The organism is Campylobacter sp. RM19072, from assembly GCF_024723485.1.
Taxonomy (GTDB): domain Bacteria; phylum Campylobacterota; class Campylobacteria; order Campylobacterales; family Campylobacteraceae; genus Campylobacter; species Campylobacter porcelli.
Window position 1 is genome coordinate 1 of record NZ_JANQCU010000004.1, and the last position, 57671, is coordinate 57671.

Sequence of the window (57671 nt, forward strand, 5' to 3'; positions counted from 1 at the left end):
ATGATACCCACAGCGTCATTTGCGTTAGATATGGCTTGGGTAAGAGAGTTAGCCTGACTACGCAAACTATCAGCAATCGACATACCAGAGGCATCATCAGCTGCTGTTTGGATCCTAAGACCAGAGCTAAGGCGACCTAGTGAGCTACTAAGAGCTCTATCATTTACTACTGAGTTAGCATGAGCATTCATAGCTGCTATGTTGGTGTTTATTCTAAAACTCATCTTTAAGTCCTTTATCTTAAAAATTAAAAAGTTAAGAGTGGTTAAGCAAATGGTGTTCCAACTTTTAGATCGATCATAAATATATGATAAAAATTTATTTTTGGAGTAAAATTTAAAATATCTCATAAAATTTATATTAAATTATTCTTAATTAAGTAAATTTTTATAGAGTTTTCGATATTATGCCAAATATTTTTCAAAAAGGAGTATAAATGGATGCGATAAACACCCTATTTATAATGCTTTGTTCTTTATTAGTGTTGCTAATGACTCCATCGTTAGCTATGTTCTACTCTGGATTAGTCCAAGCTAAAAATGCACTAAATACTATAATGAATTGCTTCATAGTATTTGGATTAGTATCCTTTACTTGGATAATCGTTGGCTTTTCATTAGCTTATGAGGGGGATTACTTTGGCGTCATAGGAAATTTATCAGCTGCATTCTTAAATGGTATCAACGGCGTAAATGACAATGGAGTGCCACAAATTCTAAGCGTGATATATCAAATGATGTTTGCACTAATCGCAAGTGCCGTTATCACTGGATCGCTTGTTGGGCGTGTGAAACTTAGCGTTTTGGCTATATTTTTGATTTTTTGGAGTATTTTAGTTTATGCTAGTTTGGCTCATATGATTTGGGATGAGCAAGGATTTTTATTAACCCGTGGTGGGCTAGATTTTGCCGGTGGTGGCGTGGTCCATATCAGTGCTGGAACAGCTGGGTTAATTGGTGTTTTAATGGTGGGCGCTAGAAAAGAGATAGCGCATATCAGCGAGCAAGCCCACTCCATACCTTATGCGTTTTTGGGTGGAATTTTACTATTTATTGGTTGGCTTGGATTTAACGCTGGAAGTGCTGGAAAGGTAGATGAAATCGCCGTAAATGCCTTTATAGTGACTATTCTCGCAGCTTCTAGCGGATATATAGCTTGGATTTGTATGGAAATTTTAAACAAACAAAAACCTAGCATTCTAGGCTCTTTAAGTGGCTTAGTAGCTGGGCTTGTGGGTATCACACCAGGATGCGGATATGTGGGTATAGCAGCTAGCATTATCATAGGTATTAGCGCTTCTATAGTATGCTTTTGGGGCTTGATAATCATAAAATACAAACTAAAATTAGACGACTCATTAGATGCCTTTTCTCTACATGGATTTGGCGGTATATGGGGAGCTTTGTGTGTGGGGCTTTTTGCTAGTAAGCAGACAAATCCTAGCATTGAATTTGAAGGGTTATTTATAAGCTTTAATCCGCATTTACTTTTAGAGCAGATTCTTGGGGTTGTGGTATGCTTTAGCGTATCGGCAATAATTAGCTTTATAATATTTAAAGCCATATCTTACTTCACTCCGCTTCGAGTAGATAGCGAACACGAAAGTATGGGGCTAGATGCGAGCTTACACGGCGAGAGCGCTTATAAGAGATAGACTAGGGTTAAACTATCTTTATTTAATGCTATAAATTCGCAGATTAATGCTATTTAACTTTACTAAATCTGCGAATAAATTCCAAAATTCTTAAATAAAATTATATCGATTTTATAATATCAATAAATTAAGATTATTTGATATATTTTACAATTCTATGGTTGTTAATAATATGTAAATTTATGCTATAATATTTGACAATAATCAACAATTAAAAGGGCAAAAATGGATATTAGCAAAGAGGTAAATTTTATTTGGAATATTGCCGATAAACTTCGTGGAGCCTACACTAGTGATAAATATAAAGATGTAATTATCCCCATGGTTATTTTACGCAGATTTGAGTGCGCCTTAGCTGATACCAAAAAAGCGGTGCTAGAAGAGTATAATAAAGACAAAGACACCCCAACAACGGTGCTAGAAAGATTAAGCGGATATCAATTTTATAACACAAGCAAATTTGATCTAAAAGAGCTTAGAAACGACCAAAACAACATAAAAGCAAATTTGATAAATTATATAGATGGTTTTAGCGACAATATCAAAGAGATATTTGAAAATCTAGAATTCCAAAAACAGATAGCCAAAATGAGCAAAGAAAACTGCCTTTTTAGCATCATAAAAGCTTTTAGCGAGCTTGATTTAGACCCCAAAATCGTCCCAAATCACACAATGGGCTATATATTTGAAGACCTTATCCGCAGATTTAGCGAAAATGCAGAAGCCGGCGATCACTACACAGGGCGTGATATCATCGCTTTAATGGTGGATATTTTGCTTTTTGGTGTCGATATACAAGGCGATAATAAGGTAATTTCAGTCCTAGACCAAGCTTGCGGAACAGGCGGAATGCTAAGCATAGCAAATGAAAAGCTAAAAGCACAAAACGATAAGGCACAAATTTATCTATACGGCCAAGAGATCAACGGCGAGAGCTACGCTATCTGTAAAGCCGATATACTCATAAAAGGGCAAAATGAAAAAAATATTTTAAAAACAGATACTCTAAAAAACAATGAATTCCCAAATGAAAAATTTGATTTCATCATCGAAAATCCACCATTTGGCACTTCATGGGGTGGAGAAAAAGCAAAAGATGGTGTAGAAGACGCTGTAAAACTAGCCTATGAGAGCAAATCTCGCTTTTTGGCAGGACTACCAGCCAAAAGCGATGCGCAACTTCTCTTTTTACAATCAGCCCTAGAAAAGGTCAAAGATAATGGCAAAATCGCCATTATCCAAAATGGCTCTCCACTATTTAGCGGCGATACCACCTCAGGCGAGAGCCAGATCCGCCGCTATCTACTAGAAAATGACTATATAGATAGCATTATCGCCTTGCCAACAGATCTTTTCTATAACACTGGAATCGCTACTTATATATGGATACTACGCAAATCCAAGCCAAAAGAAAGAAAAGGCAAACTAGCACTAATAGACGCTAGTAGCTTCTATGTAAAGCTTAGAAAATCAATGGGTAATAAAAGAAACGAGCTAAACGAGCAAAATATAGCACAAATTACCCAAATTTACAAAGATTTCAAAGAGAATGAGCATTGTAAAATCTATACTAATAGCGAATTTATCTATAAAGAATACACCATAATGACCCCACTTCAAAAGAGCTATACCATCACAGATGAGAGCCTAGAGAGCTTGAAATCTGCCTTTTATAATGAGACCAAAATAACAGAATTAGAAAACAAAGATGAACTAACCCAAAAAGAGCAAAAAGAGCTAACCAAACAAAAAGAAGCCAAAGAGCTTGCTAGTGTAATAATAAGCAAATTAAATGACTATAAAGATGATAAAAAATATCTAAACAAAGATGAATTTATCAGCTTTTTAAAGCAAATTTTAAATATCAAAGATACCAAAACACTAGACAAAATAGCCAAAGTATTTAGCCGTGATGACCATGAAGCACAAATCCAAAGAGATAAAAAAGAGCAGATTATCTACGATAAAGATAGCCGTGATAGCGAGATAATCAACATTAACGCTAGCATTGATGAATATATGAGGGCTGAGGTCTTGCCACATTTGCCACTAGCAAAGGCCTTTGATGAGGGCAAAATCGGCGCCGAAATTCCATTTACTCGCTACTTCTACAAATACCAAAGCCCTAAAAGCACTGATGAGATAAAACTAGAATTCCAAAACCTAGAAAAAGAAGCAAGAGAGCTTGAAAGTGGGCTTTTTGATGAGTGAATTGCTAAATGAAATAGACGCAAAAAGCCTAGAAAACGCAAAAAGGCTGTTTTCTAGTGGCGAAATTGCGAGGATCGAGATAGGCTCATTAAAGGGGCTTTTGGATATTCATTTGTATTTATTTGCTGGGCTTTATCCTTTTGCTGGGAAAATAAGAGAGCAAAATATCAAAAAAGGTAACTTTCGCTTTGCTAACTGCTTATATCTAAACGAAGCCCTAGCCAAAATAGAAAAACTACCCCACTCAAACTTTGATGAAATCATAGAAAAATACATAGAGATGAATGTAGCGCATCCATTTTTAGAAGGCAATGGCAGAAGTATGCGTATATGGCTAGACCTAATGCCAAAAAGCACACTAGGACTCATAATAGAGTGGCAAAAGGTAGATAAATACGAGTATCTAGCCGCAATGGAGCGAAGTCCTATAAATGACCTAGAGCTAAAAACATTGCTAAAATCAGCCCTAAGCGAAAAAATAAATGATGAATATATTATTTTTAAAGGCTTAGAACAAAGTTATTTTTATGAAAGTTAAAAGATGAAAAATAGAATTCTAGAATTTAAAGATAGCGGTATTGCTTGGATAGGGCAAATTCAAAACCTAGAAAAAGAAGCAAGAGAGCTTGAAAGTGGGCTTTTTGATGAGTAATAAAAGAAATAATATAAAAGAGTTTAGGGTACCATCTCTTGCGAGTATTCACCTAAGTCATGGTGATTTGATCCCTAAACTGAGTGAATTATATAATAAGTTTTCTTATAAGTTTATAAAAAGGATAAAAATTGTATTTAAAAACACAAACATATAAAAAACTATGCGAAAATCTCGGCTTTGACAAAAGCTCAAATTTAGAAGGCTTTAAAAAGTTAGAAAAATCAATTTTTTTATTACATAATGAATATTTGCTAGGTAGTGCCAAAGAAGCTGGAATTTTCATAAAAAAACATGGAAATAGCAAAAATATTTTTGATTTGGTTATTAATATTTATAACAAACGCATTAGAACTCATCACGCATTATTTTTGATTATTCATATTTTTGAAACAGCACTTCGCTCAAAAATGGCTTTTATTTTATCGCAAAATTACAGCTCAAACCCTGATTTAAAAGATGATTGGTTTGTAAATAGCTCAAATTTATGGCTGATTAAAAAAGTAAATCATATAGTAAAAATAAATAAACTAAATGAAGATTTTTTAAAAACAGCAAATAGTTTTGAAGTGCTTGATTTATTTACACTAGGCGATTTAGAAAATACTATAAAAAACAATTGGGCAATTTTTCAGCCTATTTTCGCTGGTGAAAAACAATACAAAAATCAAAATTTACCAAGCTTTGGTACAAAAGACCACCTTTTAAGTGTATTTTCTCGCATTAGGAAAGAAAGAAATAATATATTTCACAACAGACCGCCAAAAGGCAAAGCAAAGTCAATTATAACAAATATAGAAATTTTGCTTTTACGGCTTGATTTTAATCTTAAAGATGCTTTTAATGAAATATCAAATTTAAAATATGAGATAAACTTAAAATATGAATACTAAAAATACTAACTTTAAAGATAGTGGGATCTCTTGGATAGGTCAAATTCCAAAACATTGGGAAGTAATTAGAAATAAGTATATTTTAAGTGGTCTTTATAGTGGTGGAACACCAACAAGTGGAACTGCTAAATTTTATACCGATGAAGACTATGGAATTCCATTTGTTTCTATTGGTGATATGTCAAAAAAAGAATTTATAGAAAGCACAAAAACAAAAATAACAAAATTTGGAATTCTAGATAAAAATTTAAAAATTCTACCAAAAAACACGATTTTATATTCTATTTACGCTACTATTGGTGAAGTCGCCGAATTAAAATGTAGTGCTACAATTTCACAAGCTTTACTTGCTTTATTTGTAAAAAATTCTTATAACAAACAATTTTATAAGTATAATTTAAAAGCTATGAAAGATTATATATTTTTTGAAAGTAGCGGAACAACACAATTTAACCTTAATGCTAAAAAGGTTTTAAATTTTAGTTTTGTTTCACCCCCACTCAATGAGCAAAAGAAAATAGCTGAATTTCTAGATAAAAAGTGCGAGATAATTGACAAAAGATTAAGCAATTTAGAGAGAAAAATTAAGAGCTTAAAAGAGTATAAAAAATCACTCATAAGCGAGTGCATAACCAAAGGGCTAAATCCTAAAAATATGGAATTCAAAGATAGTGGGATCCCTTGGATAGGTCAAATTCCAAAACATTGGAAGATTTCAAAAATAAAGTATCACGGCACAGCTAGAAATGGTTTGACTTATTCGCCAAGTGATTTGACAGATGAAAATGGAATTCTAGTTTTAAGAGCTTCAAATATTCAAAATGATAAATTATCTTTTAATGATAATGTATATGTGTCTTGCCCTATAAAGAATGAAATTTTTATAAAAAAGGGGGATATTTTAATTTGTGCTACAAATGGAAGTAAAGAATTAGTAGGTAAAAATGTTTTGATAAAAGAGAATATAAAATGTGCTTATGGTGGTTTTATGATGGTTTTAAGAAGTGAAATTTCAAATTTTTTACAATACATTTTAAAATCAAAAGTTTTTGAATACCATCGTCCAAGTTTTAGTACTACTACAATAAATCAGCTTACAAGAGAAAAGCTATTAAATTTAGAATTCCCCCTACCCCCACTCAACGAGCAAAAAGAGATAGCAGAATTTTTGGATAAAAAGTGCGACAAAATAGATAGATTAAATGAGAATTACACCAAGCAGATTACCGCACTAAAAGAGTATAAAAAATCTCTAATCTACGAGTGCGTAACGGGCAAAAAAGAGATTTAAATTTGCTATAATTTCAAAAATCAAAAGGAGTTAGAATGAATAATGAAGTAGATAATAAAAATGAAGAATTTGAAGGCTTTGAAGGCGAAGAAAGCTTAAATACACTAGCAGAAAATTTAAAAAAGGATTATAAAGAAAATTTGCGTATTAGCAAAGAAAGAATAAGCATTTTTGATATCAATAGAAAACTTGATAACCCTAAGCGTGGATTAATAGAGTTAGACCCAGAGTTTCAAAGAGATGATGATAGATGGGATGACAAACAAAAATCAGAGCTGATAGAAAGTATTTTGATAGGAATTCCATTGCCTGTGTTTTATCTATTTCAGACAAGTAACGGTATGAGACAAGTAGTAGATGGCAGACAAAGACTTCGTGCTATTAGGCAATTTTACAAAGATAAATTAAAACTTTCAAAACTAACAATTTTAAGCGAATTAAATGGTAAAAAATTTAGCGAATTAGAACCATTGCTTCAAAATAGCTTTGAGGATTATCAACTAGAAATTTACGCCCTATTGCCGCCTACAAATGAAGATATTAAATTTAATCTTTTTGATAGATTAAATCGTGGCGGAACACAGCTAAATCACCAAGAGATGAGAAATGCACTCTATCAAGGTGCTAGCACTAAGCTTATTAATGAATTAAGCCGTGATGAAAACTTCAAAAAAGCAACTAATCTTAAAGAAAATGCTATAAAGACAATGAAAGATAGATATTTGATATTAAGATTTATAGTTTTTTATCTAATTAGGCAAGAAAAAATAAAAACCAAAATTGAAGGCAGCATCGATGAAATCCTTGCTAATGCGATGAAAGAGATAAATAATAAAGAAAAAGAGCTAAATTTAGATGATTTAAAAAATAAATTTAAAAAAGCCATGGAAAATATAGCAAAAAATGGCTCAGATGAGCTATTTAGGTTTGAAAATAAAAACAATAAAAAAAGACCTTTAAATATGCTTCTATTTGAAAGTGTTGTTTATCTTTTTGTTTTAGCGCTTGAAAAAGGCGTGGCGGTAGATATCCAAAGGCTAGAAAAGTTTAAAAAAGATGAATTTGATAAGCCGGAGAGAATTACTTATGGTATTGATTCTATAGAAAATATAAAATTTAGATTTGACTCTATGGAAAGGTTGCTTAATGATTAAAGAATTAAAAATTTCAAATTTTAAAAGTATAAAAGAGCAAAGTTTTGAGTTTAAGCCTTTGGTGATTTTAACAGGGACTAACTCATCTGGCAAATCATCTATTTTACACGCTATATTGCTTACATTAGACAATAGAACCAGCCGTTCGCTTCAAGAATTGACAAGAAACTTTGATAAATTTAACATTGTTAGAAATATCTTTATCAAAAAAGATAGCGTTGATATAGAGCTAAATGGGGAAGTTTATAAAATAAATGAAGGTGATGAAAACAATAAAATTTATTGCTCAAAAGAGTTAAAATTTGAAGAAAATTTATTTTTTATTAGTGCGAATCGCACAGGAGCAGAAGATTTATCGGGTTATAATTATTACGAAAAGTTTGGCGTAAAAGGTGAATATACTTTTGGATATTTCGATAAACATTGGCAAGAAAAAGCAGAGATTATCAGATTTAAAGATGATGAGAGCTTAAAAGGTCAGCTTTGGCGTTGGTGTAAAGAAATTTTTGAACTAGATTTTGATGTACAAACAAATAAAATAAATGAAAGCAATATCGAAATAAAATATTATTTTAGAAATATTGATAAAGAGCTTTCACCTTTTAATGTAGGAACGGGAATTAGCTATGCTTTGAGAATTTTAATAATTGGGCTTAATTGTAAAAAGGGCGATATTTTTATCGTAGAAAATCCAGAGATTCACTTACACCCAAAAGCCATTTCAAATATGGCTAAGTTTTTTACATTTTTGGCTAAAAATGGTGTTCAAGTTATCTTAGAAACTCACTCAGAGCATATAATAAATAGTGCTTGTTATGAAGTGTGTAAGAAAAATTTTGATTCTAGTGATATAGTAATTTATTATAAAGCAGATCAAAATAGTGATTTTGAAAAGATAAATGTAGGAAATAGTGGTAAATTTGTAGATGAAAATGGTAATTTAAGGAAGTATCCAAGTGGATTTTTTGATGCTAATTCTGCTGAATTATGGGAGCTTTTGTAATGCGTTTGAGCGATAAATTAGCATTAGAATATCTTAAATTTAGAAATCAATGCGAATTTGATTTGCGATGTATTGAAGCTCTTTTGCGTTATTTTAAAGGTGAGTTTATTTTTACAAAAGAGCAGCTTAGCTATGCTAGCAAAGAAATTGCTTCATTTGATATGAGTAGGTTTTTACCACTTCTTGATAAAATACCGAAATTCCGATTAATTCTCTGTGATGATAATGATAAATTTCCAAATGTGAATATTTTTAGCGATAGAATAGAAAATAATCTAAGCGCAACATTCAAAAAAGATGATCCAAGAGATAAAGCAATAGAGCATTTTAAAGCACTGTTTAAAGATGCGAAATCTATTTTTATTTATGATAATTACCTTTATGAGAATCATAATTTAGCTAGCTTAGAAAAATTTATAGAAGAATGCAAAATACAATGCAATATTTATCTAGATAGAAATACCTATAATAAAATAAAAACAAATAAAAATCTAAGCCCAAAAATAAAATATAAAATAGCTATAGATAAAGCTCATAATTTAAACAATAAAAATACACATGACAGATATATAATGATAGATAATAATATTGAAATTATTTTAACAAGTGGAATTGATTATCTTTTTGATACAAGCAAAGATTTTACTTATATAATTAGGGAAATTTAAAGGACAAAAATGGCTAAAACTATATATAATGAAAAAAGTGAGTATCAAGCTGATATAATAAAAGAATTTGCTAAAAATGGAGTTGTAGAGCGAAACGCAAAGTATTATGATAAAAATTTAGCAATGGATAAAGAGATACTAATAGAGTTTTTAAAATCCACTCAAGAAAAGGAGCTTAACTCGCTTGGGCTAAAGGGTGATGAGATAATCTCTAAAATCAATGACTATATAATCAAAAATGGAATTCTAGAGTGCTTAAAAAATGGCGTAATGATAAATAATACAAACTTAGAGCTAGTTTATAACAAAGAAAGCTCTGGTTTTAATGCTGATTTAGCCCAGAAATATGAAAAAAATAAAATCACAATAATACAAGAAGTAAATGCCGATAATGAGAATAAAGAGCGTGTGGATTTAGTGGTTTTTGTCAATGGTGTGGCGTTTGCTTGTATGGAGTTTAAAAGCAATTATTCAGGGCAGGATTATAAAGATGCTATAAAGCAGTATAAAGAGGATAGAAATCCGCAAAATAGACTATTTGATAATAGGCTTGGTGCGATTGTGTTTTTTGCTTTGGATCTGTATGAGTGCTATATGACTACAAAGCTAGAAAAATCCAAAACTAAATTTCTAGCCTTCAATAAAGGCAAAGGAAGTGGCAGTGAGACAGGGGCTGGAAATGATGAAATAGAGGGCAAAATAAGCAATGTATGGTATCTATGGGAAGAGGTATTGGTAAAAGATAATATAATTGATTTGATTAAAAATTTTATATTTGATGATAAGGGAGTTATGATTTTCCCACGCTATCATCAGATGGATCTAGTACATAAAGTAAAAAGCGATATTTTGAAAAATTCAGAGTATAAAAACTACTTAATCCAGCATAGCGCAGGATCTGGCAAGACTAAAAGCATAGCTTGGCTGGCATATATGCTAGCATCTTTGTATAAAGATGGCTCTGTAAGATATGAAAGCGTGATAATCGTAACTGATAGAATAGTAGTAGATAGACAACTGCAAAATGAGATAAACAAGATCAAGCATCAAGAAGGATTTATAAAAGCTCTTGGCGATGAAAATAGCTCAAAAGATTTAAAAGATGCTATAAAAAATAGTGTAAAAATCATAATTTCTACAATACAAAAATTCTCTTATATCAAAGATGAATTAAAAAATTTTGACACCAAATGTGCTGTGATAATAGATGAAGCGCACTCTAGCACCAGCGGGTCTAATATGGAGGCTTTGATAGATACTCTTAGTGCTGAATTTGGCGCAGAGAATAAACCTAAAAATATAAGCCTTTTTGGCTTTACAGCTACACCAAAGAAAAGTACTTTACAAATATTTGGTAAAGAGATAGATGGCATGTTTGCGCCTTTTCATCTATACTCTATGAAACAAGCGATAGAAGAAGGATATATCCTAAATGTACTTGATAACTATACAACATATAACACTCTTTATAATATAGTATTAAATAGCAGCGATAAAGAGGTAGAACAAAACCAAGCAAAACGCAAAATAAGAGATATAATCAAACATAATACCGATATCATAAAAAGCCGTGTAGCTGTGATAGCTGAGCATTTTGCTAATATCGGTAGCGATATGCTAAACAACAAGGCTAAGGCTATGGTAGTGTGCGAAGATATAGAAAGCGTGATAAGATATTATCAAGCTTTTTGCGAGTATTGCGCGGGGAGATATGATTTTAAACCTTTAATAGCTTTTAGCGGTCAAAAAGAAGTTGGCGAAGTGGAGTATAGCGAAAGTGGGATAAATGGCATAAGCGAAGCATCTTTGCCTAGTGAATTTAATAAAGATGAGCGAAGGGTGCTTTTTGTCGCAAATAAATACCAAACAGGATTTGACCAAAATAAGCTTTGTATAATGTATGTTATCAAAGCCCTTAGCGGAATAACCGCCGTCCAAACACTATCAAGGCTAAATAGAATTTGTCCAGAATTCCCGCATAAAACTACTTTTGTGCTTGATTTTGTAAATAAATTTGATGATATCATTGGTAGTTTTGCGCCATATTATACGCAAACTATGCTAAAAGATGGTATTGATATGGCTGATTTACTTGATATCAACGCAAAAATAGATGGATATAATATCTTAATGCCACTTGAAGAAAAGATAGTAGCAGATGCTACTTCTAATATAGATGATAATACTCAAAAGATGATAAGGCCATATTTCACAAAAGCAATAACACAGATAAATAATTTAGATGATAAGCACAAAGTAGAGTTCAAAGGGCTACTTACAAACTACAAAAATACCTTTTTACACTTAAAAATCATTTTTGGTGATACTTTTAGCGATAAGCTAAATAACAGATATATTTTTATAGAAATTTTGCTCAAACAGCTTACAAATGAAAATATAAGTAACGAAAATATAGATATAGATATAGGCGTGATAAATGTTCAAGTACTAAAAAACCAAACACACACAAAAGATAATATAAAACCAGATCCAGTGATGGAGATGAGCGCCTTTGGCTCAATGAAGATTGATTCTAGCAAGCTAGAAATGCTCTCAATAATTATAAAAAAAATCAATGATAATCTTAGTCTAAATATAGAAGAAAACTCGCAAATTAAAGCTATTATAAATATCTCTGAGAAGCTACTAAATAGCACCAGGCTACAAAGCGGAGCAAAAAATAATAATAAAAATGATTTTACAAAACTTTATAATGATGAATTAAATGATATTTTAACAGATAATTATAATGATGCGCAATTTGGTGCTTTATACGGCCAACTATTGAACAATCAAGCTTATATAAATGAAATTTTCACACCACTTCAAGATAATATTTATGATATTTTAGAAAAAAGATAGGTGAAAATTTGGCATAAATAGCCGATTTTCATCGGCTATTAGCCTTACTTTGCGGTTATGAAATTTGGGTTAAATAGCATTAGAAAAGCTATTTGAAATTTGATTTTAAGAGAGAAACGGCCTTAAAATCAGCGTTTGAAGTATTTAAAGCATTATAAAAAGAGATTTTAAAAATTAAAGAAAATTTAAAAAAGAAATTTAATGGTGGGTTTACCAGGACTCGAACCTGGGACCATCCGGTTATGAGCCGGATGCTCTAACCAACTGAGCTATAAACCCACTTGAATTGGAGTTGGAATTATATAAAATAATTCCTTAAATCTATATAAAACAACTCCAAAGTATAAATTTAAATTTGTCTATCTTTCATCTTATTAAATTCATCATCAATCACTGATAAATTCGGCTCTTGCGACATCTTTTTAAGCATATTATTATAGCGATTAACCAAATATATCACAAGAGATGATAGCAAAAATCCAGGTAAAAGCTCATAAACCACGCTTGATAGTCCAAAAAGTATCCATAGCAGCACCGTTACGCCTCCGGTGATTATACCAGCTAAAGCTGATAACGCACTCATATGCCTTGAATATAAGCTAAAGAGTAAAACTGGCCCAAAACTCGCACCAAATCCAGCCCAAGCATTACCCACCACTCCAAGAACCGTATCACTAGAGTTAAACCCGATAAATGTGGCAATCACCGCTACTAATACAACTGAAATTCTACCTGTTAATACTTGCGCTTTAGGGCTTACTTCGTGCTTATAAAATGCAAATATAAAATCCCTAGTAACAGAACTAGCGCTAACTAAAAGCTGAGATGAGATAGTACTCATAATAGCCGCAAGAACAGCTGATATGATAACTCCTACGATAAAAGGGTGAAATAGAGTATCTCCAAGCTTTAAAAACACAGTTTCTGGGTCTGATAAACTAATGCCATTTTGAGAAAAATATACAAAACCTATAAGACCACTAGCCATAGCCCCAACCAAGCCAATTACCATCCACGAAATCCCAATTCTTCTGGCTAAAACAAGCTCTTTTGCATCTCTAATAGCCATAAATCTGACAATTATATGTGGCTGTCCAAAGTAGCCAAATCCCCAAGCAAGCAATCCCAAAATACCTAAAAATGTCTGCCCTGCAAATATATCTAAGTGGTTTGAATTTGCCTCTTTGCTATACTGATTTAAAAGGGATAAGAAGCTTGAATTTTGTGGAATTTCAATACTAAAATAGGCCACCAAAGGGATAAGCACAAGCACTAAAAACATTAAAATCCCTTGAAACGCATCTGTAAGACAAACTGCCTTAAATCCACCAAAAAATGTATAAAATACAACTATAAAAAGTGTAACTCCAGCCCCAAAAGCAAAATTTAAACCAAAAAAGCTCTCAAATGTCTTGCCCCCTGCGATAATCCCACTACTGACATAAAGCGTATAAAATACAAGGATAAAAATACCAGAAATAATGCGTAAAACCTTAGTTTTATCCTTAAATCTATTCTCCAAATAATCTGGAATAGTAATGCTATCGCCTGAAATTTCAGTATATACTCTAAGCCTACTAGCAAGATATTTGTAATTCGCCCACGCACCAACGCTAAGCCCAATAGCTATCCAAGCATTACAAATCCCACTAAGATATAAAGCCCCAGGAAGCCCAAGCAACATCCATCCACTCATATCACTAGCCCCAGCACTAAGTGCGGTTATAAATGGCCCTAAGGAGCGGTTATCTAGCAAGTACTCATTTAAATTTGACTTTTTATTATACGCTAAACGCCCAATGACTAAAAGCACCCCAAAATATAATCCAATGGCTAAATATGTAGTAAAGTCCAACTCATCTCCTTTATATTATTTTCGTTTTTTTAGATATTTTTCATCTATATAGCCCATATCGGCAAGCTTATCAAAAATCCTAGCTAGTATCGGCCCTGCTGCTCCACCACCACTTGCACCATGCTCTACTAATACAGTTACGACATATCTAGGATTTTCATATGGAGCATATCCTGTCATCCATGCGTGTGAGCGTTCATAATACTCCATATCAGCTTCTTTAATCCGCTCTTTATCCTCTTGGCTAATCCCCACTACTTGAGCCGTTCCTGATTTAGCTGCGATAATAACCTTAGAAGGGCTTAATACTCTAAAGCCAGTCCCACCTGGGATATTAGCTACTGCGTGCATTCCTTCTCTTATATATTTTAGGGCTGATTTTTCCTTCTGTGTTAAAATATCACTACCTATCCACTCTTGCTCTACCTTATCAACACTATTAAGAAAATGCGGAGTTACATCATATCCCATAGCAAATATCGCCGTATCCCTAGCTACTTGCATTGGTGTGGCTAAAAAGCTACCTTGACCTATGCTAGTATTTATAGTATCGCCTTGATACCATGGCTGATTTAATCTACTCTTTTTCCATTGCATATCTGGGACTATACCTATATACTCATTTGGCAAATCCACACCAGATTTTACCCCAAAACCATACCTTCTTAACACTGGCGCTATAACATCTATGCCTACATTATAAGCACCACGATAAAAATATGTATCACAACTATCACGCAAAGCCTCTACTATAGTCATCATCTCAGAGCCATAATTTTTCCAATTTCTAAATTTCCTATCACCTAGCTCAAAATATGGATCACAAAGCAATCTTGTAGTAGGAGAGATTTTCCCACTTTCAAAAAACGCCATACCCATAGCCATTTTGACAACACTTCCAGGCGGATAAAGAGCATTTACAAGCTTATTTGTAAATGGATGGTCTGGACTATTCATCATCTCATTCCAATCGCTTTGGCTAATTCCTGTTACAAATTTATTTAAATCATACTCAGGAAGGCTAGCCGCAGCCAAAATAGATCCATCTAAAGCATCCATCACGATCACCGCTCCAGCTGGTCTATCAAAGGCCTCATATAGATATTTTTGCAACTCCAAATCTATAGTAAGAGTAATATCAAGGCTACTTGGCTTAGTATATCCAACCTCTTCTACAATCTTATTTAGAGCCGTTACCTTAGTAACCCTTTGCCCCTCTACCCCTTGTAAAATCTCATTATAATACCTCTCAACTCCACTCCTACCAGTGTAATTTGTAAGCTTTGAGATTGGATTAATATCTATATCTTTTAAATTTGCTCTACCCACATATCCTATCACATGACTAGCTAAATCCCCAAATGGATAGTGGCGAATGGATACTGGATTTACCTCTATATTATCACGCAAATTTAATCTAGCAAAATGTGGCAAAACCCTATCATAAGCCAAAAAATTCACAACATTTACAAAATCTTGCGAATATGGAGAGTCATTTTTTATATACTCTCTTTTGAGTTTTGTGGCATTTAGGTCTGGGAATATCGATATAATAAAATTTATCTCATCATCTAAAGTGTTAATATTTCGCCTAAGGTGCGGTCTAATCGATATTTCAAATCCAAGTTTATTAACAGCTAGTGGATTACCATTTCTATCTAGAATTTGCCCTCTAACTGGAGCGATATACTCTGTTTTTATAGCGTTTTTTTCAGCGATTTGCTCATAATATTCATTAGATTTAATGCTTAAATAATACACCCTTGTAAGCAAGATAATCCAAACAAAAATGATAATCCCATAAACAATCGTCATTCTCATAATATCCGCCCCCTAAAAATCACAAGAGCAATCAATGACTCTATAATAGCATAGAGCAAATACTCATAATCTAGCTTCATTCTAGGCTGGTTTAATACATATAGCACGATATTACTCATAGCAAGAGTAATGATATATCCTGAAAATACATATACGGTTATTAGTAGTTTTCTCCATTTTATATTTGTCTTTAACCAATCATTAATAAGATAGTAAAAAAATAGCCACGCCAAAATCACGGAGCAAAACTCAAAGCCATTTAACTGCTCAGCAAATATCAAAAAGGCTAAACTTAGATACCATCTCTTATCTTTTACCCCAAGTGTGCGATCTAGCTCATCTTTAAGTATTACCAAATAGGCAAAAAATACCCCAATTAATGATGGCAAAAACACAGAAGTAATGCTAAATATTTCATATACTACAATAGATATACAAAATAAATTAAATCTTAGAGATTGCGAATTAATGCTATTTCGTTGCATACTGGAAAGTGCTTACATTTAATGCAATCAGCCCAAATCTTTTGCGCTGGTAATCTCTCTTTGGGAATTTGGATAAACCCTAAATTCTCAAAAAACCTACTCCTATAAGTAAGAGTAAAAACTTGCGTTATCTCCATAGATTTAGCCTCATCTAAAAGAGCCTTTACTATATTGCTACCAACGCTCTTACCCCTATAGTCAAGATCAACTATCAAACTTCTAATCTCAGCCAAATTAGCAGCGTGTATATGAAGTGCGCTATATCCAATTAGCCTATCATCGTCAAAGGCAAGTGTGTATGAGCGGATATTTGTAGCTATCTCATCATCGCTCCTAGGTAAAATTACACCACTTTCCACCTCGGGGCGAACTAAATTTTGCATACTTTTTATATCTTTTAATCTTGCTTTTTTATACTCTATCATTTCACACCAAATACTGCATTATATATCGCTTTTGTCGCTTTATCTATACCTGTTTTTTTGCTACTAGAGACCAAAATAGCATTTGGATCAATCTTTAAAAGTTGTGCTTTTTGGCTTTGATTTAGCTTATCTGATTTTGTATAAATATTTAATACTCTTTGGTCAGCTCTAGCAAATTCACTAAGATATAGTCCCAAATTCTCATCTTTTTGAAGTCCTGCGTGTCTAGAGTCTATAAGATGGATAAACGCCTTAATGCTAAGCCTTTGCCTAAGATATCTATCTAAATTCTCCTGCCAAATACTATACATACTCTTGCTTACTTTAGCATAGCCAAATCCTGGTAAATCGACAAATATCAATGGAATTTTCTCTTCTTCATTATCAATTATAACTTCAAAGCAGTTTATTAGCTGAGTTTTGCCTGGAGTGGAGCTAGATTTTGCTAAGCTATTATGATTGGTTAAAGCATTTATAATTGAGCTTTTACCGACATTACTACGACCTAAAAATGCCACCTCACTAATGCCAAATTCAGGCAATCCATCAATCCCTTGGGCTGAGAGTAAAAACTTAGCGTTAATAATTCTCATCTTTCTTCTACCTGAAATATAAATTTAACTGGCTCTTTATCCTTGCTTTTGACATTATAAACCCCATTTAATTGATTGACAACTATCTCATCGCCAAATATCTTCTTATCGCTATCAATCTCATGTAAAAATGCATTGCCTTTTAGGGTGTAAATTTGAGTTTTTGGATCATATGTTAGCAAATCTCCACTACCATTATAATTTTTACCATTTAATAATATAGCAAATTTAGCGTTGCTAATGGCTTCATATTTGTATGGTTGGCGATTTTTATCAAAGTAAATTTTAACCCTATTTGCCCTTAGCGTATCACTTTTACCCTTTTTTATAACCACATTTCCCACAAGCTCCCCAAGACCTGCTTTTTCATCGGCATAAAAGCTATCAGCACTTACTTCTATCTGGTCTGAATTTGCCATAGTAAAAATCATAGCCACCAATATAAAAGCTCTAACTATTTGTAAAACCAACCCCTAACTCCTTTTGCGGTTATATAATTATTATCTAGCTCATAAATAACGCTATTTCCTAGTATTTTATCACTATTTTGTAATAGTTCAAATGGGAGATTGCTTAGTAGTATTTTTGTAGAATTATCATATATAATCTCATTAGAATTATATCTTAGATTAGTAATTAAATTTATATATTTTACTTCGTTAATAAATGTTATATTATTATCTTTATATATAGCTTCTTTGGCGTTTATATTGTGTTTATCTTTATGTATGAAGGTTACATTGGGATTAATAAATTTATTATAATCATCATAGGCTATAACGCTACTAGAGATAAAATTAGCATATATATCAGTAGCATTCATCTCATAGCTTATCACTTCATCAGCTTGCATATTGGCTACTTTAATATTGTTAATATTAGCTTTAATATCATATGGACTTTGTAGCATTAATACTACCACGCTTATACTAAAAATAGCAACAGCAAAATAAAATATCCTTATAGCCAACGCTTCATCCACTCACTACGCAAATTTTCTCTATCAATGATAATCTCTATCATCTCTCTAACAGCACCATAACCACCATTTTTGGTAAGTTTTATATCAGGGCAAACTGCCTCAAAAGCATCATTTGGAGCAAAGCTGATAGATACACTTTTTAAAAGCTTAATATCATTTAAATCATCACCTATAGCTGCGGCGTTTTCTAAATTTAACCCCTCTAAAGCTAAAATCTCTTTAGCCTTAGATAGCTTATCACTTACGCCTTGAAAGCAGTATTTTATCTCCAGCTCTTTAGCCCTATCAGCCACAATTTGTGAGCTTTTGCCTGTGATTATGGCTGAAATTTTACCCATGCGATTCCACTGCTGTATGGCAAATCCATCTTTGACATCAAATCTTTTAAATTCATCGCCGTAATTAGTTTTATAAATCCCCCCATCGCTAAGGCATCCATCAACATCTAAAAATATTATCTCTATCATAAAACGCCTTTGGTGCTAGGAATTCCAACTCTATCATTTTTAGCCACAGCCCTGCGAAATGCTACTGCAAAAGCCTTAAATGTCGCTTCAGCTATGTGATGAGAGTTGCTACCTCTTTGCTTTATAATGTGTAAAGTTATATTAGCATTCATCGCCAAAGCTCTAAAAAACTCCTCAACAAGCTCACTATCAAAGTTGCCTATTTTTGGCTTCATCTTAGATTTATAAATTAAAAAAGCACGATTAGATAGATCCAAAGCACACTCCACAGCTGCTTCATCCATCACCACAACAGAATTGCCGTATCTCTCCACGCTTCCAAGCGGATATAAAGCCTCTTTTAAAGCTTGACCAAGCACAATACCACAATCTTCTACGCTATGGTGATCATCAATATATAAATCCCCTTTACAATGAAGTTTAATATCCATTAATGAGTGCTTAGCAAGTGCGTTTAACATATGGTCAAAAAAGCCAACTCCAGTGCTTATATCGCTATTGCCACTACCATAAATTTCAAGCTCTAAGCTGATATTAGTCTCTTTTGTTACTCTTTGTTTTTTAATCATTTTATTTCCTAATCTCTAGCTATAAACGCACCCTTAAATTGTCCGCTAGATATGAAATCACGAGCCTCAGCCTCACTTCTAAATCCAGTTAAAAATACCCTATAAATAGGCTCTCCATTCAAAGTATATTCACGAACTGCAGTTTTGTAAATTCCATTTGTATTATCAAATTGAGTTTTATAAGTATTAGCTCCAGCTAATCGTCTAAACGCACCAATTTGGACTATAAAATTTCCGCCTGTATATGTGTGAGTTTTAGCTGTTTTATTAGCTGGGGTCTCAACTTGACCATAAAATCCAACAACCTCAAGTCTAACCGGTGCTGTCCCATCAGCTATCATACTAATCTCAGTAGCGGCTGCTTTTGATAGATCTATTATCCTACCAGATACAAATGGACCTCTATCGTTGATTCTTACTATCGTTGTTTTGCCATTTTTTAGGCTTGTTACTTTAACCATAGTATTCATAGGAAGGGTTTTGTGAGCTGCTGTTAGAGAGTGCATATTATATATCTCTCCGTTACTTGTCTTTTTGCCATGGAAATTTGGCCCATACCAACTCGCAATTCCAGTAGCGCTATCGCCTACTTCTACAACCGTTGGGTAGTATGTTTTGCCATTGATGGTATAAGGCCTCATAGTGGCTTCTTGAGTGCTTTTACTCGTATTTGGTGTGCTCTCAAAGTCTGAGCTTGAGTAGTATGGAATGCTCATTGTAGAACAACCAGCAAAAACTAACGCCGCTAATGTGGCTAGTGATATTTTAATGTGGTATGACAAGGTTTTCTCCTATTGCTAATTTCATATTTGTTTTGCTATTTGCCTTTATTATATCTGATACTTCTACCCCGAATTTACGAGATATAGCTCCTAGCGTATCCCCTTTTTTGACCTGATATTCATAAATGGTCTTAGCGTTTGCTGGGAGTGCTAGTTTGTAGTTTGCTTTTATCTGTTTTATATTATTATATCTTTTAATATCGCTTGTTTTAATATCTAATTTTTTGGCAATTATCTCAAATGTATCGCCCTTTTTGGTATTGTAAATTTTAGTCTTCTCACCAGCTTTATATCTGGCTAAAAACTCCTCTTTTTTTATCGTTGGGATATAGATATAGTATTTATCTCTATTTGGCGGAGTAAAGCTATATCTTAAATGAGTATTATATTTACTTAATTTATCTACGCTAAATCCTATGGTTGAGGCCACATCATGAAGGCTGATTCCACCTGGGATTTCAACCCTTTCAATGCCTATATATGTGGCTGAATTTAACATAGAGCTATCTGTAGAGATCAAAAAATCTCTATCATTTGCCACATATGCCATCATTATAATTTTACGAAGATAATTTCTTGTCTCAAGTGAGAGATACTTTTGTTTTGGGTCAAGCAAAACCTTAATATCATCACTACCAGCTATTTTTATAGCTCTGCTTAACTTGCCCTCTCCAGCATTATAAGCCAAAATTGCTAAATACCACTTACCAAATCTATCTTTTAATCTTTGTAAATAATCAATCGCAGCATTGGTAGCTTGGAGAGGATCTCGCCTTTCATCTACATATTTATCTATATTTAAATTATGCAATTTAGCAGTGCTTGGGATAAACTGCCAAATTCCAGCTGCCTTAGCTCCAGATGTGGCTCTATTTGATAGCTTAGACTCCACTATAGCAAGATACAATAGTGAATTTGGAGCACCTCTTTGCTTTAATACATCTTTGATTATAGCAGCGTGTTTATACTCTTTTGTTATTGTGTTTATAAATTCTTGTTTTGTTGTGTCCATTCTGCTATTTTTTAACTGCAAAAAATACTCATCATTAATATATTTTGGATCAATATCAAGCTCTTTTAATATCTTAATCTCTTTTTTAAAATTATCGCTTGAGACCATAAATCCAAATGAGTAATTACAGGTAAAAAATATAGATAAAACTACTAATACTACTCTCATTTCTCTCCTTAAATTCCAAATAATCTACTTGCGTTTTGCGTAGTTAAATCCACAATCTCATCTTTATTCATAGATAAAATTTCAGCCATCTTATCAGCTACAAAGGTGGTAAATGCTGGCTCATTTCTCTTGCCCCTATAAGGCTCAGGAGTAAGATATGGAGCGTCAGTTTCTATTAAAAGCCTATTTAGTGGGATTTTTGGTAAAATTTGGGTTAATTTCTTGCCATTTTTAAAGGTTAAAACCCCACCAATGCCATAGTAAAATTTGCTACTAAGCTCAAGCAAAATAGGACTAGCATTAAAGCAGTGTAAAACTCCGCCAACTAGCTCATTTTCATACTCTTTTAATATTTTTAAGCTATCTTCATTCGCATCTCTAATATGCACAATAAGTGGAAGCTTTAACTCAATTGCTAGTTTGATTTGAGTGATGAAAATATCTTTTTGTCTAGCCTTATATTGCTCTACATCAACTTCAGGAAGTCTAAAATAATCCAGCCCACACTCGCCGATAGCAACGCACTTTTTATCCTTAGCAAATTCATAAATTACACTCTCATCATATCCATCTATCTCATATGGATGAACTCCAGCTGCGAAGTAGATATTTTCATATGAATTTGCTATTTTTGCAGCCTTTGGCAAATCCTTTATATCGGCCCCAGGGATGATAATCTTGCCTACTTTATTATCAAAAGCGTTTTTTATCACGCTACTTATATCATCATCATACCTAGCATCATCTAAATGGCAATGTGTATCTATAATCATAAAATCTCCACCCTATTCTTGCCATTTTTTTTGGCTTTTTGTAAGGCTTTGTAGCCATTCATTATTGCTTGGTCAAATTTAATATTAGTATCAAAACTACAAATGCCAACTGATATTGTAGGCGTTACTGAAGATATAGCAAGATTAGCAATCTTTGATCTAATATGCGCCATAACTTTTATAGCCTCATCAAAGCCAATTTTATCAAATATCACTCCAAATTCGCCACCGCTAAGCCTAGCTACCACCATACCTTTTAACTCGCTTTTTAATATAGATGCAACATGCATAATAACCCTATCACAAAGCTCAAAGCCAAACTTAGCATTAATCGCTCTTAATCCATCTATATCGATAATAGCAATGCCAAATTCACCACTTCTTGCTGCTAAGCTCTTAGCATAAGCAAAGAAATATCTTCTATTAAATAGCTTAGTTGATGGGTCATATTTTTTATACATTTGAATATCTATCTCATCTTGCATAGCCTTAAGATTGCTATCAACTCTATATATTATCTCCTCTTTGCTAAAAGGAATAGATATAAAATCATTAGCGCCATTTTTCAAAAATTTAGCCGCTACATCATTATCACTACTAGCTACTGCTATTAATCCTAGGCTATTTTTATTCTTAGTTTGGCGAATTTGACGCATTAGCTCAAAGCCATCAATAACTGGCATATTATATGCTGTTAATATAAGCTTAATATCTGGATTATCATTTAAGTAGTTTAACGCCTCTTCGCCATGAGCTGCGGTAAAGACCTTATAAAGCTGTGAATTTAAGATCTCTTTTAGCTGATTTCTCACCCCCATAGATGGCTCAACTATCATAACTTTGTGATTGCGGTTTTTACATAGTCTATTTATGGTATCAAATATATAATTAATAGCATCTAAGCTATCTTTTAATACATAATCAACTATATTTTTTTGAGTAAAGATTTTTTTTAAATTCTCATCTACGCTACCAGTAAGGATAATGGCTAAAATATTTTTAGATAAGACATAATCTACAATCTCCCCATCTGGTGCATCGGGTAAATTTAGATCAAGCAAAGCGATAAAAAAGTCATCATTATCCTCAATAGCATCTACGGCCTGTGCGTAACTATGTGCCACTACAACATCCATATCTACATTGGCATTCATCTTTTTAGCTATTAGTTTGGCTAAGGATTTATTATCCTCAACTATCAAGACTCTCTCGCGCATTACAACCCCATAATTAATAATTTTTGTCGCCGATTATACTCAAATTTGACTTTAAAGCTCATTAAATAAGTAGCTTTTTAGCAAATTCAGTAGCCTCTTGCGTGATACTCTCTCCACTTATCATACGAGATAACTCCATCACTCTTTCATCTATATTAAGCTCTTTTACACTAGAGCCTTTGGCGTCTTTTTGGACTAAGAAGTGATGATGAGCCTTAGAGCTTAGCTGTGGCTGATGAGAGATGGCAAAAATTTGATATAAATTTGATAGTTCTATAAGCACATTTGCTATACTCATAGCCTCCTTCCCGCTTAAATTCGCATCTATCTCATCAAGTATCAAAACCCCGCCCCCAAGACCGCTAATCTTAGCTTCACTGGCGATAAATGCAAGTCTTAAGCGGTTTATCTCTCCGCTACTTAGAGTCTTTAAATTTGAGCTATTTAAATTTATATCTACCAAATCAGCGCCATTTATATCCATATTTTTGCTATTTAAATTTATATCCACCCTATCCATATATAGATCTTTTAAGTATCCATTTACCATAGTTTCTAGCTCTTTTACAGACTTGCTTCGCTCTTTTGTGATGGTATTTGAGATATTTTCTAATTCGCTTAAAAGCCTAGTAAATTTCATACTCAAATCAGATTTTTGAAACTCGATATTTTCATAATGAGCTAGTTCGGCCTTTCTCTTTTGTAAGATCTCTAGGCACTCTTCTATACTCCCATACCGCTTAATCAACCCATTTAAACTCTCAATGCGATCTAAAAGCTCTTCTATATCAAGCCCTTCAAATTCATCAAAATCCACGCTACTTTTAGCAATTTTAAGCTCATTTAAAGCATCGCTAAAAAACCCGCTATCAATATCGCTAATATTTAAAGCATCAATCACTGCTTTTTCATAAGCAAATATCATCTCAGCCTTGCTCCACGCCTCTTGTATCTTATCTTTTTTGCTAAGTCGCTTCTTTATAGAGTTGAGTTCATCAAATTCGCCTATTTTCGGATTTATCTGCTCGATCTTTTCTATCTCGAATTTAGCAAATTCTTTAAGCTCATCGATCTTTTTTTCCTCTTCATTTATCTTATCAAGCTCCTTTTTAAGAGTTAAAAATTCATTAAATTTTTCCTTAAATTTAGCCAAATTTTCACTATAATTTTTAGATTTTTTACTAGCTAAAATATCTAAAATTCCAATCAATCTAGAATTTTCAAACTCCTCAATATCCTTAGCACTTAGATATTTTAAATGGCGATTAGCGATCAAATTTAGATTTTTTTTCGATATTGATTGGTTATTTATAAAGTATCTTGTGCTCTTATCTTTTAGAAGTTTAAAGCAGTTTATACTATCTTCTTCAATCCCAAACTCATCAAGCCCAAGCTTACACTCTACATCAGCTTCAATGAGCCTAGCATCGCTATCTTTATAGCCAAAAACGCTTAAAATTGCCCCCATCAAAACGCTTTTACCCGCACCACTAACACCAGTAAATACGCTAAGCCCAGAGCCAAATTTAAGCTCTAATTCATCAAAACTTAAATAATCCTTAAGATAAATTCTCTCTATCACTGCTGACCCCATCTTAATTTCTCTTTTAAAACACCAAAATAGTCCCGCCCTTGATGCCTAAGCAGATTAACTCTAATATCGCTCACACCAATATCCACGCTATCAAATTCAATCAAATCCAATCTATCTTGACCATCTATTAAAACCACTATATCATCATTACTTCTAAACTCCAATCTAAATTCTCTAGGCAAGACAAGCGGTCTTTGAGTAAGACTATGCGAACAAATCGGCGTAACGCTATAAGCATCACATAAAGGATGGATAATTGGCCCTCCAGCACTCATATTATAAGCAGTCGAGCCCATCGCAGAGCTGATTATCACTCCATCGCCAAAGTATGAGTTAAAGTGCTTTGAGTTTAAAAAAGCATCAATATGAGAAGTAGTATCAATCTTTTTACGCATTAAAACAATATCATTAAAGGCTAATTTTGTAGTTATCTTGCCATTTTTATTGAAATTTGCCCTAAGCATATATGGACGCTCAATATCATAAATTCCGCTTAAAAATTGATCCAAAAATTCCCCAAATTTATCCAAAGTAGAATCTGTCAAGAAGCCCAAATGTCCAGTATGAACCCCATATACATAAATTTCACTTTGTGCTACTCGTCTGCATGTAGCTATGAAATTACCATCTCCTCCAAGGGATATTATCACCTTAGCTTTTGATATTAAATCTTTAAATTCAAAGCCATCTACGCCAATTATTTTAGCCACATGCGACTCAAATATCACATCAATTGAGCGACTTTTTATAATCTTTACAATCTTAACTAGAGCGTCTTTTTGCTCTATTGGATCCCTTGTTGTGATCGCTATAATATTTAGATTTTTATGAATTTTAGACATTACACTCTCCGTAATCCAAATTTTACACAAAAAAACATAAATATAAACTATATTTTAAAACCTAAATTTAACTTTAACCAATTACTAGTCAAAATTTCTAATAAAATTTTTATAAATTTTAATGTATAATGGCGGCTTTTTATAAACGAAAGGATTAATATGCGTAGTCATTACTGCACCGACTTAGACGCAAAAGATATTGGTAAAAATGTTAATCTATGTGGTTGGGTAAATTCATACAGAGACCACGGAGGCGTTATATTTATAGATTTGCGTGATAGAAGTGGAATTATACAGCTTGTATGCGATCCAGCAGATAGTAAATCAGCCCACGAAATCGCCTCAAAAGTTAGAGATGAGTATGTATTAAGAGCTAAGGGAAAGATTAGAGCTAGAGGCGAAGGCTTGGTTAATCCAAAGCTAAAAACTGGTGAAATTGAGGTAGTAATAGATGAGCTAATCATCGAAAATGAGAGTGCGCCACTACCTTTTGTCATTACAGATAGCAATGTTGGCGAAGATATTAGGCTTAAATACCGCTTCTTAGACTTAAGAAATCCAGATAATTTAAGCAAATTTCAACTTCGCTCCAAGGCTAGTATAGCGTGTAGAAATGCCCTTGATAGATTAGGATTTTTAGAGGTTGAAACCCCTATGCTAACTCGTGCTACACCTGAAGGTGCTAGAGACTACCTAGTGCCTAGTCGCGTTCATCCAGGCGAATTCTACGCCTTGCCTCAAAGCCCTCAGCTATTTAAACAGCTACTAATGTGTGCTGGATTTGATAGGTATTTTCAAATTGCAAGGTGCTTTAGAGATGAGGATTTAAGAGCTGATCGTCAGCCTGAATTTACCCAAATCGATGTAGAGATGAGCTTTTGCGATCAAGAAGATGTGATGAAAGTCGGCGAAGAGGTTTTAAAAGAGATATTTGCAGCTTGTGGGCATAATATCCAAATTCCATTTAAAAGATTGAGTTATAAAGACGCTATGGAGCTTTATGGTAGCGATAAGCCAGATCTTAGATTTGATCTAGCTATGATTGATGTGATTGATATTTTTGCTAAATCAAATAATGAAATTTTCAGCACTCCAGCAAAGGATCCACGCAAAAATAGAGCCAAAGCTATAAAAGTGCCTAATGGAGATAATATATTTAGCAAACGCCAAATGCAAAGATTTGAGGAATTTGTGCGTAAATTTGGGGCTAAAGGCTTAGCATTTATCCAAATAAAAGATCCAAAAGATACAGCCGGACAAGATAACTGCGTAGATTTTGATGGAATTAGCTTAAAAGGTCCGCTAGTTAAATTTTTTGAACCAAGCGAACTAAAAGAGCTAGTTTCTCGCACAAAACTCAAAGTCGGAGATGTCGTATTCTTTGGTGTTGGGGATAAAAAGACAGTTTTAGACTATATGGGGCGATTTAGAATTTTCTTAGCTGGTGAGCTTGGCATTATAGATGAGAAGGCTTTGGAATTTTTATGGGTTGTAGATTTTCCTATGTTTGAGCAAAACGATGATGGTAGCTACTCAGCTATGCACCATCCATTTACAATGCCAAACAATCCAGATGAGCCAAATTTAGAAGATATCACAAGTATCGCTTATGATGTTGTATTAAACGGCGTTGAGCTTGGTGGGGGAAGTATTAGAATTCACAAAAACGATATTCAACAAAAGGTATTTAAACTGCTTAAAATAGATGAAGAAGAGCAAAGAGAGAAATTCGGATTTTTACTTGATGCTCTTAGCTTTGGTGCGCCAGCTCATGGCGGATTTGCCATAGGCTTAGATAGGTTAATTATGTTAGCTACTGGCTCATCAAGCATTCGTGATGTAATAGCCTTCCCTAAAACTCAAAAAGCCTCATGTCTAATGACTCAGGCTCCAAGTAGCGTAGATACTCATCAATTAAGAGATTTAGGACTAAGATTAAGAGAAAAGGATAAGTAATGAAAAAACTATTTTTAATAATCGGTGCTCCAGGCAGCGGCAAAACAACCGATGCTAGTATAATTGCTAAAAATGATACTAAATTTAGCCACTACTCTACTGGCGATCTTTTAAGAGCTGAAGTAGCTAGTGGTAGCGATCTTGGTCGCTTGATAGATAGCTTCATCTCTAAAGGCAATCTAGTACCACTAGATGTAGTGGTAAATACCATAATCTCAGCTATTAAATCTAGTCATACAGATTATATATTGATAGATGGCTATCCAAGAAGTGTAGAGCAAATGATGGAATTAGACAAAGTCCTATCAAATAGTAGCGATGTCAAGCTAAGTGGCGTTATAGAAGTAGATGTAAGCGAACAAGTAGCAAGAGAGAGGGTATTAGGCAGAGCTAGGGGAGCTGATGATAATGATGAAGTCTTTAATAATAGAATGAAGGTTTATCTAGCTCCGCTTAAAGAGATTAGAGATTTTTACAGCTCAAAATCACTACTTCGCAATATCAATGGCGAACGCACTATAGAAGAGATAGTAAGCGATATGACAAATTTATTAAATACTATGATAAAGGAGTAAAATATGGATATTAGTAAAATCAAAGCTGGTAGCAATCCAGATAAATTAAACGCAGTTATTGAGATCCCTTATGGCTCAAATATTAAATACGAAATAGACAAAGATAGCGGTGCTGTAGTAGTAGATCGTGTATTATACTCAGCTATGTTTTATCCAGCTAATTACGGATTTATCCCATCAACCTTAGCCGATGATGGCGATCCTGCTGATGTTTTAGTGCTTAATGAGTATCCACTTCAAGCTGGTAGCGTAATACCTTGCCGTTTAATTGGTGTATTAGTAATGGAAGATGAAAGCGGTATGGATGAGAAGCTACTAGCTGTGCCAGTTAGCAAAATTGACCCTAGATATGAAGGCATCAAAAGCATAGATGATCTACCAAAAGCTACACTTGATAAGATTAAAAATTTCTTTGAAACCTACAAAATGCTAGAGCCAAATAAGTGGGTAAAAGTCAAAGGCTTTGAAGACGCTAATAAGGCTAAAGATATTTTAGACGCAGCTATAAAAGCTTATAAATAATTTTGCGGTGGAGAGTTTTCTCCGCCCACTTGCTAAACAATCCACAAAAGGCTACTAATGATAATTTGCGAAGATAACTATCCTCAAATTCTAGATACCATCGCACAAAAGCTCACAAATGCGGATATAGAGCTACTACTAGTAGATACTAAAACCATGCACCAAATAAATTTAAAAGAGCGTAAAATTGATAAAACTACAGATGTTTTGAGCTTTCCACTTCACTATATTCCGCATTTTCCCATTGGTTCAATCGTGATAAATACAGATCTAGCACTATCTAAAGCTAGCGAATTAGGTCATAGTATAGATGATGAAATAGCTCTACTATTTACTCATGGTTTGCTACATATATTAGGATATGATCATGAAAATGATGATGGACAAATGAGAAGAAAAGAGATAGAAATTATAAACGAATTTAATCTACCAGATAGCCTAATAGTGCGGACACTAGATGAGTAGGGACTAGCCCTACTCTTTAAAATCTACCATTTAATGATAGATATAGCCTTCTACCTTCTTCTATCCTATTATATGTATTTACATAGGTTAAGGCGCCGCTACTACTAGAGTATGTCTCATAAGAGTCTGTAAAATCTTTATCAAATAGATTATATATAGCAGCGTTTAAATTCCAATTTTTATTGATCTCCATAGCTATACCAATAGAAGCTAAGAATATATCTTTGTAATACTCTCTATTTATATTAGTATCACCCATATATCTATCTATTTGCCACTCGCCTTTTACCCAAGGAGTAAAGGTGCGATTAATATTATAATCAGCTTTAGCTACGATATTATGCTTTAATGAGCCATTTTCTGGTTTGCCAATTGATGTTGTGCTACTACTATCTTTTATCTTGCTATCTAAGAATGTATAGGATAGATTTAAATTTAATTTATCAGTAGCCATTACTCCAGCACTTACTTCTAGACCTTTATACTCCACCTTTCCATGATTTATAGCTTGTATACATCTAGTAAATGAGCTATTACAAACCCCTATGCTAGGTATATTATCTCCACTATTATATCTTACTGATGATATTTTATCTTTAAATTCAGTTACAAATCCAGTAATTGAAGCGTTAAATACACTATCTCTATATCCTGCACCTAATTCATAATTAATAGATGTCTCTTCAGTTAAATTTGGATTACCATATACTGGTATCCTTCCTTGACCGCTATAGTTATACTCACCAGCTATTAGCTTATTGACATATGGTGCTTTAAATCCCGTTGATACCCCGCCTTTAAAGGTTAAATTATCATTTAGATTATAAACTAGATACGCCCTTGGGGATAGATTATTACCAAATGTCTCATGATGATTATATCTAGCACCTAAGGTTAATCGCAAATTATTCAATATAGAATACTCATCTTCCCCAAACGCAGCTATGGTATATTGACTAAATCTACTTGGACTTGCTATCTTATCTTGCATTTTTTCTAGCTTATACTCAGCCCCCACGCTTAAAATATGGCTTTGACCCACTGGCACCACAGCCTTAGTATCAACTATATAATCTTGAGCCAAAATATCCCTATTTTGCCCCTTATATGGATTATTAGCCACTACTAATCTACTATCATTACCTACGCGGTTATATTGAATACCTGAATTTAAGCTAAATCCATCATAAATCCCCTCATGAATTAGATAAGTAACAAGCTTATCTATATCCATAGTCGGCTCATACCCACCAATCGCACCTACTGTGCCTATTTGGCTTTTGCGATTATCAAAGTGATTTTTAGCATAATCTATATCAAATGTAAATCTATTAGCTTCATCATACAAATAGTTTAATCTCGCACCAACATTGTAATTATTTGCCTTTGTCGGACTTTGAGCTTGCGTGGCTGGAACTTCTTGACCTCTTGAATTTAGGTGAGTTACCTCTGATTGGGCTCTATAGCTTTGAGCATATCTAAATACAGCACCCAATTTATTATCTATCACTGGACCATCAGCATAGATATTATATCCATAGGTATTGCCCCACTGGGTATCTTGATTTAATATAGAGTTAAAGCCTACTGATACGCCCCACTCATCGCTAACCTTCTTTGTAATGATATTCACCACACCACCAAGTGCTTCAGAACCATATAAAGTGCTCATAGGTCCTTTAATAACCTCAATTCTTTCAATACTAGAAAGTGGTGGTAAAAACGCATTCATCACCTCGCCAAACCCATTAGGTCCTATCTCTCCGCCAATCCCTTGGCGTCTGCCATCTACTAAAACCAAGGTATATCCAGTAATACCACGCATAGTTATATTATACGCCCCACTCTTACCCTTTGAAGCATAAAGATCAACTCCAGGTATATCAGATATAGCCTCAGCCACATCTCTATACGGCTTTCTTTCTAGCTCTTTTTTGGTAATGACATTCATTGTCGCTGGTGCTTCTTGTATCTCTTGAGAGAATCCAGAAGCACTCACTACCACCTGATCTAATCTATAGCTATCATCGGCTATAACGCTATTAGATAAATATGCTATAGCCGCAACAGAAAGTAGATATTTTCTATTCATAAGACCGCCTTGAAATAAATTTAATGCCGTAATTATATGATAATAATTATTAAAATAAATTTAAATCTACTAAAAAATAAAATTTAATATTTAATTAATCTAAATTATTATAATAGTTAATAAAAATAGTCTCAAAAGCCCAAAATATAGATAATTTAGAATTATAATTTAATGGATAAATTTAATTTTATATCAAGTTTAGCTAATGTATAATTACAAATTATCCGTTTAAATTTCAAAATGTAAGGGGAGCTTATGAGTAAGCAAATCGAAGGGTTTCTTGGTATAAGCGAGGATCGCAAGAAGAGTAGAATTCCTGCAAAACTCGATCTTATTCAGAGTGGAACTGGGTTATTCCTAGGAATATTTATGTGGGCACATATGATATTTGTATCTACCATTTTATTTGGCGAAGAGGTCTATAATCAAGTGGTGCATATCTTAGAGCTTAGATTTATGTATGATAGCCCTAATATGAGCTATGTTACTAGCTTTTTAGCAGCCTGTGTGCTTGTAATCTTTTTTGTCCATGCTGCGCTTGGTATGAGAAAAATGCCTATCAATTTTAGACAATGGCAAATTTATCGTGCTCACGCTACTCGTATGAAACACGGAGATACAACACTTTGGTGGATTCAGGCTTGTACTGGGTTTATTATGTTTTTCCTTGGTTCAGCGCACCTAATCATCATAATCACAAATTCAGATCAAATCGCATTGCTATCAGATGGCACACTTGGTTCAGCTGAGCGTGTTTATAGCCATTTTATGTGGTTATTTTATTTAGTATTGCTTTTTGCTGTTGAACTTCATGGTAGCATCGGTCTATACAGACTATGCGTAAAATGGGGTTGGTTTGAAGGTAAAGATGCTAAAGCAACTCGTAAAAAGCTTAAAAAAGCTAAATGGATTTTAAGCGTATTCTTTATCGCTCTTGGACTATTAAGCCTTGGGGCATTTCTTAAAATCGCTATGAACTAGGAGTATATATGAAGGTAAAATATTATGACGCATTAGTAATAGGCGGTGGTCTAGCTGGTCTAAGAGCTGCTGTAGCTGCTGCTGATAAGGGTCTTAGCACTGTAGTTTTAAGTCTTTGTCCTATAAAAAGAAGCCACTCTGCTGCTGCTCAAGGCGGTATGCAAGCAAGTCTTGGTAACTCAAAAATGAGTGAAGGCGATAATGAGGATATTCACTTTGCAGATACTGTAAAAGGTAGCGACTGGGGTTGTGATCAAGAAGTTGCTAGAATGTTTGTCCAAACAGCACCAAAAGCTATTCGTGAGTTAGCTAGTTGGGGTGTGCCTTGGACTAGGATTACAAAAGGCAAAAGAAGCGCTATCATCAACGCTCAAAAAACTACAATTGATGAAAAAGAAGAGGTTCATGGTCTAATTCATAGCCGTGACTTTGGTGGAACTAAAAAATGGAGAACTTGCTTTACAGCCGATGCTACAGGCCACACAATGCTATTTGGCGTTGCAAATGAAGCCCTAAAAAGAGATGTTGAAATTCACGATAGAAAAGAGGCTATAGCTCTTATCCATGAGAATAACCGCTGTTATGGTGCGATCGTCCGTGATTTAGTAACTGGCGAAATTTCAGCCTATGTATCAAAAGGCACACTAATCGCAACAGGTGGCTATGGTAGAATTTACAAACACACTACAAATGCTGTAATCTGTGAAGGAACTGGTGCTGCGATCGCTCTTGAGACTGGTATTGCTAGACTTGGCAATATGGAAGCAGTCCAATTCCACCCAACTCCAATCGTCCCAAGCGGAATTTTGCTAACTGAAGGTTGTCGTGGAGATGGCGGAATACTTCGTGATGTTGATGGATACCGCTTTATGCCTGATTATGAACCAGAGAAAAAAGAGCTAGCTAGCCGTGATGTCGTTAGTCGCCGTATAATGGAGCATATCAGAAATGGTAAAGGTGTAAAAAGCCCTTATGGTGAGCATGTTTGGCTAGATATTAGCATTCTTGGTAGAGAGCATATAGAGAAAAACTTGCGTGATGTCCAAGAAATTTGTAAAATTTTCAATGGCATAGATCCAGCTGATGAGGGTCCAAAAGGCTGGGCTCCGATACTTCCTATGCAACACTACTCAATGGGCGGAATTCGTGTAAAACCAACTGGCGAGAGCCAAACTCTAAAAGGTCTATTTAGCTGTGGTGAAGCAGCGTGCTGGGATATGCACGGATTTAACCGCCTTGGTGGAAATAGCGTCGCTGAAACCGTGGTAAGCGGTATGATTATCGGGGATTATTTTGCTGAGTATTGTAGCAATAATGAGATAGATATTCAAACAAAAACCGTTGAGAGCTTTATCAATAAAAGCAAAGATTATCTAAACGAACTTATAAATAAAGATGGAAAATACAATGTATTTGAGATCAAAAATAAGATGAAAGATATAATGTGGGAGCATGTCGCTATCTTTAGAACTGGCGATGGCTTAGCTAAAGCTGTAAAAGAGCTAGAAGAGCTATATAAAGAGAGCACAAATGTCAAACTAGAGAATAAAGAGCTATTTGGCAACCCTGAGCTAGAAGAGGCTTATCGTGTGCCTAAAATGCTTAAACTAGCTCTATGTGTAGCTTATGGCGCACTTCAAAGAACAGAGAGCCGTGGCGCACACTATAGAGAGGATTATCCAAAAAGAGATGACCTTAACTGGTGTAAAAGAACTTTAGCATTTTGGAAAGAAGGAGATACTCTACCAACTTTAGAGTATGAAGAGCTTGATATTATGAAAATGGAGATACCACCAGCATTTCGTGGATATGGCGCTAAAGGCAATATCATAGAAAATCCACTATCAGCTAAACGCCAAGAAGAGGTTGATGCCATTAGAGCAAAACTAGAAGCTGAAGGCAAAAATAGACATGAAATTCAAGATGCATTAATGCACTATGAACTTCAACCAAAATATAAAGCATTAAACGAAAGAGCAGGAATTGGCTATGAGTAGAAAGATAAAAATTAGAGCATTTAAATATAATCCACTAAGCAAGGTTAGCAAACCGCACTTTGCTGAATATGAGCTAGAAGAAACTGATGGAATGACGCTTTTCATCGCATTAAATCAAATTCGCGAAAGATTTGATCCGGGTCTTAGCTTTGACTTTGTATGTCGTGCGGGGATCTGCGGAAGCTGCGGTATGATCGTAAATGGTCGCCCGCAACTAGCTTGTAGAACTCTTACAAAAGACTATCCAAGTGGCGTTATAGAGCTTATGCCTATGCCAGCTTTTAAACTGCTTAAAGATTTAAGCGTTGATACTGGTAATTGGATGAATAATATGAGCAAAAGAGTTGAGAGCTGGATACACTCAAATCACACTACAGATATTAGTAAGATTGAAGAGAAGGTAGATCCAGATGCGGCTCAAGAGACTTTTGAGCTTGATCGTTGTATCGAGTGCGGTATATGTGTAGCAAGTTGCGGAACGGCTCTTATGAGACCTGATTTTATCGGTGCTGTAGGTCTAAACCGCGTAGCTAGGTTTAAGGTTGATCCACTAGATAATAGAAGCGATGAAGATTTCTATGAGCTTGTAGGCGATGATAATGGCGTCTTTGGTTGTATGAGTTTACTAGGTTGTGAGGATAACTGCCCTAAACATTTACCACTTCAAAGCAAAATCGCATATATGAGACGCAAATTAGCTACTATAAAATAATTATATACTCCCTAAGAGTTTCTTCTTAGGGAGCTTACATTTAAAGTAAATTTAAACTTGAAGTAATTTATCTAGGATTTTTAAATAGAGAGATAAATAGGCTAAAAAAGTCTATTTATAAAATTAATCAAATAGCTTATAAGAAACTCTATCTAGATAGCTCTTTTTAATAACCTTATCACTCATTTTATCAGTAATTTTATCTATTTTTATTTTTGTGTTTGAGTTATTAGCAATACAAAAATATAGTAGCTACAACTAAAATTACTATTTTTTATTTATATTCATTGCCCCCTATAATAATTAAATAAAATATAAATATTTTTAATTAAATTTAATATCTCAATTTAAAAAAATTCATAAAATTGCTTTTTGAATTCTTGGCTATTTGCTTCATTTTTACCAAAGAAAAACGGCAAGGCATATAGATTAAATTCGATTTTTTCATCTATGTTTTTGCTGCTAGTGCATGTAAATACTTTTTTATTTAAAATACTCTCATCTAAAATCAAATCTTCTTTCCACTCATCCTTTAGATAAAATCCCGCTCCCTTGCTTTCTATTATCATTTCCACTGATAAATAACCTAAATCCGCCCCTTCTTTTGGCTTACCAAAAAATATAAAATCTGGCTCAAAACCCTCGCCATAAGTCGCCACTTTTCTATTATCATAAATTTTAAACTCACTAAAACCCTCATTTCGCATAATTATCCACTCGCTAAATTTCCTATCAATTATCTCTTTATTTTCCTCTATAAAATCTAAAAACTCTTTTTCTAAACCGCTATCGGTAGAAAATTTATCATAATAAAGCCACTCATAAGGGCTATTTTCCACCTCTTTAAATACTATCTTATCATCATTATATTCTATATTTTTAATGATTTTTCTACTACCGATACCAACTAATTTTTGGACTTTAAAATCACTAATTTCAAATTTTTTGCTCGTTTTATTTATCAATTCTTTATAATTATTTAAAATGTATTTTGCGATTTCAAGCCTAGTTGTAGCCTTGCTAAAATCTTGTTTTTTATTAAAATTTAGCCGTAGATTAGAAAGAGCTTTATCGTAAAATTCTCTCTTGCTATTTAAATTTTTATCATAAATTTTAATTTTTTCCATATCAATTTCTAAAATATTCATAGCCTTAGCAAATATTTTATACTCGATTTTTTCGCCCACTTCAAAAACTTTTTGAGAGCGCTCATCTTTTATCTCTTGGCTATTATCAAACTTTTCTTCATTATTGCTTATATCTTGAGCGATATATGGTATTTCTATATCCCCTAAGCCCATTTTTACCATATCAAAATCAAAAAGCGTCTGGCTACCATGCACAATTTTCTCATTACTCACATAATAAATATCATTTTTACTGGTGATTTCTTTTGCTTTTTTACTAGGCTTTAGCTCCAAAATCCCACTTTTTTCACCCAAAACTAGCCCTTGCTCTCTTAATTCCTTTCTTATATTTTCTATATACTCCACATCATTTAAAGCGTGGTAGCTAAGTCGTTCTAGCATTGTAAGCTCGTTTGAAATCCCCTTATCATATTTGCGCTTATATTTTTCATCTCCACAGCCAAATGGAAAATATCTAGCACCACGACCTATTAACTGAGCTTCTTTTGTAGTTGTTTTTGCTGTATTTTTAGCTACTGCTGAGCTAAGCCTTACTATATCAAATAGATTTAGCACATCCCAGCCCTCATTTAGCTTATCTACCGCAAAAATTACTCTTATTACATTTTCTTTATCTTCAAGTGTATTTAGCTTTATTTGATAGTCTTCTGCTTCTTTATTATCGTTTGCGTTTAGCTGATAAATGTCTTTAAAAGCTATTTTTATATGATTAGCCAAGATCTCAGCAAAGCTCTCATTATAATTTTGTTTAAAAAACTCCAAGCTATATTTAAATAGCTCATCGCCATCATCTATATTATTATAAAATTCACTTATATCATCACCATTTAACTCTTGAAGTATCTCATTAAATAAATTCTGATTTTCTTTTGAGAGATTTATACTTTCGCTTTTAAATAGCACTACTGGCTTTAGCTCTATATCATTTTCCCTTGCTAAAACTTCTCTATAGACACTAAGCAAACAAGCCCCTAAAAATCTTGCTTTTAGCTCTGTATCATCATATTTGACTAGAAAAATTCTCTTTGAGTATCCATCTAAGCAAAACTTTCTTAAAGCATACTCATAGACAATCTTATCTTCATATTTTGCTAAGACTTTTTTGTCATTTGGTATAGTAGCACTAAATTCAAGCATTAGATTATCTGCATGGCTATTAAAAGCTTTATTTATAATGCTCTCCCAACCCTCTTTATCATCTTGTTCGCTTTTGTTTAAACTCTTTTTGGTTTCGCTATTTAAGTGGTGAGCTTCATCTGCTAAAAATACTATCTTATGATTTTGTAAATCTTCAAGCGTTAGCGAGTTCTCTTTTTCTTCTTTAAACAAAGAAAAAAGCCCTTGAATAGTGCTAAAATATATATTTATAGCATTTTCATCGCTTTGAGTAAAACTACTAACTGCTTTTATCTCCACTCTTTTGCCATCAATGTTTATCTCATTAGCAAAGAGATATTTAGATGAGAAAATATCGCAAAAATTCGCTTTTGTCTTTTCTAAAATCGCCGTGCTATTTACAAAAAATATAAAATTCCTATACCCACTTTTATAGCACTCAAGCATTAAAGCTGCCATTACAAGCGTTTTGCCACTACCTGTAGCCATATTAAACATTAGATGATTTTTCTTTAATGTCTCTTTATTTGCTAGATAGTATTTTATAGCATCTACTTGATACTCTCTTAGCTCTTTGCTTAGATTTTGCGTTATATGTATAGGAATTTCCATATCCCTTAAAGGCTTTTTGCCAAATTCGGCGATTATTTCTTCATATAGCTTACTCATCATTGCCACCTTTGTAGAAAATGCCATTTAGAATTCTAGTTTGCTCATCTATTTTATACTCTCCATCATCTATATCAGCATAAGGGATATAATCCATATTTCTATCTAAGCATTTTTTGAGAATTCTCTTTTTATTTATAAAATCTAAATTTGAAAATTCATCATCTTTTAAATCATTTTTTATATCCACTCTATAATCAATAAAAGCTATTTTTTGTAAATTTTCATAAATTTGATTTAGCTCATTTTCATCGCTTGAATTTTCTATTTTTTCTATAAATTTGGCATTTAAACTAGCTAATTCGCAGTAAATCAAATTTCCACCGCCACTCCAGCTTACAGCTTTGCTAATCCCACCTTGCTCGCCCTCAATTACCTTTTTTAATCTCTCTTTTGTAATGCTTTTAATATAGTCCATTTGTTCGATACCTATATAACGGCGATTCATTTTGTGCGCAGCTTCGAGTGTTGTTCCACTTCCAGCATGATAATCCAAAATTAAATCACCTTTATTGGTGAATAATTCTATAATATCCTCCATTAAGCCAATGGATTTTGGATAGCTAAATGTATCTAGTAATTTAAATTTATCTAAATATTTAGTTCCGTATGATGAAGCATCGTATCGTGGATTACTCCATTGTGTTTTTGCTTTTTTTAAAAACTTGATTCTATCTTTTACACTAATAGTGAAAACACCTTTGTTTTCTTTTACTTCTAAATCATTTAATTGTTTCATTATTTTTTCTTTTCCCCACCTCCATACTCGCATTATATTATCACTACCAATTGGTAAAATTTCTACTAATCCATCTTTCTTTTCTAGAGAGATTTTTTTATTTGTTTTATCGTAATAAATTGGAAAGCACAAATTTGGTCTTTTATCTGGCGTGGAGTTGCTACCTGTTCTTTTTAATGGGACAAGCTTATAATTAGAGATTTCATCTTTTAACTTATATTGTTTAAGCTCATCATCACTTAATCTTAAGTCATTAATTGTTGCTTTTTCTATATTTTTTGCATAAGCAATAAAAAATTCATTTGAAGTTGCCAAAAATTTAGAATCACTTCTACCGCCTGGATTTGTTTCTACGCTAACTAAACCTATTCTATTATCTCTACCGAAAATTTCATCACAAAGAACACCTAAATAAAACAATTCGTTATGGTCTATTGCTACACAAAAAATTCCGTCATCTCTTAAAAATTCCTTTGCGATTTCAAGGCGGTTTTTCATAAAGGTAAGCCAAGTGGAGTGGTTAAAATTATTATTGTATGAAAAAGTATTTGCGGCGGAATTTGGATTATAAGGTGGATCTATGTAGATTAGTTTGACTTTGTTTTGTTCGCTTTGGTGGCGAAAATACTCTTTTAGAGTGTGAAGGGCGATTAGATTGTTACCTTTTATAAGTAAATTTGGCTTGTTTTTAAGCACATTTTCTAAAGTATCGTTCTGCCCCCCCCCTATAAGCTCAAAGTTATTTAACACTTTTGGGCTAAATAACACATCAATCTCACTCTTAGCTAAGATATTATTAAAAAATAGCTCCGTGCTTTTATCCTCATCTTTGCTTTGTCCGCCTTTTAATACACAATCTTTAAAAGGAAAATTTAGCACGATATCTTGGCTATTTTTAAGAAATTTTTTCTCTGCTACCCCAAGACCAATTTTATTTGAAAAACTTGTATAACTAGCACTAAGCAATCTCAAATCTAAAAAATTTAAAAAATCATCTTTTTTAAAAATCATTGCTCCACAAAGATTTTCAAAAAATCTCTCTTTATACTCATCTTTATACTGCGATTTTTCTAGTAGGAATTCTAGAATTCTCTTATCATTACTCACTGCTAGACTTCTAGCAGTTATAAGAGTGCTAAAATGCTCTTTAATATCGTTTATTAGGTGGTTTTCCATTGTTTTCCTTTTTGTATTGTCTATTTAATTTGTATTGTCTATTTAAATAGTTTTGTCAAATTTGGATAAATTTGACAAAATTTAATTTTAAAACGCCCTTTGGTATGAGAAGTCTATAAGCTCACTTTTGCCCTCACTAGCAGCTGCGTATAGTGCGAAATTTGGATTGCGTAAAAGCTCCCTACCATAAGCTACAATATCACAATATCCACCCTCGATCATCTCCTCGCCTTGCTCTTTTGTGGTAATCAACCCCACTCCAATAACAGGGATACCCACAACCTCTTTAATAGCCTTAGCGTAATTAGCCTGATAAAGGGGCTTAATCTCTGGCAATAAACTTGGCTTAGATACCACTCCACCAGCTGATACGCTGATATAGCACGCACCTAAATCAGCACACTTTTTAGCTACTATTTTGCTATCTTCTATGGTATTACCACCTACTTCCCAATCATCAGCACTAATACGCACGCCAAATGGAATAATCGGAGCTATCTCTTGAGCAATTAGGCTTAAAAGTCGCATTCTATTTTCAATACTTCCACCAAAGTCATCATCTCTTTTATTGGTTAATGGGCTTAAAAACTCACTAATCAAATACCCATGAGCTGCGTGAATCTCCACAATATCATAATTAGCAGCCTTAGCCCTTATGGCGGCATCTTTAAATTTCGTTACAATCTCATAAATCTCTTGAGTAGTTAGCTCTTTTGGGCGGTCATATTCAGGGCTAAAGCATATACCGCTAGGGCTTAGTATATTATCGCAAGTCCCCTTAGCTCCAGCGTGTCCTAGCTGAATGGCTGTGGTTTGAGTGGTATATTTTTTAATTTCATAGTTTAATTTAGCGTGTGCTTCTATCTGATTATCACTCCATAGACCTAAATCATTTTTAGATATACAACCCTCTGGCGATACAGCCGTAGCCTCAACTATGATAAATCCCACTCCGCCAAGCGATCTAGCCGGATAGTGTAATCTATGAAAACATCGTGGCAATCCGCTATAATCCCTTGCTTTATAAACGCACATTGGTGGCATAGCTATACGATTTGGTAGTGTGAAATTCCCAACTTTAATAGGTTCAAATAAAATAGACATTAGTTCTCCTTTAAACATTTTTCTATAGGTATTATGATACCATTTTGCTCTTTTGAGACAAAGCTACTAGTGCCAAATTCATAATTAAATTTAGAATTAGTGATATTATAATCCCCACATTTTATACTCTCATTTGCGTTGAATTTATACAAAAGCTCCTTTATATCATTGCTTCTTTTATTATCATTTTGGTTATATATAAAACCAGCTAAAAATACAACTACACAAACTACTAAAATAGATATTTTGGATTTTAAATTTAATTTATCATTAGATATAGCAAGAAGAATTAAAACAGCAAGGATAAGCACTAAAAAAAGTAAAATTCTCATCTCTCACCCCTAAGCTGATAGCTAATATCCCCAGCACCAAACCCAATGACAAGTCCGCTAGCTAAACTATGCTTTACACCAAAATTATCAAAAAATTCAATACTATCGCCATTTCGCTTGATAGTATCGGCAAATAAAGCACCCTTAAATTCGCTCTTTAAATCTATATTATTTGGCTCCTCTCCAGCAGCATAAACAGGCAATACCACAAGCTCATCAACCTCATCAAAACACTCTTTAAATCCATCTAAATTTGCTAATAACCTTGAGTATCTATGTGGCTGAAATATCGCTGTAATACTCTCAAGCCCAAGTAGTTTCGCATACTCCTTAGCACTCTTTAAAGTCGCTTTAATCTCGGTTGGATGATGACCATAGTCATCTATTAGAGCGAATTTCTCATTAGCTACTAATATATCAAATCGCTTTTTAATCCCTTTAAATTTCTTAAGATTTTCTCTAATCTCTTCAAGGCCAATTATAGAATTAGCAGCCAAAATAGCAAGACTAGCATCAATAGCAATATGCTCTCCCATGCCCCAAGCTTCAAATTTACCAAGACCTTTAAGATGAAAGCTAGTATATGGCTCATAATTTCTAAGCACCATTTGAAGATTGGTTATATCGCCTTTTTCTAATCTAATTGCGTCCATCTTAATCGTGCTTAAAAAGCTATCTTCAGCATTAATAACCCTAATCTTAGCACGCTCTAAAAAGCCCTTATAAGCAGCGTAAAATTTATCCATATCATTATCATAATGCTCCATATGCTCTGGCTCAGCATTTGTAACAACGGCTAAAAATGGGTTTGAATTTAAAAAGCTACTATCGCTCTCATCAGCTTCAAATATCAGATCCTCACTAGCTTCATACTTCATATTTGAGCCAAATTCTTTACTTATAGCACCTATTATAGCGCTACCTTTCATAAGAGAAGCTAGCATAGCTGAAGTGGTGCTTTTACCATGCGCTCCAGCTACGGCAAATACCCTTTTGCCCTCTAAAATAAACGGCAAAGCCTCCTTTCTAGATAAGCACTCAATACCACGCTTCCTAGCCTCTACAAGCTCCACATTATCACTTTTAATAGCTGCACTATAAACGACAAAATCAGGATCATCTATAGCACTTTCGCAGTGTGGGACGGTAATCTTCATACCACTAGCTCTAAGCTCTTTAGTAGTGGGACTATCAGCTATATCAGAGCCACTAATTATAAAATTACGCTCTTTTAAAAATCTAGCAATAGCTGAAATCCCAATCCCACCAATACCGATAAAATGCACCTTTTTCATATATTTAATCCTAATAAAGCTTCAGCTTTTTGTCTAAATTTCCATATTGAACGAGCTTGTAAAATCAGCTTTTTATCAATATCACACATTAGCATTCCCTCATTTGAATCTAAGCTATTTTCAATCTCTCCATGCGGATTGATAAGCATACTTTGCCCATAAAACTCACTCTCAATATCATCAAATTTAGTCTTACCTAGTCTATTTACGCGGACAATATATACATTATTTGTAAATGCTCTCATCTTTAAAAGCTCATTCCAGCGACTACTGGAGTTTAAAGCACAAGCACTTGGTAATAAAACGCAATCAATCTTTTTAGCCACAATCTCAGCCCAAATACGATCAAAATGCGCCTCAAATCCAAAAATAACGCCAAATTTAATCCTATCAACGCTAAAGCTCATTATCCCAAAACTCTCTTTTTTAGAATAAAATTTCGCTTCATTCCAGTGCGGATAATCTATTAAGACATTTTGCTCTTCATATTTTGTGCTTTGTGGGCTAAATTTCGCTACTACCTTTTTACACTCTTTGCCTTTAACTTGTAAAAGTGGAGCGATTATCGTTAGATTATATCTATTTGCCATAGCTAGAAGACTACTCTTTTTTTGCTCGCTTTGCTCTTTTATCATAGATTTAGGCATTTTGATAATATCATTAAAAAATGAATTTATCACATACTCGCCAAGCACAACCACGCTAGCCCCACCCTTAGCTGCTAAGCTTAAGTAGTGATCAATCCTAGAATCACTCATAGCCAAAGTGTGTAGCTGTAAAGCCGCAACCCTACTCACTCTCTTCTCCTATTTGAGTAATCTCAAGCTTAGCATTTTCTAGCATAGCCCTTGCTTCATTAACTAATTTCAATCCATCTTTATATAACTTCACGCTATCACTAAGAGTTAAATTCTCATCATTTAAACTCTCTAAAAGCTTCTCAATTTTCTCAATCTTACTTTCAAAATTTTCACTCATCTAACGCCCTTTTAATATGCTCTTCTATCTTATCTATCTCTACTAAAAATGAATCATGCCCATAATCACTCTCAACGCATATATATCTACCTCTATGCCCTTGCCCTATACTAACTAAAGCCTCATACATCTCAAGCATTAAATTTGGTGGAAATAAAATATCTCCGCTAAATGAGATAAATGTCAGCCTAGCACGAGTAAGCATTAAAGCCTCATTAAGTGAGCCATAATGCCTAGTGCAATCAAAGTTATTCATCATCTTTATAACATACAAATATGATAGTGGATCAAATCTTTTAGGGAAGTTATTGCCATTATACTCCATATATCTATCGACTTCAAACCTTCCTAAAAGCTCATATAATCCATCTGTTTCTACATATTTTCTACCAAATTTTTTATCCATCGTAGCAGGACTTAAAAAGCTAATATGCCCAGCCATTCTACCAAGTGCCATTCCTATTAAGCCATTTGCCTCTATATCATCTTTATCATAGTATCCGCCTTTAAAATTTGGATCTTTTACTATGCCCTCAATCGCAATTTTATTAAAAGCAATAGCCCACGCCTTAGTAGCATAAGTAGTCGCTAGCATTATCACTCTTTTGGCAAAATTTGGAAACTCTATAGCAAAGCACAAAGCTTGCATACCCCCAAGGCTCCCACCTATAACCGCATACGCCTCTTTGATTCCTAGCCTATCAAATAGCCTCATCTGCGCCCTAACCACATCGCTAATTACAAGGACAGGGAATCGTAGTCTATACTCTTTTTTCGTGCTTGGCTCTATGCTTAAAGGATTAGTAGAGCCAAATGAGCTACCCAAAATATTTACACAAATCACAAAATATTTAGTAGTATCAATCGTCTTATTATCACCTATTACGCCATCCCACCAACCAGGCTTTCTATCTCCCTTATGGATACCAGCAGCGTGAGCCGATCCAGTAAGTGCGTGGCAAACTACTATAACATTACTCTTATTCTCATTTAACTTACCATAGCACTCATAAGCTAAATCAAATTCGCTTAAAATTCGCCCACTCTCTAAATGCAACGGCTCATCAAAATGCTCTACAGCTCTATATATTTCCACTAATTTACTCTATAATTTGGTGCTTCTTGAGTTATTATAACATCATGAGCGTGGCTCTCTTTTAGCCCTGCACTTGTGATCTCTACAAACTCAGCCTTATCTTGGAAGGTTTTAATATCCTTACTACCACAATACCCCATTGAGCTTCTTAACCCACCAATTAACTGATGGATCACATCACGGATTGTCCCAGCATATGGCACACGACCCTCTATCCCTTCTGGCACTAGCTTATCTTGAGCGGTGCCTTCTTGAAAATATCTATCGCTACTTCCTCTTGTCATAGCTCCGATACTTCCCATACCTCTATAGCTCTTATATTGACGCCCTTGGAATGTTACTAACTCACCTGGACTCTCATCGCACCCTGCAAGCAAGCTTCCTACCATAATGCAGCTAGCACCAGCTGCTAAAGCCTTGGCAAAATCGCCACTATATTTTATACCACCATCAGCGATGATTGGGATATTAAATTCCTTAGCCGCATCAGCACAATCACTAATAGCCGTAATTTGAGGCACCCCAACTCCAGCTACAATTCTAGTAGTGCATATCGAGCCTGGACCTATGCCAACTTTTACCCCATCAGCTCCAGCTTTTATAAGATCAATTACCGCTTTTGGGTTAGCTACATTGCCTACTATTATATCTACTCCACTTATTAAGGATTTAATCTCTTTTAGAGTATCTATAATCCCTTTGCTATGACCATGAGCTGAGTCCATAACTAAAGCATCAACTCCAGCTTCAGCCAAAGCTTTTGCTCTATCTATCTGCCCAACTCCAATGGCTGCAGCTACTCTAAGGCGACCAAATTTATCTTTATTAGCATTTGGATACTCTTTTCGTTTTTTAAGATCTTTAATGGTTATTAAACCCTCTAATTTACCGCTATCATCGACTATAGGGAGCTTTTCTACTTTGTTGGTTGAAAATATCTTTTGTGCATCATCTAGTGTGCATCCTAGTGGAGCGGTAATAAGCGGAGCTTTAGTCATGACCTCGCCTACTTTTTTACTATAGTCATTTTCAAATCTTAAATCACGATTTGTCAAAATCCCTATTAATACCCTATTTTCATCAATTACTGGCACACCTGAAATTCTATAATCACTCATTAGCTCCAAAGCCTCTTTAATACTAGCTTCAGCTGTGATAGATATAGGATCCATGATAACGCCACTTTCGCTTTTTTTGACCTTTTTAACCTCTTTTACTTGAGACCCTAAATCCATATTTTTATGTATAACCCCAATGCCCCCAAGCCTAGCCATCATAATAGCCGTTCTATGCTCAGTAACCGTATCCATCGCAGCTGAAACTACAGGTATGTTTAGCTCAATATTTTTGCTAAATTTAGATTTTATATCTACTTGTTTTGGTAAAATATCTGAGTATTGAGGCACTAACAAAACATCTTCAAATGTCAAGGCTCTTTTTACGATTTTCATCTTACTTTCCTTTTACTATATTCTCTAAATTTAAAGCCGCATCTAAAACCACCTGCTCTTGCCACGCTGCGCCTATTAATTGAGCTGAGATATTTAGCCCATTTTCATCACTTGCTACTGGCACAGTAATAGCTGGCAACCCTGCTAAATTTACTCCAATTGTATATATATCACTTAGATACGCACTCAAAGGGTCTTTTAATTCGCCAAATTTATATGCTACAGATGGAGCTACTGGCATTAAGATTATATCTACCTCGCTTAAAATCTCATCATATTCACGCTTGATAAAAGCCCTTGCCTTTTGTGCTTTGATATAGTAAGCATCGTAATACCCACTACTTAAAACAAAAGTCCCAAGTAGCATTCTTCGCTGAACTTCAGCACCAAAGCCCTCGCCTCTGGTATTAGCATACATCTGCCCTAAAGTATCAGCCAAGGCTCTATTGCCATATCTTACGCCATCATAGCGACTTAAATTCGCACTAGCTTCAGCCGTAGCAATTATATAGTATGCTGCTATATTGTATTTGGAGTTGGCTAAATCTTTATAGCATATCTCATGGCCGGCATTTTTGAGCTTTTCTATAGTTAAATTCAGAGCATTTCTAACAGGCTCACTAGCCTCATCAACATAGTTTTTGATAACGGCGATTTTTAATTTTCTATTTGGATTTAAATTGGGCGCAGTAGCGTTAAATTCGATATTAGCACTTGTGCTATCTAACTTATCATATCCAGCGATTATATCATACAAAATAGCCGCATCTTCTACATTTTGCGTAATTGGCCCTATTTGATCTAAGCTACTAGAATAGGCACTAAGTCCATATCTACTGACTCTACCATATGTAGGTTTAAACCCCACACAACCGCAAAACGCCGCTGGTTGGCGTATGCTACCACCCGTATCACTACCAAGAGCCGCTATAGCTATACCGGCTGCTACGGCCGCTGCGCTTCCACCACTACTTCCGCCTGGAACTCTAGTGTGATCAAGTGGATTTAGAGTTTTACCATAATATGAGCTTTCAGTGGTGCTACCCATAGCAAACTCATCCATATTGGTCCTACCAAATGGCGCAAGTCCTGATGCGATTAGCTTATTTATGACAGTTGCGTTATATGGTGCTTTATACCCTTGTAAGATCTTTGAGCAGCTAGTAATGCTCCAATTTTTAACTTGTATATTATCCTTTATAGCAATTGGCACACCAGCAAAGCTCTCATCAATATCGCTATTTGTGAGCTGCTCGATATAAGCACCTATCTCTTTGGTTGCTTTTATATTTTCAATCAGCTCTTTACGAAGTGTATTTAGCTCGTTAGAATTTAATTTTATAGCCTCTTTTAAACTTATCACTCTTTCTCCTTATACTTATTAACCAAAACTACCCCAACTGCTGTGATAATCAGCAAAACCGCTATAGTAGCAACTATAGTTACCGCTCCTACTGGCTCACTTAACACTCATCACCTCAGAACATCTATCACACAAGCAATTATCGCTAATAGCGCTAAATTTCCAGCATCTTGGACATTTATATCCATCTGATTTGGCTATGATAAATCTATGGTCTCCTACTATAAATTCAGCCAAAATCTCACTACCAATCCTAAAGCCTCCAACCTTGCTTACCATATACCAATCCGCAACTTCATCGCTATTAAAAGATAGGATTAAATCACTATTAGTCTGAACTTCTAGCTCAAGAGTGGATTTGATGAGTTTATCTTTTTTAAGATTATCTATTATCTCATTAAATTTCTCTTTGCTCTGTTTTAATAGCTCATCATCTACTTCAAGCCCAAATTCAAGCTCTTCATAAACTAGATCAAAAACATCATTAGCTTGAGCTTTTATAATGCTAGGTGCATACTCCATAACCTCATCAACTGTATATGTAAGAGTCGGTGCAATCAGCGGTAAAAGCGCCTTAGTAATAATCACCATAGCAGTTTGTGAGCTAGCTCTTTTAGTGCTATTTAAAGAATCGCAATATAATCTATCTTTACAGACATCTAGGTAAATTCCACTCAAATCACCACTTAAGAAATTTAATAAAATATTAAATCCTTTAGAGTATTCATAGTTTTTAAAACAGCTACTTACCTCTTTAAAACAGCTACTAGCTTTGCCTAAAATCCATCTATCAAGTAAGCCAAATTCATAATTTAACTCTTTTAAATCACTCACATTTGCTAGTAAAAATCTTATGGTATTTCGAATTTTTCTATACTGCTCAGCAACTTGCTTTAATATATCATTGCCAATTTTTAAATCGCTTGAGTAATCACTTAAACTTACCCATAAACGCAAAATTTCCACCCCAAATTCCTTGGCTACCGCATCCGGGGCTATGACATTGCCTTTGGATTTACTCATCTTTTCACCATTTTTATCCACGGTAAATCCATGCGTTAAAACGCTTTTATATGGGGCTTTTTCATTTACTGCACAACTTAGCAATAAAGAGCTTTGAAACCACCCACGATGCTGATCGCTACCTTCTAGATACATATTAGCACTATACTCTCCAGCGTCGTAATCATCGCTATTTAGCACAGCATTCCAAGTAGAGCCACTATCAAACCAAACATCTAAAATATCGCTAACTTTCTCTAGCTCATCAGCTTTAAATTTAGCCCCACTTGGTAGTAACTCATCAATACTCATACTCCACCAAGCATCGGCTCCATTTTCATCAAAAATTTTAGCAATATGCTCTAGAATTTCACTATCGAAAATAACCTCTTTAGTAGATTTAAGCCTAAAAAATGCAATCGGCACACCCCAATCTCTTTGACGAGAAATGCACCAATCTGGGCGATTTTCTATCATTGAAGTTATTCTTTTTATACCAGCTTCTGGATAAAATTTAACGCTATTTAAAGCCTCAAGTGCGATCTGACGCAAGGTTTTACCGCCTAATTTTGGCTCATCCATAGCTATAAACCACTGCTTAGTTGCTCTATAAATTACAGGCTTGTGAGTTCTCCAACAAAATGGATAACTATGGGTAAATTTACTAACTTTTATAACCCAATCGCCCAAAAGCTCGATAATCTTATCATTTGCTTTAAAGATATGCAAACCTACAAACTCATCTACTATATCTTTTGGTAATAATCCTTTATGTCTTAAAGTCTCATCATAAAGTCCAGCCTCATCAACAGGCATAATAACCTCTATACCATATCTAAGACTAGCAAAATAGTCATCCTCGCCATGACCAGGTGCGGTATGAACTAGCCCAGTCCCACCATCCATCAAGACATGCTCTCCAAGGATAAATATGGATTTTCTACCATTTAGCGGATTTATAGCGGTTAAATTCTCTAGTATTTGTGGCTTAAATTCTTTGATTATCTCCCCATTTGTAATGCCTTGAGCTACTAATGCTTCAAGCAAAGGCTTAGCAAAAATAAGCTTTTCGCTAGTAACGCAATAAATTTCATTTGGATTTAAACTAATTGCTTGATTAGCCACTAGTGTCCATGGAGTGGTAGTCCATATAACTGCCTTTGCATCTTCAACCCCAATTGCTTTAGCGGCTTCTTGGCTTAATTTAAATGCTAGATATAAGCTATAATCTTCCTTATTAGCATACTCCACTTCAGCCTCAGCAAGAGCACTTCTAGCTGCCCAGCTCCAAAATACCGGCTTACTTCTTTCTATTAAAAGCCCCTTTTTAGCCACTTCGCACAGGGTTCTATATATATTAGCTTCAAATTTATACTTCATAGTCATATATGGATTTTCCCAATCCCCAACTACCCCAAGAGATTTAAACTCAGCCCTTTGAATATCTATAAATTCAGCAGCCCACTTCCTACATTCACTTCTAATAGCAGCTGTATTCATACTCTTTTTTTTATCCCCAAGCTTTATCTCTACTTGCTGTTCTATTGGCAATCCATGACAATCCCAACCTGGAGTAAATCTAACGCTCTCTCCAAAAAAATAGTGAGTTTTGATTATTATATCTTTTAAAATTTTATTTAAAGCATGGCCGATATGAAGATGGCCATTAGCATATGGAGGGCCATCGTGGATATTGAAGTTTATAGGGGCGTTTTGTCTAGATTTTTTCATCTTTTCATAGACTCTATTCTCATCCCATTTAGCATATCTTTTTGGCTCATTTTGCGGCAAATTGCCCCGCATAGCAAATTCAGTTACTGGTAATAAAAGAGTATCTTTATAATCCATAATAATACCTTTAGTGATAAAAATTTTTTGATTTTAGCAAAAAATAAATAAAACTTAAGTAAAAATTTCGAAATTTAATATAGCTAAATTTCATAATTTTAATTTATAAATCAAAAATGATTTTTAAGCAAATTTTTGGGTTATTATGCTATAATTTCCGCTCAATTTTATATACCGCTCAGGAGGTCAAATATGGCTTTAGATACGGCTAAGAAAGCTCAAATAGTTGCAAAATTTGCTAGAAAAAGTGGAGATACAGGCTCTTCAGAAGTTCAAATAGCACTTCTTACTACAAGAATAGCAGAGCTTACAGAACATCTAAAAGTAAATAAAAAAGATTTTAGCTCAAGACTAGGTCTATTAAAATTAGTTGGTCGCCGCAAGAGATTACTAAAATATCTTAAAGCTACTAAATATGAAACTTACACTAAGCTAATAGCTGAGCTAGGTCTAAGAGATAAATAATCCAAAGCCCCAAAGGGGCTTTACTATCCATCCAAATAAAATCAATATCTATTAAGCAAAAAAATTGTAAAATACTTGCCAAATTTAAATTTAGGAATTTTTATGTTTGGAATGGGAATCAGCGAGATAATAATAATCGCCGTTGTCGCTGTCATAGTCTTAGGTCCTGATAAACTACCAAGTGCAATGGTAAATATAGCTAAATTTTTTAAGGTTTTTAAACAGACTATTAACGGAGCTAAAAGCACTTTTGAGCAAGAGATAAAGATCGCTGAACTAAAAGAAGATGCCAAAAAGTATAAAGATAGCCTAGCTAACGGTATAGATGGAGTAAGGAAAAAGCTCACATTTGAAGAGCTTGATGAGCTAAAAAGCAATATAAATAGCATTAACAACTCAACGCAAAAATCCCTAGCTGATATTCAAAATGAAATCTCAAATCTCAATCCGATTAATAAATTAAATGCCGGATTGGAGCTAGATCAAGATAGCTCTTCACAACCGCCCAAAAATATAGTAGCAAATAACCCAGATGATATAGATAATAAAATAGATAAACCAGATGAAATTCAAAAAGCAAAAGAGGCATAATGTTTGAAGATTTAAGACCACATTTAATCGAGCTTAGAAAACGCCTATTAATTAGTGCTATATCTGTAATAATCTGCTTTATTATATGTTTTAACTTTTGGGCTCCTTTGCTTGATTTTATGACCGCACCGCTTAAGGCTGCACTGCCAAATGGTAGCAATATTATCTTCACTCAAGTTGCGGAGCCATTTTTTACAGCGATGAAGGTGGCATTTTTTGCTGGACTTTTGCTTGCTTTACCTATTATCTTTTGGCAATTTTGGCTATTTGTCGCTCCAGGACTATATGAAAATGAGAAAAAATATGTAATTCCATTTGTTTTAAGTGCTACAATTATGTTTATTGTAGGGGCCGCATTTTGCTACTATTTTGTGGTGCCTGTTGGCTTTGCGTTTCTTATAAATTTCGGTGGAACGCTATTTCAAGCACTTCCTAGCATAGGGGATTATGTAGGATTTTTTACTAAAATTGTAGTGGCATTTGGGATTAGCTTTGAGCTTCCAGTTGTTACATTTTTTCTAGCTAAAATCGGAGTTATCACAGATGATAGCTTGAAGAGATTTTTTAGATACGCTATAGTTGGGATATTTGTTTTTGCAGCCATTATGACCCCGCCTGATGTGCTTAGCCAATTTATGCTTGCTATCCCTTTAATCGGACTTTACTCTTTATCAATTTTAATTGCCAAATTAGTAAATCCAGCACCAAAATCCGATGATGAAGAAAATAGCGATGATGAGTGATATATTTGCGTTAAGTAGCTATGATTACGAGCTACCATCTCATCTCATCGCCACCTCTCCTACTAAGCCAAAAGAGAGTGCAAATCTGCTTGTTTATGAGCGAAACAACTCTAAAATAACCCATGCTAAATTTGGTGATTTGATGGACTTTTTGCCAGATTGCGATATTATATTTAATGATACAAAGGTGGTAAAAGCTAGAATTTATGGTAAAAAAAGCAGTGGTGGAGCCGTAGAATTGCTACTTAATCAGCCTTTGGGTGATGGCAAATTTAGCACTCTAATCAAAGGTCGCATAAAAGCTGGGGCGATTTTAGAATTTGACAAGGGATTAAGCTGTGAAGTTATAGAGATTTTAGATGAGTATAGAATTGTCAAATTTTATCAAAATCAAGAGCTTTTAGACACCCCAAAACTATATAAAATTCTAAATCAAATAGGTCATATCCCCTTGCCACCTTATATCAAAAGAGATGATGAAAAAAGTGATGAAGTATGGTATCAAAGCGTATTTGCCAAAAATGATGGCGCCGTAGCCGCTCCTACTGCGAGCTTGCATTTTAGTGATGAGATGATACAAAATCTACAAACCAAACACAACATCTCATATATCACTCTCCATGTTGGTGCTGGGACATTTAAATCAGTTGAAACTAGCGATATCAGAGATCATAAAATTCATAGTGAAATTTACTCCATAAGCGATCAAGCTATAAAATCCATAAATAGCCATAGAGCAATTCTTGGCGTTGGGACTACGGTTACTAGGTGCGTTGAGTATTTTTATAAAAGCGGTATAAAAGATGGTTTGTGCGATCTATTTTTACATCCAGCAAATCCACCGCAAAGACAAAACTATCTACTAACAAATTTCCATTTACCAAAATCAACGCTAATTATGTTAGTAGCGAGTTTCGTCGGTTTAGAAAATGTCAAAGAAATTTATAAACAAGCCATAGATAGGGGATATAAATTCTACTCTTATGGCGATGCAATGTTGGTGATATGATGAGATTATTTATACTTTTTATAGCAGATATTTTAATGGCAAGTCAGACAATTGGGACAAATGAGCATATAGCCTTTAGCATTTTACTTTTATTAATCATAATATTAATAGTTATCAATAGACGCCCTGTAAAAAATAGAAATCAAAAACTAATCTACACACAAAATAAAAACTTAGCTAAATTAAATTTAGTATTTTTCCAAAATAAGGTAGAAAACGGGGATATAATAAAGCGTTTGGGGCTGTTTTTTAAAGTGCTTCACGCAAAAGCCGCACAAAATAATAACTCAATAATCTTTAATTACTCTCCAAGACAGGCTAGATATTTTAGTGCAAATTTTAAAGCCATCACCAATATAACGCACAATCTCATATGCTTTGTCAATAAAAGTGTAAGCAATAGCTCGATTTTATTATCCATAAAACCAACCAAAACAAAAGATGAATATCAAATTTCAATCAAAACATCAGCCAATATAAATAGCAACGAAATCCAAACCGCACTTGATGATAATAATAAAAATATAAACTACAAATATCTCCATATCGCCTCAAATTATGCCAATTTAATTGGATCTAAGATTGAATTTAGCTCAAAGCCAAATAGCTCTATTTTTTCATTTAATATAACAATGCATAAATTAAATAATCCATTAAATATAAAATCAGTAATGCAAAAAAATGCCCTAATAGCATATGAGAGCCAAACTGAATTTTTCACGCTTGTAGCAGAGCTTAGTGTTTATGGTATCTCCACCCAGCCAAATCCTAGCTGGGAGAGCGTAAAAAACCATATAATAGATATGCTATATAAGCCAGATTTTCTATTTATTCAAGCAAAAATAGTCAAAAATCTACCATATAGTGAGATAAATTTAATCAAAGAGTGGCAAAAAATCAAAAAATTTAAGATTATCACCATAAGCGATAATTCTAATTATGATAAAATAGCTAGTAGTCTTGACGATGCGACCTTACATCAGCCTTATACTGCCGATGAGTTATTTGAGATTATAAAATACCCCCCCCTACTCCATCTCCAAACGCATAAGATACATATCCTCCCCACTAATGACCTCTAAGGAGTTTGATCCGCATTTAGGACAGAGAAATTCATTTTCTACAAGGATACTTTGAGCATTGCACTCATTACATTTAACGGTAATATCTTTAGGATGGATTATGAGTGTGGCACCTGAGCATATCGTATCAGCTTTAAAAGCATCAAACGCACTTTGTAAATAGTGGGCTTCTACTCCACTTAATCTACCTATCTCAACCTCTACTTTACTTATCTTTGTAGCATTATGTTTCATCGCATTTGTCTCGCAAAGCTTAAACAGATCTTGAACTATGGCTAATTCATGCATAATATCTCCTTTAGCAAATTCTAGGTAGCAACTCGCCCTTTGGTGGCTCCATAAATCTAGTGGCTCCATAGCTATTTTGTATAATTACATTTGATTTATTACTATCTAAAATCTCGCCAATGCTATTTGCGTTTGAGTTAAATTCTCTTAAAATCTCAACCGCTTTAATCTCATCTTTAGGCTCAACAGCTAAAACAAAGGTTCCCTCATTAGCTAGCTCATAAGGCTCAAAGCCAAGAATTTCGCAAATCCCCATCACCTCATCACTCACAGCGATACTATCTTCGCTAATTTTAATATCTCGCTTACAAGCCTTCGCCCACTCATTTAATACAGCCGAGAGTCCACCACGAGTAGCATCTCTCATAGCAAGAGGAGTGATACCAGCATTTAAAAGTGCTTCTACAATTTTGTATAAAGGCTTACAATCGCTTTGTAAATCGCTTTGTAATCTTAGCTCATTTCTACTTGCTAATACCACCGCACCATGTCTGCCGACATCGCCACTTAATAGAATTTTAGCGCCACTTTTTAAATTCTCTATTCTAACTTCTTTGATTATCTCTCCCACGCCTGAGGTATTAATAAAAATTTTATCACAACTTCCCTTGCTAACAACCTTAGTATCGCCACAAACTATAGCTACTCCAGCCTCATCAGCTGTGCTTTTCATACTAGATAAAATATCTTTAAGCTCATTTATATCAAGCCCCTCTTCTATGATTAAAGCACAACTAATATATCTAGGCTTGGCTCCTACCATAGCTAGGTCATTTATAGTTCCGCAAACTGCGATTTTACCAATATCTCCACCTGGAAATTTAGTAGGACTTACCACAAAGCTATCAGTGCTAAATGCTAGTTTTCCGCTTAAATTTAAAATCGCACTATCATTATTTTGCGATAAAATTTCATTATTAAAAATCTTAAAAATCAACCCATTAATAAGATCATTCATCTCTTGCCCACCACCACCATGAGCTAACATTATCTTTTGCATCTACCCTCTTTTACTATATTTATAATACGCCGCGCAAGCACCCTCGCCGCTTACCATACAGCTACCAATAGGATTTTGCGGATTACACACCTTGCCAAAGACCTTACAATCATATGGCTTAGCCTTACCACGCAAAATTTCACCACAAATACAGGCTTTGGATTCTTTAGACTCGCCTACTTCTATATTAAAATATTTTTTAGCATCTAAATAATCAAACTCATCTCTTAACCTTAATCCACTATCTTTGATAACGCCTAGCCCTCTCCACTCAAAATCACACGGCTCAAAATACCTATTTATCAGCTCTTTAGCCTTTTGATTACCATCTTTGGTAACTACTCTAGCATACTCATTATAGACTTTATAGGTGCCGTTTTGGTGTTGATTTACTAAATTTAATATACTATCCATCAAATCTAAAGGCTCAAAGCCACTTACGGCAATTGGGGTCTTAAACTCATTAGCAAGCTCTTCATATATCTTACTACCAGTAATCACACTTACATGGCTTGGCCCTAAAAATGCATCAATTTTCACATCTTTATCGCTCATTATAGCCCTTACTGGAGCTGGGACTGTTACATGATTTAAATGTATAAATAGATTTTGTAAATTTAAATTTATGGCTTGTTCTACCACCACAGCACTCATAGGAGTAGTAGTCTCAAATCCAATAGCAAAAAATACAACTTTTTTATCTAGGTTTTCTTTGGCTATTGTGATTGTATCAAGTGGAGAGTATAAAGCCCTAATATCAGCCCCACCAGCCCGAAGCTCAGCTAAAGAGCCCTTACTTCCGGGCACTCTTAACATATCAGCTAAAGTGCAAAATATCACCCCTTCTATACTAGCAATTGCTATAGCCTCATCAATGCGACTTCTAGGCATTATACACACCGGACATCCTGGGCCGTGAATGAAATTGATATGCTCTCCTACTAATTGAGGCAAACCAAATTTCATTATACTATGAGTATGACCGCCACAAATCTCCATAATATTTAATGGCTTTTTACTTCTTTGTTTAATTATCTTGCTTAAGGCTAAAATCTTATCTTTATCTCTAAAACTATTTATTAAATCCATTATCTGCCTAATTATTAAATTTAATCTTTCAACGCTGCTAGACCCATATCGCCTTCATCGGCTGATATTTTACCACTACTCATATCATCTGCGATTTGTTTATAAATCTCCAAGCTCTCTAAAGCATATTTAGTATCGATCTTTTCCATCGCAAATCCCACATGTATAAGCACATAATCCCCAACCGATACAGGCTCAGCTATCAAGTCCAAACTCACTCCACGCCTAACTCCCATAGTATCAACTATGGCAAAATTATTCTCATCTATTGATATTACTTTTGATGGTATGCTAAGACACATTATCTAATCTCTTTTTTAAATTTAATATAATTTATCCATTTATCAACTCCAGCCCCGCTCTTGCTATCTACTTCTATAATATCAACCTTTGGATTTAGCTTTCTAGCTTCTTTTTTAACCTCGTCAATATTAAAATCAAAATGCTCTAAAAGCGAAGTTTTAGTGATAATAACTATATCAGCAGCCCTAAACATAACAGGATATTTTGCTATTTTATCGCTCCCTTCTGGCACGCTGATTAAAACAGCATTTATGTGGGCACCGACATCATAACTTGCTGGGCAAACAAGATTACCTACATTTTCTATAAATATCAAATCAAGCTCTTTAAGTGGCAAGTGATGTAAGCCATTATGAACCATAAAAGCATCTAAATGACAAGTTTGCCCTGTGCTGATCTGATACGCCTTACCACCGGCATTTATAATGCGATTAGCGTCCATATTAGTCTCTAAATCCCCCTCAACCACACCAATCCTAAGCCCACTTGCCTTTATAGTAGCCTCTAAAAG

General features: G+C 34.3%; 53 protein-coding genes, 1 tRNA gene and 1 pseudogene (1 of these 55 running past the window's edge). 21 read left to right on the forward strand and 34 right to left on the reverse strand.

All coding sequences use genetic code 11. The annotated features are described in order from the left end of the window. On the reverse strand, positions 1 to 224 hold a 224-nt coding region (locus CSUIS19072_RS03335; RefSeq protein ID WP_442863271.1), incomplete at its 3' end, for a flagellin N-terminal helical domain-containing protein. 212 nt (positions 225 to 436) lie between these two features. Here CSUIS19072_RS03335 and CSUIS19072_RS03340 point away from each other — a divergent pair. From CSUIS19072_RS03340 to CSUIS19072_RS03380, 9 genes are all read left to right on the forward strand, one after another. Beyond that, positions 437 to 1654 carry an ammonium transporter gene (locus tag CSUIS19072_RS03340; protein ID WP_086237194.1) on the forward strand — a complete coding sequence of 406 codons (1218 nt, stop codon included), beginning with the start codon at positions 437 to 439 and terminating at the stop codon, positions 1652 to 1654. 225 nt (positions 1655 to 1879) lie between these two features. Continuing rightward, positions 1880 to 3865 carry a type I restriction-modification system subunit M gene (locus CSUIS19072_RS03345; RefSeq protein WP_086293298.1) on the forward strand — a complete coding sequence of 662 codons (1986 nt, stop codon included), beginning with the start codon at positions 1880 to 1882 and terminating at the stop codon, positions 3863 to 3865. Then, positions 3858 to 4403, forward strand: coding sequence for a protein adenylyltransferase Fic (gene fic / locus CSUIS19072_RS03350; RefSeq protein WP_086293299.1), 546 nt, complete (start codon positions 3858 to 3860; stop codon positions 4401 to 4403). The genes CSUIS19072_RS03345 and fic overlap by 8 nt, the downstream gene beginning before the upstream one ends. A gap of 245 nt (positions 4404 to 4648) precedes the next feature. Beyond that, positions 4649 to 5410, forward strand: a complete 762-nt coding sequence (locus CSUIS19072_RS03355) for a hypothetical protein (RefSeq protein WP_086293301.1) — start codon at positions 4649 to 4651, stop codon at positions 5408 to 5410. Then, entirely contained in the window at positions 5400 to 6701 is a 1302-nt protein-coding gene (locus CSUIS19072_RS03360; RefSeq protein ID WP_086293303.1) for a restriction endonuclease subunit S, read from the forward strand. The genes CSUIS19072_RS03355 and CSUIS19072_RS03360 overlap by 11 nt, the downstream gene beginning before the upstream one ends. A 35-nt stretch (positions 6702 to 6736) precedes the next feature. Then, a complete protein-coding gene (locus tag CSUIS19072_RS03365; RefSeq protein WP_086293305.1) occupies positions 6737 to 7855 on the forward strand; it encodes a DUF262 domain-containing protein in 1119 nt (372 codons plus the stop codon). Then, entirely contained in the window at positions 7848 to 8858 is a 1011-nt protein-coding gene (locus tag CSUIS19072_RS03370) for an AAA family ATPase (protein ID WP_086293307.1), read from the forward strand. Before CSUIS19072_RS03365 ends, CSUIS19072_RS03370 begins: the two co-directional genes overlap by 8 nt. Further along, on the forward strand, positions 8858 to 9526 hold the full coding sequence (locus CSUIS19072_RS03375; protein WP_141083161.1) for a hypothetical protein: 669 nt from the start codon (positions 8858 to 8860) through the stop codon (positions 9524 to 9526). The genes CSUIS19072_RS03370 and CSUIS19072_RS03375 overlap by 1 nt, the downstream gene beginning before the upstream one ends. 9 nt (positions 9527 to 9535) lie before the next feature. Then, complete coding sequence (locus CSUIS19072_RS03380) at positions 9536 to 12388, forward strand: DEAD/DEAH box helicase family protein (RefSeq protein ID WP_086293311.1); 2853 nt, start codon at positions 9536 to 9538, stop codon at positions 12386 to 12388. 202 nt (positions 12389 to 12590) lie between these two features. Here the strand turns inward: CSUIS19072_RS03380 and CSUIS19072_RS03385 are convergent. From CSUIS19072_RS03385 to CSUIS19072_RS03460, 16 genes are all read right to left on the reverse strand, one after another. Further along, positions 12591 to 12667: transfer RNA gene (locus CSUIS19072_RS03385), tRNA-Ile, on the reverse strand. 70 nt (positions 12668 to 12737) lie between these two features. Continuing rightward, positions 12738 to 14243, reverse strand: a complete 1506-nt coding sequence (gene putP / locus CSUIS19072_RS03390; protein WP_086242252.1) for a sodium/proline symporter PutP — start codon at positions 14241 to 14243, stop codon at positions 12738 to 12740. Positions 14244 to 14258: 15 nt separating this feature from the next. Then, the gene (gene mrdA, locus CSUIS19072_RS03395; RefSeq protein WP_086293313.1) at positions 14259 to 16064 is read right to left on the reverse strand and encodes a penicillin-binding protein 2; all 1806 of its coding nucleotides are present in this window, start codon (positions 16062 to 16064) and stop codon (positions 14259 to 14261) included. Continuing rightward, positions 16061 to 16549, reverse strand: coding sequence for a hypothetical protein (locus CSUIS19072_RS03400; RefSeq protein WP_086293315.1), 489 nt, complete (start codon positions 16547 to 16549; stop codon positions 16061 to 16063). Before CSUIS19072_RS03400 ends, mrdA begins: the two co-directional genes overlap by 4 nt. Next, positions 16516 to 16974: an N-acetyltransferase gene (locus tag CSUIS19072_RS03405; protein WP_086242253.1), complete on the reverse strand. Its 459-nt coding sequence runs from the start codon at positions 16972 to 16974 to the stop codon at positions 16516 to 16518. Before CSUIS19072_RS03405 ends, CSUIS19072_RS03400 begins: the two co-directional genes overlap by 34 nt. Then, the gene (gene yihA / locus CSUIS19072_RS03410) at positions 16971 to 17567 is read right to left on the reverse strand and encodes a ribosome biogenesis GTP-binding protein YihA/YsxC (protein ID WP_086293317.1); all 597 of its coding nucleotides are present in this window, start codon (positions 17565 to 17567) and stop codon (positions 16971 to 16973) included. The genes CSUIS19072_RS03405 and yihA overlap by 4 nt, the downstream gene beginning before the upstream one ends. Further along, positions 17564 to 18037 carry a lipopolysaccharide transport periplasmic protein LptA gene (lptA, locus tag CSUIS19072_RS03415; RefSeq protein WP_236847916.1) on the reverse strand — a complete coding sequence of 158 codons (474 nt, stop codon included), beginning with the start codon at positions 18035 to 18037 and terminating at the stop codon, positions 17564 to 17566. The genes yihA and lptA overlap by 4 nt, the downstream gene beginning before the upstream one ends. After that, positions 18022 to 18549 (reverse strand): hypothetical protein, encoded by a 528-nt coding sequence (locus CSUIS19072_RS03420; protein ID WP_141082456.1) that lies wholly within the window; start codon positions 18547 to 18549, stop codon positions 18022 to 18024. The genes lptA and CSUIS19072_RS03420 overlap by 16 nt, the downstream gene beginning before the upstream one ends. After that, the gene (locus tag CSUIS19072_RS03425; RefSeq protein ID WP_086293319.1) at positions 18528 to 19016 is read right to left on the reverse strand and encodes a KdsC family phosphatase; all 489 of its coding nucleotides are present in this window, start codon (positions 19014 to 19016) and stop codon (positions 18528 to 18530) included. The genes CSUIS19072_RS03420 and CSUIS19072_RS03425 overlap by 22 nt, the downstream gene beginning before the upstream one ends. After that, positions 19013 to 19585 carry an imidazoleglycerol-phosphate dehydratase HisB gene (hisB, locus tag CSUIS19072_RS03430; RefSeq protein ID WP_086237209.1) on the reverse strand — a complete coding sequence of 191 codons (573 nt, stop codon included), beginning with the start codon at positions 19583 to 19585 and terminating at the stop codon, positions 19013 to 19015. The genes CSUIS19072_RS03425 and hisB overlap by 4 nt, the downstream gene beginning before the upstream one ends. Before the next feature lie 8 nt (positions 19586 to 19593). Beyond that, complete coding sequence (locus CSUIS19072_RS03435) at positions 19594 to 20301, reverse strand: septal ring lytic transglycosylase RlpA family protein (protein ID WP_086237282.1); 708 nt, start codon at positions 20299 to 20301, stop codon at positions 19594 to 19596. A gap of 49 nt (positions 20302 to 20350) precedes the next feature. After that, on the reverse strand, positions 20351 to 21547 hold the full coding sequence (locus CSUIS19072_RS03440) for a transglycosylase SLT domain-containing protein (protein WP_086237210.1): 1197 nt from the start codon (positions 21545 to 21547) through the stop codon (positions 20351 to 20353). Positions 21548 to 21555: 8 nt separating this feature from the next. After that, positions 21556 to 22320 carry a TatD family hydrolase gene (locus tag CSUIS19072_RS03445; protein ID WP_086237211.1) on the reverse strand — a complete coding sequence of 255 codons (765 nt, stop codon included), beginning with the start codon at positions 22318 to 22320 and terminating at the stop codon, positions 21556 to 21558. Further along, positions 22317 to 23537: a GGDEF domain-containing response regulator gene (locus tag CSUIS19072_RS03450; RefSeq protein ID WP_086237212.1), complete on the reverse strand. Its 1221-nt coding sequence runs from the start codon at positions 23535 to 23537 to the stop codon at positions 22317 to 22319. Before CSUIS19072_RS03450 ends, CSUIS19072_RS03445 begins: the two co-directional genes overlap by 4 nt. 61 nt (positions 23538 to 23598) lie before the next feature. After that, positions 23599 to 25119, reverse strand: a complete 1521-nt coding sequence (locus CSUIS19072_RS03455; protein ID WP_086293321.1) for an AAA family ATPase — start codon at positions 25117 to 25119, stop codon at positions 23599 to 23601. After that, entirely contained in the window at positions 25116 to 25973 is an 858-nt protein-coding gene (locus CSUIS19072_RS03460; RefSeq protein ID WP_086293323.1) for an NAD(+) kinase, read from the reverse strand. Before CSUIS19072_RS03460 ends, CSUIS19072_RS03455 begins: the two co-directional genes overlap by 4 nt. Before the next feature lie 159 nt (positions 25974 to 26132). Here CSUIS19072_RS03460 and aspS point away from each other — a divergent pair, with 159 nt between their 5' ends. Genes aspS through ybeY form a run of 4 tightly spaced genes read left to right on the forward strand, consistent with a single transcriptional unit; the run spans position 26133 to position 29491 of the window. Then, positions 26133 to 27929, forward strand: coding sequence for an aspartate--tRNA ligase (gene aspS, locus CSUIS19072_RS03465; protein WP_086293325.1), 1797 nt, complete (start codon positions 26133 to 26135; stop codon positions 27927 to 27929). Further along, positions 27929 to 28504, forward strand: coding sequence for an adenylate kinase (locus CSUIS19072_RS03470; protein WP_086293327.1), 576 nt, complete (start codon positions 27929 to 27931; stop codon positions 28502 to 28504). The genes aspS and CSUIS19072_RS03470 overlap by 1 nt, the downstream gene beginning before the upstream one ends. Before the next feature lie 3 nt (positions 28505 to 28507). Further along, a complete protein-coding gene (ppa, locus tag CSUIS19072_RS03475) occupies positions 28508 to 29026 on the forward strand; it encodes an inorganic diphosphatase (protein ID WP_086237217.1) in 519 nt (172 codons plus the stop codon). Positions 29027 to 29083: 57 nt separating this feature from the next. Next, positions 29084 to 29491: an rRNA maturation RNase YbeY gene (ybeY, locus tag CSUIS19072_RS03480; RefSeq protein WP_086237218.1), complete on the forward strand. Its 408-nt coding sequence runs from the start codon at positions 29084 to 29086 to the stop codon at positions 29489 to 29491. A gap of 16 nt (positions 29492 to 29507) precedes the next feature. Here the strand turns inward: ybeY and cfrA are convergent, their stop codons facing one another. After that, on the reverse strand, positions 29508 to 31583 hold the full coding sequence (gene cfrA / locus CSUIS19072_RS03485; protein WP_086237219.1) for a TonB-dependent ferric enterobactin receptor CfrA: 2076 nt from the start codon (positions 31581 to 31583) through the stop codon (positions 29508 to 29510). A 255-nt stretch (positions 31584 to 31838) separates the two neighbouring features. Between cfrA and CSUIS19072_RS03490 the strand changes: the two are divergent. From CSUIS19072_RS03490 to CSUIS19072_RS03500, 3 genes and pseudogenes are all read left to right on the forward strand, one after another. Then, positions 31839 to 32552: pseudogene (locus tag CSUIS19072_RS03490) on the forward strand (fumarate reductase cytochrome b subunit); the annotation flags it as partial. 20 nt (positions 32553 to 32572) lie between these two features. Beyond that, positions 32573 to 34561 carry a fumarate reductase flavoprotein subunit gene (locus tag CSUIS19072_RS03495; RefSeq protein WP_086237221.1) on the forward strand — a complete coding sequence of 663 codons (1989 nt, stop codon included), beginning with the start codon at positions 32573 to 32575 and terminating at the stop codon, positions 34559 to 34561. Beyond that, positions 34554 to 35273 carry a fumarate reductase iron-sulfur subunit gene (locus tag CSUIS19072_RS03500; protein WP_086237283.1) on the forward strand — a complete coding sequence of 240 codons (720 nt, stop codon included), beginning with the start codon at positions 34554 to 34556 and terminating at the stop codon, positions 35271 to 35273. Before CSUIS19072_RS03495 ends, CSUIS19072_RS03500 begins: the two co-directional genes overlap by 8 nt. Before the next feature lie 347 nt (positions 35274 to 35620). Here the strand turns inward: CSUIS19072_RS03500 and CSUIS19072_RS03505 are convergent, their stop codons facing one another. From CSUIS19072_RS03505 to ileS, 11 genes are all read right to left on the reverse strand, one after another. Further along, on the reverse strand, positions 35621 to 38206 hold the full coding sequence (locus CSUIS19072_RS03505; protein WP_337212026.1) for a DEAD/DEAH box helicase family protein: 2586 nt from the start codon (positions 38204 to 38206) through the stop codon (positions 35621 to 35623). Beyond that, entirely contained in the window at positions 38199 to 40121 is a 1923-nt protein-coding gene (locus CSUIS19072_RS03510; RefSeq protein ID WP_086293331.1) for a site-specific DNA-methyltransferase, read from the reverse strand. Before CSUIS19072_RS03510 ends, CSUIS19072_RS03505 begins: the two co-directional genes overlap by 8 nt. An 87-nt stretch (positions 40122 to 40208) precedes the next feature. Then, a complete protein-coding gene (locus CSUIS19072_RS03515) occupies positions 40209 to 41225 on the reverse strand; it encodes an oxidoreductase (RefSeq protein WP_086293333.1) in 1017 nt (338 codons plus the stop codon). Continuing rightward, the gene (locus tag CSUIS19072_RS03520) at positions 41225 to 41557 is read right to left on the reverse strand and encodes a hypothetical protein (RefSeq protein WP_086237225.1); all 333 of its coding nucleotides are present in this window, start codon (positions 41555 to 41557) and stop codon (positions 41225 to 41227) included. The genes CSUIS19072_RS03515 and CSUIS19072_RS03520 overlap by 1 nt, the downstream gene beginning before the upstream one ends. Further along, complete coding sequence (gene murC / locus CSUIS19072_RS03525; protein WP_086242258.1) at positions 41554 to 42852, reverse strand: UDP-N-acetylmuramate--L-alanine ligase; 1299 nt, start codon at positions 42850 to 42852, stop codon at positions 41554 to 41556. The genes CSUIS19072_RS03520 and murC overlap by 4 nt, the downstream gene beginning before the upstream one ends. Further along, on the reverse strand, positions 42849 to 43649 hold the full coding sequence (locus CSUIS19072_RS03530; protein ID WP_086293335.1) for a carbon-nitrogen hydrolase family protein: 801 nt from the start codon (positions 43647 to 43649) through the stop codon (positions 42849 to 42851). Before CSUIS19072_RS03530 ends, murC begins: the two co-directional genes overlap by 4 nt. Then, positions 43642 to 43830, reverse strand: a complete 189-nt coding sequence (xseB, locus tag CSUIS19072_RS03535; RefSeq protein ID WP_086237228.1) for an exodeoxyribonuclease VII small subunit — start codon at positions 43828 to 43830, stop codon at positions 43642 to 43644. The genes CSUIS19072_RS03530 and xseB overlap by 8 nt, the downstream gene beginning before the upstream one ends. Continuing rightward, on the reverse strand, positions 43823 to 44926 hold the full coding sequence (gene metX, locus CSUIS19072_RS03540; RefSeq protein WP_086237229.1) for a homoserine O-acetyltransferase MetX: 1104 nt from the start codon (positions 44924 to 44926) through the stop codon (positions 43823 to 43825). Before metX ends, xseB begins: the two co-directional genes overlap by 8 nt. Further along, positions 44926 to 46377 (reverse strand): IMP dehydrogenase, encoded by a 1452-nt coding sequence (guaB, locus tag CSUIS19072_RS03545; protein ID WP_086237230.1) that lies wholly within the window; start codon positions 46375 to 46377, stop codon positions 44926 to 44928. The genes metX and guaB overlap by 1 nt, the downstream gene beginning before the upstream one ends. 1 nt (position 46378) lies before the next feature. Continuing rightward, positions 46379 to 47740, reverse strand: a complete 1362-nt coding sequence (gatA, locus tag CSUIS19072_RS03550; protein ID WP_086293337.1) for an Asp-tRNA(Asn)/Glu-tRNA(Gln) amidotransferase subunit GatA — start codon at positions 47738 to 47740, stop codon at positions 46379 to 46381. 96 nt (positions 47741 to 47836) lie between these two features. Beyond that, a complete protein-coding gene (gene ileS / locus CSUIS19072_RS03555; RefSeq protein ID WP_086293339.1) occupies positions 47837 to 50590 on the reverse strand; it encodes an isoleucine--tRNA ligase in 2754 nt (917 codons plus the stop codon). Between the two features lie 192 nt (positions 50591 to 50782). On the opposite strand from ileS, the gene rpsO reads away from it, so the two are divergent. The 5 genes from rpsO (at position 50783) to CSUIS19072_RS03580 (ending at position 54480) form a co-directional block, all read left to right on the forward strand. Further along, positions 50783 to 51055 carry a 30S ribosomal protein S15 gene (rpsO, locus tag CSUIS19072_RS03560; RefSeq protein WP_086237233.1) on the forward strand — a complete coding sequence of 91 codons (273 nt, stop codon included), beginning with the start codon at positions 50783 to 50785 and terminating at the stop codon, positions 51053 to 51055. Between the two features lie 102 nt (positions 51056 to 51157). After that, positions 51158 to 51646 carry a Sec-independent protein translocase protein TatB gene (gene tatB, locus CSUIS19072_RS03565; protein ID WP_086237234.1) on the forward strand — a complete coding sequence of 163 codons (489 nt, stop codon included), beginning with the start codon at positions 51158 to 51160 and terminating at the stop codon, positions 51644 to 51646. Further along, on the forward strand, positions 51646 to 52389 hold the full coding sequence (tatC, locus tag CSUIS19072_RS03570) for a twin-arginine translocase subunit TatC (RefSeq protein ID WP_086237235.1): 744 nt from the start codon (positions 51646 to 51648) through the stop codon (positions 52387 to 52389). Before tatB ends, tatC begins: the two co-directional genes overlap by 1 nt. Continuing rightward, complete coding sequence (gene queA / locus CSUIS19072_RS03575; protein WP_086237236.1) at positions 52382 to 53398, forward strand: tRNA preQ1(34) S-adenosylmethionine ribosyltransferase-isomerase QueA; 1017 nt, start codon at positions 52382 to 52384, stop codon at positions 53396 to 53398. Before tatC ends, queA begins: the two co-directional genes overlap by 8 nt. Further along, on the forward strand, positions 53398 to 54480 hold the full coding sequence (locus CSUIS19072_RS03580) for a hypothetical protein (RefSeq protein ID WP_086237237.1): 1083 nt from the start codon (positions 53398 to 53400) through the stop codon (positions 54478 to 54480). The genes queA and CSUIS19072_RS03580 overlap by 1 nt, the downstream gene beginning before the upstream one ends. On the opposite strand, the gene hypA is transcribed toward CSUIS19072_RS03580, so the two are convergent. The 5 genes in view from hypA to hypB are tightly spaced (at most 20 nt apart) and all read right to left on the reverse strand, a layout consistent with a single transcriptional unit that may run on beyond the window. Then, the gene (gene hypA, locus CSUIS19072_RS03585; protein WP_086237238.1) at positions 54427 to 54768 is read right to left on the reverse strand and encodes a hydrogenase maturation nickel metallochaperone HypA; all 342 of its coding nucleotides are present in this window, start codon (positions 54766 to 54768) and stop codon (positions 54427 to 54429) included. The genes CSUIS19072_RS03580 and hypA overlap by 54 nt on opposite strands. Before the next feature lie 10 nt (positions 54769 to 54778). Further along, a complete protein-coding gene (gene hypE / locus CSUIS19072_RS03590) occupies positions 54779 to 55768 on the reverse strand; it encodes a hydrogenase expression/formation protein HypE (protein ID WP_086293341.1) in 990 nt (329 codons plus the stop codon). Then, positions 55769 to 56857, reverse strand: a complete 1089-nt coding sequence (gene hypD, locus CSUIS19072_RS03595) for a hydrogenase formation protein HypD (protein ID WP_086237240.1) — start codon at positions 56855 to 56857, stop codon at positions 55769 to 55771. 20 nt (positions 56858 to 56877) lie between these two features. After that, positions 56878 to 57159 carry a HypC/HybG/HupF family hydrogenase formation chaperone gene (locus CSUIS19072_RS03600; RefSeq protein ID WP_034961189.1) on the reverse strand — a complete coding sequence of 94 codons (282 nt, stop codon included), beginning with the start codon at positions 57157 to 57159 and terminating at the stop codon, positions 56878 to 56880. Next, positions 57159 to 57671, reverse strand: the 3' portion of a protein-coding gene (gene hypB, locus CSUIS19072_RS03605) for a hydrogenase nickel incorporation protein HypB (protein WP_086237241.1). Its footprint extends 204 nt past the window's final position; 513 of the gene's 717 nt are visible here — the last part of the coding sequence; its start codon lies beyond the right edge, outside the window; the stop codon is at positions 57159 to 57161. Before hypB ends, CSUIS19072_RS03600 begins: the two co-directional genes overlap by 1 nt.

Excerpts from the sequence above, each read along its gene's own strand:
- CSUIS19072_RS03340 (WP_086237194.1), top strand. The coding sequence starts at position 437 with ATGGATGCGATAAACACCCTATTTATAATGCTTTGTTCTTTATTAGTG.
- CSUIS19072_RS03345 (WP_086293298.1), top strand. The coding sequence starts at position 1,880 with ATGGATATTAGCAAAGAGGTAAATTTTATTTGGAATATTGCCGATAAA.
- fic (WP_086293299.1), top strand. The coding sequence starts at position 3,858 with ATGAGTGAATTGCTAAATGAAATAGACGCAAAAAGCCTAGAAAACGCA.
- CSUIS19072_RS03360 (WP_086293303.1), top strand. The coding sequence starts at position 5,400 with ATGAATACTAAAAATACTAACTTTAAAGATAGTGGGATCTCTTGGATA.
- CSUIS19072_RS03365 (WP_086293305.1), top strand. The coding sequence starts at position 6,737 with ATGAATAATGAAGTAGATAATAAAAATGAAGAATTTGAAGGCTTTGAA.
- CSUIS19072_RS03370 (WP_086293307.1), top strand. The coding sequence starts at position 7,848 with ATGATTAAAGAATTAAAAATTTCAAATTTTAAAAGTATAAAAGAGCAA.
- CSUIS19072_RS03375 (WP_141083161.1), top strand. The coding sequence starts at position 8,858 with ATGCGTTTGAGCGATAAATTAGCATTAGAATATCTTAAATTTAGAAAT.
- CSUIS19072_RS03380 (WP_086293311.1), top strand. The coding sequence starts at position 9,536 with ATGGCTAAAACTATATATAATGAAAAAAGTGAGTATCAAGCTGATATA.
- mrdA (WP_086293313.1), bottom strand. The coding sequence starts at position 16,064 with ATGAGAATGACGATTGTTTATGGGATTATCATTTTTGTTTGGATTATC.
- CSUIS19072_RS03400 (WP_086293315.1), bottom strand. The coding sequence starts at position 16,549 with ATGCAACGAAATAGCATTAATTCGCAATCTCTAAGATTTAATTTATTT.
- CSUIS19072_RS03405 (WP_086242253.1), bottom strand. The coding sequence starts at position 16,974 with ATGATAGAGTATAAAAAAGCAAGATTAAAAGATATAAAAAGTATGCAA.
- yihA (WP_086293317.1), bottom strand. The coding sequence starts at position 17,567 with ATGAGAATTATTAACGCTAAGTTTTTACTCTCAGCCCAAGGGATTGAT.
- CSUIS19072_RS03425 (WP_086293319.1), bottom strand. The coding sequence starts at position 19,016 with ATGATAGAGATAATATTTTTAGATGTTGATGGATGCCTTAGCGATGGG.
- hisB (WP_086237209.1), bottom strand. The coding sequence starts at position 19,585 with ATGATTAAAAAACAAAGAGTAACAAAAGAGACTAATATCAGCTTAGAG.
- CSUIS19072_RS03435 (WP_086237282.1), bottom strand. The coding sequence starts at position 20,301 with ATGAGCATTCCATACTACTCAAGCTCAGACTTTGAGAGCACACCAAAT.
- CSUIS19072_RS03440 (WP_086237210.1), bottom strand. The coding sequence starts at position 21,547 with ATGAGAGTAGTATTAGTAGTTTTATCTATATTTTTTACCTGTAATTAC.
- CSUIS19072_RS03445 (WP_086237211.1), bottom strand. The coding sequence starts at position 22,320 with ATGATTATAGATACACATTGCCATTTAGATGATGCTAGGTATGATGAT.
- CSUIS19072_RS03450 (WP_086237212.1), bottom strand. The coding sequence starts at position 23,537 with ATGCGCGAGAGAGTCTTGATAGTTGAGGATAATAAATCCTTAGCCAAA.
- CSUIS19072_RS03460 (WP_086293323.1), bottom strand. The coding sequence starts at position 25,973 with ATGTCTAAAATTCATAAAAATCTAAATATTATAGCGATCACAACAAGG.
- aspS (WP_086293325.1), top strand. The coding sequence starts at position 26,133 with ATGCGTAGTCATTACTGCACCGACTTAGACGCAAAAGATATTGGTAAA.
- CSUIS19072_RS03470 (WP_086293327.1), top strand. The coding sequence starts at position 27,929 with ATGAAAAAACTATTTTTAATAATCGGTGCTCCAGGCAGCGGCAAAACA.
- ppa (WP_086237217.1), top strand. The coding sequence starts at position 28,508 with ATGGATATTAGTAAAATCAAAGCTGGTAGCAATCCAGATAAATTAAAC.
- ybeY (WP_086237218.1), top strand. The coding sequence starts at position 29,084 with ATGATAATTTGCGAAGATAACTATCCTCAAATTCTAGATACCATCGCA.
- cfrA (WP_086237219.1), bottom strand. The coding sequence starts at position 31,583 with ATGAATAGAAAATATCTACTTTCTGTTGCGGCTATAGCATATTTATCT.
- CSUIS19072_RS03495 (WP_086237221.1), top strand. The coding sequence starts at position 32,573 with ATGAAGGTAAAATATTATGACGCATTAGTAATAGGCGGTGGTCTAGCT.
- CSUIS19072_RS03500 (WP_086237283.1), top strand. The coding sequence starts at position 34,554 with ATGAGTAGAAAGATAAAAATTAGAGCATTTAAATATAATCCACTAAGC.
- CSUIS19072_RS03505 (WP_337212026.1), bottom strand. The coding sequence starts at position 38,206 with ATGAGTAAGCTATATGAAGAAATAATCGCCGAATTTGGCAAAAAGCCT.
- CSUIS19072_RS03510 (WP_086293331.1), bottom strand. The coding sequence starts at position 40,121 with ATGGAAAACCACCTAATAAACGATATTAAAGAGCATTTTAGCACTCTT.
- CSUIS19072_RS03515 (WP_086293333.1), bottom strand. The coding sequence starts at position 41,225 with ATGTCTATTTTATTTGAACCTATTAAAGTTGGGAATTTCACACTACCA.
- CSUIS19072_RS03520 (WP_086237225.1), bottom strand. The coding sequence starts at position 41,557 with ATGAGAATTTTACTTTTTTTAGTGCTTATCCTTGCTGTTTTAATTCTT.
- murC (WP_086242258.1), bottom strand. The coding sequence starts at position 42,852 with ATGAAAAAGGTGCATTTTATCGGTATTGGTGGGATTGGGATTTCAGCT.
- xseB (WP_086237228.1), bottom strand. The coding sequence starts at position 43,830 with ATGAGTGAAAATTTTGAAAGTAAGATTGAGAAAATTGAGAAGCTTTTA.
- guaB (WP_086237230.1), bottom strand. The coding sequence starts at position 46,377 with ATGAAAATCGTAAAAAGAGCCTTGACATTTGAAGATGTTTTGTTAGTG.
- ileS (WP_086293339.1), bottom strand. The coding sequence starts at position 50,590 with ATGGATTATAAAGATACTCTTTTATTACCAGTAACTGAATTTGCTATG.
- rpsO (WP_086237233.1), top strand. The coding sequence starts at position 50,783 with ATGGCTTTAGATACGGCTAAGAAAGCTCAAATAGTTGCAAAATTTGCT.
- tatB (WP_086237234.1), top strand. The coding sequence starts at position 51,158 with ATGTTTGGAATGGGAATCAGCGAGATAATAATAATCGCCGTTGTCGCT.
- tatC (WP_086237235.1), top strand. The coding sequence starts at position 51,646 with ATGTTTGAAGATTTAAGACCACATTTAATCGAGCTTAGAAAACGCCTA.
- queA (WP_086237236.1), top strand. The coding sequence starts at position 52,382 with ATGAGTGATATATTTGCGTTAAGTAGCTATGATTACGAGCTACCATCT.
- CSUIS19072_RS03580 (WP_086237237.1), top strand. The coding sequence starts at position 53,398 with ATGAGATTATTTATACTTTTTATAGCAGATATTTTAATGGCAAGTCAG.
- hypA (WP_086237238.1), bottom strand. The coding sequence starts at position 54,768 with ATGCATGAATTAGCCATAGTTCAAGATCTGTTTAAGCTTTGCGAGACA.
- hypE (WP_086293341.1), bottom strand. The coding sequence starts at position 55,768 with ATGCAAAAGATAATGTTAGCTCATGGTGGTGGTGGGCAAGAGATGAAT.
- hypD (WP_086237240.1), bottom strand. The coding sequence starts at position 56,857 with ATGGATTTAATAAATAGTTTTAGAGATAAAGATAAGATTTTAGCCTTA.
- CSUIS19072_RS03600 (WP_034961189.1), bottom strand. The coding sequence starts at position 57,159 with ATGTGTCTTAGCATACCATCAAAAGTAATATCAATAGATGAGAATAAT.